Below are 55907 nucleotides of genomic sequence, written 5' to 3' on the forward strand. Positions count from 1 at the left end.
ACGATGCCCAGCAGTACGGGAATCGCCAGGGTGGCGATCCAAAAACGGCGCTTCTTCACCGTGCGGACGAACTCAAATTGCACCACTGTGCTCAGATTGTGCCGGGCCATGTCAGCCCACCTGCCCTTGCGTTGCGGCGGCAGGCTCCTTGGCCGCCGCCTCCCCGTAAACCTGGATGAAGATGTCGTCCAGGCTGCGCTTGGCTGCCGTGAAACCACGCACCACGACACCGGCAAGGACAAGGTCCTTCAACACCTCGGATTCGTCCACGGTCTCTGCCAGCGACAGCTCGGCGTAATTGGTTTCCTGCAGTGTGACCGCATAGTGCGGCGATGCCGGAATCGTCCCGGAATACTTCAGCCTGATGGTCCTGCCGCCAAATTGGTTTTGCACCTCATCAATGGTCCCGTACGCCTCGGAGCGACCGTCCTTGAGCAGGATGATCCGGTCGCAGAGCCGCTCCACCTCCTCCATCTGGTGGGTGACCATCATGACCGTGGCGCCGGCTTCCTTGCGTTCCTCGATGATGTCCATCAGCAGCCGCCGGTTCACCGGGTCAAAGCCCTTGGTCGGCTCGTCCAGGATCAACAACTCGGGTTCGTTCATGATCGTCACGCCCAATTGGATCTTTTGCTGCTCCCCGCCCGACAGCTTGTCCACGCGCACATCGGCCTTGTCGGCCAGGTCGACCCGGTCCAGGTACTGCCGTGAAAAGTGTTGCGCGTCCTGTTTCGAGAGGCCCTTGAGCCGGCCAAAGTACGTCATCACATCCAGCACCGACTCCTTTTTGTACAGCCCGCGCTCCTCCGGCAGGTAGCCGAGGCGGGCGCCAAAGTCGTCGCTGAACACCTTCCCGTTGATCTCCAGGGTTCCCGCAGTGGGCCGGTAGATGCCCAGCAGGGCCCTGATCGTCGTCGTCTTTCCACTGCCGTTGCTGCCCAGAAAACCAAAAGTCTCCCCGCGCGCAACATCAAAGGACAACCCTTCAATGACTTTTTTGGCACCGAAGTGCATGTGGAAGTCGTGAACGTGGATCAGCGGCTGTGCAACGGTCATCTTGCCAGCGTAGTCACAAACAGTCTCCGCGCGACAGACATTTTGCCCGCATTCCGTGCGGGTCGTAGGCTTGGCGCTGCCTCCACTTTTCCGTCCGCCAACCCACGATTGCGCCCATGACCATTGACCTTCCGCTGCTCCTGGACCTTTTGGGCGTCTTCTTCTTCGCCGTCTCCGGCAGTTTGCTCGCGGCCCGCAAGGGTTTCGATTTGGTGGGTTCGGTGTTTCTGGGCTCCGTGGTTGGCCTTGGCGGCGGCGTCGCGCGGGACGTGATCCTCGACCAGGGCCCGCCGGCCGCCTTCGAGAATCAGTTGTATCTGCTGCCTCCCCTGGCCGCGGCGGCGCTGGTGTATTTCACGGTGCAGAATGTGCAGCGCAATGCCCGGCTGCTGCTCATGTTCGATGCCGGCGGGCTGGCCTTGTTTTGCGTCACCGGTGCCGTGAAGGCACTGGATGCGGGGATGAACCCGGTTGCCGCCATCCTGCTGGGTGTCACCACCGCTGTGGGCGGCGGCATGCTCCGCGACATCACGGCCAATGAGGTGCCGAAACTTTTTAATCCCAAGGACCTGTACGCAATTCCCGCCTTCGTCGGTGCCGGCCTGGCCACCGGGCTGTGGTCCCTCGGCTGGCTGAACCTCCTCACCGGGGCCTTGGCCGCCGTCGTAGTTTTCCTGCTGCGCCTGCTGAGCCTGCACTATGGCTGGCATGCGCCGCTGGCGGCCCGGAGCTGGGCGCCGCGGCTGCCGCGGCGCGGCTAGAATTGGAGGCAACGCCTGATCGCCCTGCACGCCAATTTTCGGAGATTTGAATGTCTGACATGTTCGTAGAGAAGTTCCGCGCCCTGGTGCCCATGTATTTGGAGGGGACGTGGCAGGAAGCCGACGGCATTGCCCTGGCAGACCTGGACGCGGTCTTCGAAGAATTGCGGCTCACGGTTCCGTTGGCGTTGCGCGAATTCCTGCACGCGCTGGGCAACTGCGAAGAACTCATGGAGGCCTACTACTACTTCTGGGACCCTGAAGAACTTGAAATCGAGGACGGCTACCTGCTGTTCCTTGAGGACGAGGATGAGGCCTACACCTGGGGCATGCTTGCCGACCAGGCCGATGTCCCGGACCCCATTGTGTGGCGCCGCAACAACGCCACCGGTGAATGGATCAACGAAGAAGGCACCTTCAGCGAGTTTGTGTTTGACATGCTCGACTGGGTGTTCGGCGACGAGGACTGACCTTCCGGCAACTGCAACGGCCCGGCTATGGGAATATTCGTCCGGTAGCGGTAGCGTTGGTTTATGGACGTACAGGAGCCTTTAAACGCATTGATCCCCAATCCGGCGGAAGTTGTCGGCCTCGTGGAAAAACTGGTCGGGGGCATGTGGCCCCGCTCCGATTTTGACCGCAAAGCCTGGTTCGAGCGTCTGGGTTTCGTTTCCGGTGCCTGCTGGGACGACGCCGCCCCGACTGTCACGCACTATTCGCTGCGCACACCGTTGACAGGTGAATTGTCGTCGTCGTGGACCTCCTACAGCGGCCGTTTCCTTGGCATCAGCCTGCAGCTGTATTCCTCCATGGAAACGGACAATCCCTCCACCCGGCAGGGCTTTGAGGACATCCGCAGCCGGCTCGACGCCCTTTACGGGGAAGCCGCCAACCCGTGGCACGACCCTGTGGTCCCGGCCGGTGTGTGGAATGTCAACGGCCGCAGGATCGTCATCCGCTTCTTCAACCTCCAGCACAGCGGCATGCTGCTCAGCGTTGACGACGCCGGCCTCGCCACAGCCTCCGAGGCTGAAGCACGACGCCGGAACGCCCCGTCACACTGGAACGACAGCGAAGAGCGTGTCAGCCCGTTCAACCTGCCGAGCAGGGGCGCCGGAACGAAGGTTCACGTCGATCCTGCGGCTCATTGAGCATCAGCTTCTCCGACGGCCTGCCGACAGCACTCTCTGCGATCTTGGCGCCTTGACTTGCCTCAGCGCTGCGTTCGGACAAGAGGGCGCCCGGGCTTCACTCCAACCCGACGCGAGTGTGCACTAAACGTCGTTTTGGTTGGCCATTGCGACGTTTGGTGTGCTCTCGCGTCGCCGCAGCAGCCCCCTCGGTCCAGTTTCGGCGGCGACCTGCCCACGGCCACCCATTTTTTGTGTTTACAGGGATCAAAGCCCCCACTATCCACAGATCTGCCCGTTTGTCGTGGTTCCATCCCTACAGCGGCGCAATTTACGTCCTACTGGACGTATGAGAAAACCATCGCCGCTGCCACGGGAGCTGGCCCAACGCCCCTTCACACTGGCACAGGCCCGCCAAGCACGCCTCTCCGCCCGGCGCACCCGGGCACAGGATCTATGGACCCCCAGCAAGGGCATCAGGGTCCCCCGAAACGCGGACTGCGGGTTGCTTGACAGGTGCCGGCCCTACACGACGGTGACAAGCCGCAGCGTGGTCAGCCACATCACGGCGGCGAAGATCCATGGCTTTTATCTGCCATCCCGGTTCGATGCCGCCAAGACACTTGACCTGTCGACACCCAACGGCAGCGCACCGCCCCGGCGAAAACACGTCGCTGGCCACCGTTTGCAGCTGCCCGCCTCGGATGTTGTTGTCACTGGCGGGGTTCCGGTAACGTCCGCAGCACGGACACTGCTCGACATCGCACCGTTGCTCACCCTTGACGAGCTGGTGGTTATTGGCGACCAACTCGTCTGTTCCCACCGGAGGTATAACGGGCGGGTCCAGACTGCCATGGTTGACATTGGCGTCTTGAATGCCCGCGTGGCCCAAAACGCGGGTGCCCGGGGAATGCGCAAGCTCCGGAACGCCATGGAGTTGGTCAGGGTCGGGGCTGATTCACCCCCGGAAACCCGGCTGCGGTTGATCATCCACAGGTCACAGCTGCCCAATTTCGAACCCAACGTCATGATCACCGACGCCGCCGGAGACACGCTGGTGGAACCTGATCTTGCCTGCCCGGAATACAAGACGTGTGCAGAATACGACGGCGGGCATCATTTTTCGCCCATGCAGCAATCCAAGGATCACGACCGGAACTTCATCACCGAGTCCTTGGGCTGGCACCAGGCCGTGATCAACAAAGACGACATGCGATTTGGGAAACTCATAGTGGTGACAAAAATTGCACGAATGCTTGTGCGGGGCGGGTGGCCGGATCCAGGCAACCTGGCCGGCCAGTCCCTGCTCGGTGTGCTCAACACGCGCAAGGACTTCGGCTACTTTGGCGCGGATGGCAGCCCCGGGACTCTGACCGCGCGGTCAGTGTCCACAAAACGTCGCCATGGACGCTCAAGGCGACGTTTCCTGCACTCTCGCGGAGCCTCAGCGGCCCGCGCGTGCTACACGTCGCGGGAGACGACCGCCTCGGCGAAGTTCGCCAGCGCCGTCTTGACGATGCCCTCCGGCATCGGCACCAGTGCGGCGATGGCTGCAGCCGACCATTCACGGGCCACGGCCCACGATTCGGCTGTGACCGGGTGCTCCCGCAGGGCCGTCACGGCCGCGGCCAGCGCTTCATCGCTGGCCAGGTCGCCGTCGACAAGTTCCAGCACGGCGGCGGCGTTGGCATCCCCGCCGGCAGCAGCATTGCGCAGCAGCAGCACCGGCAGTGTCGGCACGCCTTCGCGCAGGTCGGTGCCGGGGGACTTGCCGGAAACCTGCTTTAAGCCCGTCACGTCAATGACGTCGTCGGCCAGTTGGAAGGCCATGCCGACTTTTTCGCCGTACTCCAGCAGAATGTCCTGGATGTCCTCGTCAACCCCTGCAAAGATCGCCCCGAGCTGACCCGAAGCGGCAACCAGGGAACCGGTCTTGTCGGCAATGACTGACAGGTAATGCTCAATGGGATCTTCGTCCTCGCGCGGGCCCACCGTTTCGTGCAGCTGGCCCAGGCACAGGCGTTCAAAGGTGCGGGCTTGAATGCCCAGCGCCTTGGCACCCAGCTCCGACACCAGGATGGAGGCGCGGGCAAAGATCAGGTCCCCGGTCAGGATCGCAACAGTGTTGCCCCAGACTTCGTGGGCTGTGGGGGCGCCGCGGCGGTAGGGCGCCGAGTCCATGACGTCGTCGTGGTACAGCGTGGCCAGGTGCGTCAGTTCAACCACGACGGCGGCCTGCACCACTTCCTTCCGGCCCGGGTCCCCCAAGTGGGCGGCAAGGAGCACCAGCAGCGGGCGGATGCGCTTGCCGCCGGCCTCAACCAGGTGGCGGCTGGTGGCGTCGGCCAGCGGGTCGGAATGCGCAATCGCTTCCCGCAGCACTTTCTCCACCTTGGCCAGGCCCATCGCAATCGAGGGGCCCAGATCCGGGTCCTCGGCCACGGCTGAAAACCCGGACGGCAGCTGCAGCCCGGTGGCGATCGCCATGGTGCTGGGGTTGGGGTCGTAGGATTCAGGGTGCCCTTGACCGGCGTGGGTCCAGCTATGGTTCGCGGAAGTAGTCACTGCTTAACACTAACTATTGGTAGGGATTGTTGCTTGGATGTGCGGGTGCTGTCCTGATTGCTGGTCGCGGGGACCAGCTTTTCCAGTAGATGAATCACTCTATCCTCAAAACCACGTTCGTCCGCGTCCGTGAGGTTGGCCATCATCCGCACCACAAAACGCATCAACACCGGCACCGGCATGCCTGTGCGCAGGGCCAGTTTCATGATGCCGGGATTGCCGATCAAGGACGCGAAGACCCGGCCCAGCGTGAAGTGGCTTCCCCACTGTTGGCGGACGAATCCGCTGTAGCCGGAGAGCGCGTGGTTGGCGGCCAGCCGCGAGTTTGTGCCCGCCGCCCTGACAATGAACTCTGCCGCGAACCGCGCGGATTCCATGGCGTAGGAGATGCCCTCGCCGTTGAAGGGGCTGACCATGCCGCCGGAGTCGCCGAGGAGCATCAGCCCGTCGGAATAGTGCGGGGTCCTGTTGAATCCCATGGGCAGTGCGGCGCCGCGGATCGGTCCCACCTGGTTTTCCGGGGTGAAGCCCCACTCCGCCGGCATGGCCGCCGTCCAGTCGCGCAGGACCTTGCGGTAGTCCAGTTTTCCGAATTCCTTTGAGGAATTCAAGATGCCGAGGCCAACATTGGAGGTTCCGTCCCCGACGCCGAACACCCAGCCGTAGCCGGGCAGCGTCTTGCCGGGCTGTCCCGCCTGGGAGGACGCCGTCAGTTCCAGCCAGCCTTCCATCCAGTCGTCGTCATGGCGCGGTGAAGTGAAGTAGGTGCGGTAGGCGACGCCCATTGGCCTGTCGTCGCGTTTCTCATGCCCCAGCGAAACGGCGGTGCGGGTGGAGTTCCCGTCGGCGGCAAGCACGACGTCGGCATGGAAGTCGGCGGTTTCGCCGGTCTTCCGCCCGGCCCCGTCCAATACCGACGCCCTGGCACCGACGACAGTTCCGGCGTCGTCCGTCAAGGCGGTTGTGACCGAGTGGCCCTCAAGGATCACGGCGCCGGCGGCCCGGGCATGGGCGGCGAGCGACTCGTCAAAGCCCAGCCGGGTGCGGATCAGCCCGTAGTTGGGAAAGTTGCTTAGTTCCGGCCAGGGGACCTCGATTTGGCGGCCGCCGGCGATCAGGCGCAGGCCCTTGTTGCGGCGCCATCCTTCGGCGGGGTCGTGCGGCAGGCCCATGAGCTGCATTTCGCGCACGGCTCTCGGGGTGAGTCCGTCGCCGCAGACTTTTTCCCGCGGGAAGCGGGTTTTTTCGAGCACGGTTACGTCGATCCCGGCGGTGGCCAGGTGGTAGGCGGCCGTGGATCCGGCGGGGCCGGCACCTACGATGAGTACCTTCACGGTGGGTTGGGGTTCCTTTAGTTGGTGGCAGCAGGGGCGGGGGCCGCCGCCTGCAGGGGCTTGACGGCCCGGTGCACCGCCACGATGCCGCCGGACAAATTCCTGTAGGCGACGCTTTCCCAACCTGATTCTGCAAGCCAGGTCGAGAGCTTGTCCTGGTTGGGCCACACCCGGATGGACTCGGCCAGGTAGACGTAGGCGTCCGGGTTGGAGGCCACCTTTTTGGCGATCGGGGGCAGTGCACGCATCAAGTATTCGGAGTAGACGGTGCGGAACGGGGCAAAGGTGGGGTGGGAGAACTCGGCCAGCACCAGCCTGCCGCCCGGCTTGGTCACGCGCAGCATCTCGCGCAGCGCCTTCTTCGGGTCCATGACGTTGCGCAGCCCAAAGGAAATGGTGGAGGCGTCAAAGGAGTTCTCGGCGAAGGGCAGGTTGGTGGCATCCCCGGCGATGAAGTCAATGTCGGGGCGCCTGCGCTTGCCAACCTTCAACATGCCAACGGAGAAGTCGCAGGCAACCACGGACACGCCGGCGTCGGCAAACGGCTCGCTTGAGGTGCCCGTGCCTGCAGCCAGGTCCAAAACCCGCTGGCCGGGCACGGCGCCCACCGCGTCCACGACAATGCGGCGCCACCGGCGCGTCTGCCCCATGGACAGGATGTCGTTGACGATGTCGTATTTTGGCGCCACGTCGTCAAACATGGCGGCCATTTCTTCCGGACGCTTCTCCAAGGATGCACGGTTCACCCCCTTAGTCTCTCAAACTTTGCCCAGCTTCGCGCATTGACTTGCACCACTTGTGGGCCATCACACCGCCGCTGCACCTGAGTTGGGTGCCCGGGCGAGTAATCTGGACTCATCATGACTGCTTCCTTGGGCACCCCTTCGCTGCGCACACTCACTCTGGCCCTGGATCCAGCCACGCTGGCGGGCCTTGGCGTGACAGGTCCTGCCGGACTGTTGGGCGCGGCTTCCGACGACGGCCCGCTGTGCTGGCTGCGCCGCGGCGAGGGCCTGCTGGGCTTTGGCGAGATCGCCACGTTCGCGGGCTCCGGCCCGGGCCGTTTTTCCGACGCCGAACAGTGGTGGAAGGAGCTGCTGGCCCCCGCCCAGGTCGACGATTCCGTACGCATGCCGGGCACCGGCGCCATGGCCTTCGGCTCCTTTGCCTTCTCAAAAAAGAGCGCCTTCGACTCTGTGCTGATAGTTCCCGAGCTCGTGGTTGGCTTTGCCGACGGAACCGCCTGGCTCACCCAGCTGAGTCTCGACGGCACAACTCCCACCGCAGAGTCTGCCGTGGCGCTCCTGCGCTCGGCAGCCGCCGGGTCGGGCTCAGGGGAAAGTTCGACGTCGGACCCCGCCTCCGCGGGCACCGTGCGTTCCGGGGCGCTCACCGAGGAGCAATGGATGGAGTCCGTGCGCGCCGGCGTGCAGGCGATCGCCCGCGGCGGCCTGGAAAAGGTGGTTTTGGCCCGGGACGTCGTTGCAACGTTGGCAGAGCCCGCTCAGCGGGTTTCAATCCTGCAACGATTGGTGCGCCTTTACGACGAATGCTGGACCTACGGCGTGCGTGGCCTGGTGGGTGCCACACCCGAGATTTTAATCAAGGTTGACGGCTCCACGGCCCAGGCGCGGGTGCTGGCTGGGACCCTCGACCGCGAGGACGAACCCGCCGGTTCCACCGGCTTCGCGGACACCGTTTTGGGCGGATCCGCCAAGCAGCGGCAGGAGCATGACTTTGCGGTTCGCTCCCTCACCCGGCAGTTGGCACCGTTCGCCACCGACCTCTCATTCCCGGCCGAGCCCTTCATTTTGGAGCTCCCCAATGTGTGGCACCTGGCGTCCGACGTCAAAGCCGAGCTGGCCAGTTCCAACGGCCACCTGCCCACCTCGCTGGCCTTGGTTGAGGCCCTGCACCCCACGGCCGCGGTTTGCGGGACACCACGGGAAGACGCCGGGGAGCTCATTCTGGAACTGGAGAAGCTGGACCGGGGCCCCTACGCCGGGCCTGTCGGCTGGCTCGACGGGGCAGGCAACGGCGAGTGGGGCATCGCACTCCGCGGGGCAGTGCTCGAAGGCGGCCCCACGGTGCGCCTGTACGCTGGCGCCGGCATCGTGGAGGCTTCCGATCCGGCAGCGGAGCTGGCTGAAACGTGGGCAAAATTCCGGCCCATGCTGCAGGCTCTCGGCCTGCCCAACCATCCATAGTCCCATCTGCGGTGTCCGGAGTTTCAGACACCGGCACTCCTGCGCGTCTTGCATGCGGCGGCTTTAGGTTGTTCAATGGTGAAACATTGTTCACCGTGATGCAAATCACTCAGGGCTAGACTATATTCCATCTACGCAGCGCTTCAAGAAACAAAGGGACAACAATGCAAATCTCAACCAAGCTGACAGTACGCATGGCCGCAGTTGCGGCTGTCGCAGCATTGGCACTGACAGGATGCACCACAGCATCTCAGGACGGCGGCACCGAAGGCAGCGGAGGAGCGTCGCAGGCTGCCTCGTTTGATCCCACCACGGTGGCCAAGGACGACGCCTTGATCGCTTTGCTGCCCGCCTCCGTGAAAGACAAGGACACCCTTACGGTGGGCTCCGACACTTCCTACGAACCAGCCGAGTTCCTGGACAAGGACGGCCAGACGCCCATCGGCTACGACGTGGACATCGCCAAGGCCATCGCCGCCACCCTGGGCAAGAAGGCCGAGGTCCAGACCGCGGACTTCTCGTCGATCCTGCCCAAGCTGGGAACTGTCTACGACCTGGGGATTTCATCCTTCACCATCACTCCCGAGCGCTCGGAGGCGGTGAACTTTGTCAGCTACTTCAACGCCGGCGTGATGTGGGCAGTGCAGAAGGGCAACCCCAAGGGCATCAGCATGGATGACTTGTGCGGCAAGAAGATCGGTGTGCAGACCGGCACCGTCGAGGAAGATCCCGATGTGAAGGACCGTTCCGCCAAGTGTGTTGCCGACGGCAAGCCGGCCATCGAGATCGTGTCGCTGAAAAACCAGACGGATGTCACCACGCGCCTGGTCGGCGGCACCATTGACGCCATGAGCGCCGACACCCCCATCATCAACAACGCCCTGGCCAAGACCAACGGTCAGCTGGAAACCCTGGGCGAAGCTTACGACTCCGCCGAGCAGGGCATCGCCATTGCCAAGTCCGACACCGAGTTTGCCACCGTGATTGAAAAGGTCATGAACAAGCTCATCGAGGACGGCAGCTACACGAAGATCCTCACCAGCTGGAACAACCAGGACGGCGCATTGAAGAAAGCCGTCCTTAACCCGGCAGCGGGCTAGCCGTTGAGCCGCTTCACCTCACGCCGGCCCTCCACCCGCCCGGGTTCCGACGTCGAACTGATTGACGCAGTTCCCGTCCGGCATCCTTGGCGGTGGGTCGGCGCCGCCGTCATCCTCCTTGCCGTCATCATGGTCATCCAATCGATGACCACGAACGAGAAGTTTTATTGGGGAACCTTTAGAACGTATCTCTTTGACGTCCTTGTCATTCAAGGTGTGGGCTGGACGCTCATCCTGACTGTGACCGCCATGGTCATCGCCATCGTGCTGGCGATCCTGCTGGCCTTCATGCGCCAGTCGGACAACCCCTTGTTCAGGTACGTGTCCTGGGTCTGGGTCTGGTTTTTCCGTGGCACACCCATTTACACGCAGCTCCTGTTTTGGGGGTCTGTGGGCGCCTTGTATCCCAAGATCATTGTTGGCGTGCCGTTTGGGCCGGAACTGTTTTCCTGGGACACTGCCACGGTCATCAACGCCACCGTTGCGGCGATTGTCGGCCTGGGCTTGAACGAATCGGCCTACCTGGCCGAGATCTTCCGTGCCGGCCTGAAATCCGTGGACAACGGCCAGATGGAAGCTGCCGAGGCGCTGGGCATGCGCAGGTCAAAGGTCATGTGGCGGATCATCCTGCCCCAGGCCATGCGGGTCATCATCCCGCCGACGGGCAATGAGACGATCGGCATGCTCAAGACAACGTCGCTGGTGCTGGCGGTCCCGTTCACCCTGGACCTGACCTTTGTGACCAATGCGCTGGCCAGCCGCACCTTCCTGCCCATCCCCCTGCTCATGGTTGCTGCGTTCTGGTACCTGCTGATCACCTCGGTGCTCATGGTGGGCCAGCATTATGTTGAACGGCACTTTGGCAAGGGTGTTGACAACGTCATGAAGGCGCCGGTCAAGGCGACCGCGGCGGTTGCTGCGTCCCATGCCAACCCTCCCCGCAGCACCGATGGAACCACTGAAGGTGGGACACAATGACCGAGACCGCCTCATCAACCGCGCAGGCCCCCGCCGGCGTAAAGCCGTTGGTGGAGATTCAAGGCGTCCATAAATTCTTTGGCGACCACCACGTCCTCCAGGGCATCGACATGACCGTGAAACCAGGTGAGGTGTCGGTGATCATCGGCCCCTCGGGTTCGGGAAAATCCACGCTCCTGCGCTGCATCAACCTGCTGGAAACCATCAGTGCGGGGCGCATCTACGTCCACGACGAGCTGATTGGCTTCAAGGAGATCAACGGCAAGCTGCACGACCTGAACACCAAGGCGATCGCGGGGCAGCGCCGGGAAATCGGCATGGTGTTCCAGCGCTTCAACTTGTTCCCGCACAAAACCGCGCTGCAAAACGTGATCGAGGCGCCCACCCAGGTCAAGCGCCAGTCCAAGGCGGCAGCCAGGCTGAAAGCCCATGAGCTGTTGGAAATGGTGGGTTTGTCGGACCGCGCCAACTTTTATCCGGCGCAGCTTTCCGGCGGGCAGCAGCAGCGCGTTGCCATTGCCCGGGCGCTGGCCATGGAACCGGAGTTGATGCTGTTTGACGAGCCCACCTCGGCGCTGGATCCGGAGCTGGTGGGCGACGTCCTCGAGGTCATGAAGGACCTGGCCAAGTCGGGCATGACCATGATTGTGGTGACCCACGAGATTGGCTTTGCCCGCGAGGTCGGCGACACCCTGACCTTCATGGATGCGGGTGTGGTGGTTGAAAGCGGCAACCCGCGGGACATCATCGCCAACCCGCAGCACCACCGCACCAAGGAATTCCTCAGCCGCGTCCTGTAATTCCACGCGGCCCAAGCAGCCCGCAGCAGTAGTCGGCTCCCGACCACCGCTGCGGGCTGTTTGGTTTAAGTGGTTAGTCCGTAAACTTCACGGCCAATTTGTCCTTGTCAACGGTGATGACACCCTGGAGGTAAATCCGCGCGTCGTAAGTATCCTTTTTCCATTCTGGCGCGCTGCTGCCAAAGGAAGTGTCCCGCTCGTAGCTCGCGGCGGCCTCCCCGGCGGCATTTGTGCTCAGTGACCATGTGTTTTCCTGACTGGAGTAGACATCAAAGGTGGGCTCCTTGGTGATCTTCCAGCTGACGTCACGGGTGTCTGAATACTCGTAGGCGGAGAAGGGGCAGGCCTCCGGCTTAAGCGTCTTTTGTTCGGCGCAGGCCTTCAACAGGGCGCTGACCTGCTCCTGCACAGCCGTGTCAAAGGCGGCATTCGGTGTGGGCTTCAGCTCGGCAAGCTGCCCCATGCCGTCGCCTTGGATGGAAACCACGGCGGTGGCGGGCTCGGCAGAGAGGTACTTGGAGGTCTCCGGCAAACCAAGGCTGTAGGTCCCCGGAAGGGCAGGCAGCTGGTACATGGAGCCACCCTGCTGGTCCAAGCCGGCCAGGGAAACTTCAACGCCGTTGACGAGAATCGTGGACAGCTTTGAGCCAAGCTGCACAGCGACCGAGCCTGTTCCCAAGTTTTTCCCGCCCCCGGTGCCCTGCAACGTCCAGTTGTTGTTGAGCAGCGTCGGATTTGTCTTGACCAACTGGTACGTGGTTTGCGACTTCACACCGTTTTGACGCAGCTCGACCGACACTGTGGCCGCGTCCTCCTCGACGGAAGTTTTAAGGACACTGAAGCCATCGGGGCGGTTTTTGGCCTTCCCGTAAATCTCGTTTGTCATCAGCACGCGGCTGGCGTTCGAGATGCTGGGATCCGCGATGGCCATGGCATGTTCGGCGTTTCCGTCGACCAGCGCCGCCAGATACTCCTGAACCACCTTGTCGGGGCCGTTGTTCGCGCGCACCACGTTCGCGGCGATGGCTCCGCCGCCCACGAGGACCACAACGAGTCCGACGGCACCTCCCGCCAGTATCAGATTTCGCTTGGCCTTCTTGGAGAGCGGGGTGTGCTCCACCGTCACGGGTGTCCCCGGCGCCGGCGGCGGGCCCGCCGGGAACGCCTGTCCTGCCAGGCCGTCCGGCGTTGCAGCTGTTCCGGGCACTGCCCCATGGCCAGCCGCCGGAACCTTGGCGCGGGGAAACTCCAGCACGGACGGTTTCCGCTGGATGCGGGCCACCAGGGCCGCAGGGAGCAGGGGCGCCACCTTGGGCGCCAAGTAACGGGCGGCGACTTCGGTGACGACACCCCACAGCAGCATGAGGAACGGCGTCCACCAAGCCAGGCCGATGCTGATCAGTCCGCTGCCCTGAGCCATGGTGAAACTTGCATGGATTCCACTGACCCACAGGAGCAGGGCACCGGCTGCCAGGAAGGCTGCCGGCAGTGCCGTCCACCCGAGAATACTTGCAGGATTCTGCGCGCCGCGGCGCAGGTACCAATATATGGCGGCTACGGCAACTGCGAGCAGCGCCAGAAGAACCAACAGCCAGCCCGTCCAGGCGGGAATGCCGAAGTCGGACAGGGCACTGCCCATGCCATAGCCAAAGTTGCTGCTGCCAATGCCGGTTCCGCCGCCACTTCCGGCGGCGGTAACCGTCCCAAAGGCGGCAAAGTGGCCAAGTCCCAGCAGGAACAGCCCAACAGTGGGCGCCCACAACGGGGCTGACAGTGTTGCCAGCCAGCCGCTCTTGATGCCCAACACGATGACGATCACCGGGATGGACACCACGAGGAAAACGGCGGCATGCGCGGTCACCGTCAGGCCGGCGTCGCGCACCAGCGACATCGCAAAGCGTTTCCTTGGGTTGGCTTGGCCGGCAGCGGCCGCCCGGCTGCGACCAAGGAAACTCGCTGCAACGCCGACCATGAACGCAACAACAATCGAGGCGGCGTTTGCCGCGTTCAGGCTGAACACCAGCTCGCTCCCCGCGGGAATGCGGATGGAGGCGATCGTTGCCACAAGATTGAGAACCAGGGAGAAAGCCGCACCGGCGGCCACCGACTGCATGAGGCGGTCCAGGGGGGTGCCCGACGGGAGGCGCTTTTCAGCCACCCGTCCACCGATGAACAAGGCAGCAACGGCCGCCGCTGTGATGAGCAACGGCATCACGAAGGCACCGAAGGTGGCGCTGAGCTGACCGAACATGCCCATATCGGCGTCGATCTTTCCACCCAGGCTGCCCATCAGGCCCAGGGCCGGCAGCTGTGCAGCAAATTGAAACAAGACACTCCACGGCGACGGCAGGTCACCATCTGAAACGATCGGATTGCTTGGAACAGACACGGAATCGCCGGATCCGCTGGCGGCCAGGCCCACTACAAACAGCAGCGTCGTCACGAGCGACAACAGCAAAACAGCGACATAGGCGCCAACCCCCGCGACAGCTCCTGTCCACCACCCGGCAGGGTTCAGTCCGACCGGAAGCTTGAAGCCCTCAACCGGGGCCGCCGGTGGGGCCGCGGGTGCGCCGGGCATGCCTGACTGCACGGGCGCCGGCGGGCTGGGCGGCTGGACAAACGCGCCGCCAAGTGGAAACGTCTGCGTTTCCGGACCAGGCGCGCTGGCGTGTCCCGGTTCTTTATCTGATTCGTTCGATGACTGCGTCACTCGAATCCCCCATTTTCTTGTGAAAGCTGATTGTGTGCCGTTTCTACGGAACCCATCAGAATCCTAATGAAGGGGTGTGACATTCAATAATCTGGCGTCTCAGGCGCTGCGGGGAAGACTCCCGCTCACCACTGCAGTGTTCACCTTCCGCCAAGTGCGGAGGCCACGCGGGCGTGGAGTTCCCGCAGGCCCGCGCGGCTGGCCGAGACCTCCACGATGCTGCACCCCTGGACAGGTGCGGCGAGCGCGGCGTCGAGCTCCGCCGGGGTGCGCACCAGTGTGTGGTCCCAGCCGTAGGCTTCCGCCAAGGCCCCCAGCTGCACCGTGTGGGGGGTGCCGAAGAAGCGTTCGACGGCGGAGGCGTAGTTGGGTGCCTGCGCCAGGGTTCCGTGCTCCAGGACCGAGAAGATGCCCCCGCCAGCGTCGTTGAGCACTATGGCTTGCAGGCGCGGCTTCTGCTCGGTGGGGCCGATGTTTAGGGCGCCGGCGTCGTGCAGGAAGGTCAGGTCGCCCAACAGCACACGGGTGGCCCGTCCCGTGGCCAGTGCCACTCCGGTTGCCGTGGCGATGGTGCCGTCAATGCCGGCCAGGCCGCGGTTGGCGTGGACCGTGACATTGTTGTCGGCCGTGGGCCGGCCCGCCAGTTCAACGTCGCGGACGGGGTTTGAGGAGCCAAGCATGAGGTTGCTGCCGGGGTCCTGCTGCGCCCTGGCCCAGAGCGCGCGCGCCACCTGCGGCCCCGTCAGCCCGCCGGCGCCGGCAGGCGTTGCGGCCAGGACGGCATCGAGCGCGGTTTCGGCCCGCTCGGCCGAGTCCTGCCACGCCCGAAGCCAGCCATCGGGGCCGTGCCCGGCGAAGCCGAGCAGTTGGTCCCACTGGGTCAAAATCAGTTCGGCGCGCCGCCCGGCCTCGAACCAGGGCACCGGGCGGGGCAGGAACAACGCCCGTTCCAGTTCGGTCCGGGCCAGCAGCCTGCCGATCTGACGGGACAGGGTTGGCCGGCCAAAGAGCACGACCCGCTCGATCGGGTGGCGGCTGTCGGGCCCGAACTGCTCCAGCAGCAGCCGGTAGGGGCCAATGGCGTTCGGCCCGAACCGGGCGTTGGATGACGGCTCCGCCAGCAGCGGCAGACCGAGCATGCGGGCAAAGTGTTCAGCCTCCGGTCCGGCCCCGTGCCCGGCAACGACCACCGTGCGGTGGCTCGAGGACGGCAGGGATTCCGGGCCCGCGGCAACGGCTCCGGCCGCCTCGACACCGCGTTCGGCGACAGGTTCGCCACCAGCCACCACTGAAGCTTCAGCAACGGGATCAACAACCGGAAGCAGCCGTTCCCATTCGGAGCCGTCCAGGGCAGGCGTCAGCGGATCGCGGAAGGCCAGGTTCACCTGCACCGGACCTGCGGGGATGTCTTGCAGCCGGCCGCGGGCAGCGCTCAGTGCCGTGGAGACGGCGCTGCCGGGGTCGATTCCGGCCGGCACATCCGTGGCAAAACGCACGTGGTCGCCAAAGAGGTCCAGTTGCTGCGTCGCCTGGTTGGCCCCCGTGCCACGCAACTCCTCCGGGCGGTCCGCGGAAAGCACCACCAGGGGCGTTCCGGTGTGGTTGGCCTCCATCACCGCCGGCAGCAGGTTGCCAACAGCGGTGCCGGACGTCGTCACAACCGCCACGGCCGCATGGGCGCCAAGGGCCAGGCCCAGGGCGGTAAACCCGGCCACCCGCTCGTCGGTGCGGACATGGATTGTGAGCCTGCCGTCGGCTTCAGCTTCGGCCAGGGCATAGACAAGGGGGGCGCTGCGGGAGCCCGGGGCCACCACAACCTGGCCAACTCCGGCCCGTTCCAGGGCATCAACAACGAAGCGGGCGGCATCCATGGAGCTAAGTAAAGTCACAGCCCCAACTCTATCCACCAGCGCTGAAAGCCGTGAGTGGGCGACACTGGCGCTTACAAGAGGGCGTGGCAGCGGCGCAGGCGTTCCAACCACCAGTCACGCCGTTCCGCGGGGGCCGCGAACCGGGCCAGCAGTTCCGGCTCGGCCACAACGTCGCGCACTGCCATGCCGCCAACCGCAGCCACCAGGCTTGGCGCCGCCACATCCGCGGCCATCAACGACACGGTGCCCAGTCCGCAGGCGTAAGGCAGCTGCGGCAGTGCGGCGGCGAGCGCCAAACCGGTGCCGATTCCCACGGACGAGTCGAGTGCCGAACTCACCACGGCGGGCAGCCCCGCTTCAGCCACAATCTCCAAGGCGCGCCGCACGCCTCCCAGCGGCGCCGCCTTGACGACCAGGAGGTCTGCCGCCCCTGCCCGTGCCACGGCCAGCGGGTCGGTGGCCTTGCGGACACTTTCGTCGGCCGCAATCAGCACGGTCCCCTTGAGGGCACTGCGGACAGCGGCCATCTCGGCAATCGTGGCGACGGGCTGTTCGGCGTATTCAAGCCCAAACACCGACAGCATGCGCAGCGCTGCCACCGCCTGCCCCACCGACCAGCCGCCATTGGCATCAACACGGATTTTGGCGTCGGGCAGCAGGTGCCGAACGGCCCCCACCCTGGCCGCATCCTCCGACAGCGACTGCCCGGCCTCGGCCACCTTGACCTTCACGGTGTGCAGGCCGTCAAAGGCGTTCAGCACCTCGGGAACCAGGTCGGCGGAAACCGCCGGAAGCGTGGCATTGACGGGGATCCAGTTGCGCACCGGATCGGGGTGCCCAAGCCAGCCGGCCTCCACAGCCGAGGCCAGCCACCGGGCCGACTCTTCGTCGTCGTACTCAAGAAAGGGGCCAAATTCACCCCACCCAGCCGGGCCGTCAAGCACCATCACCTCGCGGGTTTCCACCCCCCTGAATTTCACCCGCATAGGCAGGGAAACTACGTGGGCGGCGGCAACTAGCTGGTCGAGCGGCGGGAGTGAAAACATGTCTTTACTGTAGTCCCGGGCCGGGCCGTCCCGGCGTCAGCAAGCTCCCATGAATCTGTGGGAACCTAGAGGCGATGAATAACCATGCCGCCACCCAACGTTCAGGCCCGCGCCGCCATGCTGCCGCGCGCCCTGCCGCCTGGCCGTTCGTGCTGGCGGCGTTGATCAGCCTGGCCGGGATGGCCGCCAGCTTCAAATTTTTCATCAAAACCACCACTGGCCAGTACATGGACGAGTCGGCGCTGGTCGAGGCCGCCGTGGTCGGCGAGCGCATTGGCACACAGGTTGCCCAGGTCCTTGATCTGCTTCCGGCCACCTCCTTGGTCATCGCCGTGCTCGTGATTTTGTTCGTCACCCTCGCCCGCCGCCGGTGGAAGGCGGCAGGTTTTGCCCTTGTGGCCATGGCCGCCGCGAACCTGTCCACGCAGCTGATCAAGGCCGGACTGCCCGACCGTCCGGACCTTGGCGTGAACACGTTGGCGTTGAATTCGCTGCCGTCGGGCCACAGCACACTGGCTGCCAGCGCCGCGGCGGCCGTGTTCCTTGTGGTTTCGCCGCGGTGGCGCCCGGCCGCGGCGTTTGTTGGCGGCAGCTACGCCGTCATTGCCGGGATTTCAACGCTCATCAACCAGTGGCACCGCCCGTCGGACGTCCTTGCCGCCTTCTTTGTTGTGGCATTTTGGACCGCCCTGGCCGCGCTCGTTGTCATGCGGACCGGGCCCGGCTGGAATGTTTGGCTGGGCGCGGACAAGCATTGGGCATCCTCGCGCTGGTGGCCGGCACTGGCAGCCCTGCTCGCCCTGCTTGCCGGGGCTGCGGCGTTCTTGATCCTCCGCTCGGTCTCCGGGGCCACCAGCACCACCAGCTATTTCCTGCTCGGGGTCGGCCAGATAATGGTTGTCGGTTACGGGCTGACCGTCGCCGGCACACTGCTGTTGACCCTGCCGGTCCGACGGCGTTCCCGGCGTTAGTCCTTTGCCCCGCCCGGGTGCGGCCCGCCCTTGAGCGCAGCTGCCAGGGGTTTCCAAAAGTAGGAAAAGTCTTCGTCGGGACCGGCCAGCAGTCGCTGGGTGAACAGCACCGCAATCAGGTCCCGTGACGGGTCCACATAGGCCGTGGTCCCGGAACCGCCGCTCCAGCCGTAGCGGCCGGGGGCGTTCCACGGCTCCCTGGCCCCGGGTGGTCGATCAGCCGCTTCCGGATCAACCGGTTCCGGGTCACCCGTTTCCACGGAAACCTGCCAGCCCCAGGACGCGCCGGGTTCCATCATGCCGGCCAGGCCCGCCTTCTGGCCGGTGGTCAGCTGGTCCTTCGTCATTTCGGCGCGCAGCTCAGCGGGCAGCAGCGTGTCGTCGGCCAGGGCTGCCAGGAAGGCCAGATAGTCGGGAACACTGGACACCAGGCCACCGCCGAACGATTCAAACGGCGGCGGCTGCGAAAATTGTCCGTCGGGTTCGTCGAAGACGGCAAGTCCCGCCGTCGTTGGTTTGTAGGCGGTGGGCAGTTCGCGGGGGTCCCCGGCAAAGCCGGTCGCGTCCATGCCGAGGGGGCCGGTGATGCGTTCGCGCAGGATTTGGCGCAGCGGGGCCTGGCCGGCCCGGGCGAGCAGCACGGAGAGGATGTCGCTGCCCACATGGTAGCTCCACCTGGTGCCGGGCTGGTGGGCCAGCGGCAGTGCACCGATGCGGGCCATGTACTCGTCGGCCGTCATGGGGAGCGGGCGCGTCCCGGGCAGCAGGCCGGCGGCGTCCATCGCGCGCGCCAGCGGTGTGTCGTCAAAAGTGAGGCCCATGCCGTGGGTGAGGGTCAACAGCTGCCGGACAGTGATGTCATGCTCCGCCGGGACCGTGCTCGTCAAGGCGGCGTCGGGGCTGGTGAGCACGCGGGGGTAGGCCAGTTCGGGCAGCCACACATCGGCGGGGTCATCCGGTGACAAGCTGCCGTCGGCAATCATTGACACGGACAGCGCCCCCGCGACAAGCTTTCCCAGCGAGGAGACCCTAAAGGGCGTGTCGTCGCGCATCGGCGCGTCCAGTCCCAGCGTGCGCACACCTGTTGCAAATATTTCCGTGGTCCCGCGGTGCCTGATGCCTGCCACCAGCCCGGGCGCCCAGCCCGAGGCAACCTTCTCCTCCAAGGCACGCCAGACCGGCTCAAATTGTGCGCTCATGATTCCATGATTCGCGGCCCCGCCCCGGACGTCAACAAATTTCTTTCGGCGCCGCTCAGCGCTCGATCGGTTTGTGGCGGGGCACCGAATATCCGAGCACGGCAGCAGCCGCCAGCCCCAACAGGCCGGTGGCGGCGATGCCGAAGGACAAGCTCACCACAGCCGTCAGGCCGGCAAGGATGGCGGGCCCGCTGGAGCCGCCAATGTCGGAGATGAAGCGCCACATGCCCAGAAATTGGGCCCGGCCGTGGCGCGGCGCATAGTCGGCGCCCAGGGTCATGATCAGCCCGGAGCCGATGCCGTTGCCAAAACCGATCAGCAGGGCCACCAGCAGCAGCGACACGGCGCCCGTTGTCAGCGGCATCAGCAGCAGCGAAACGCCCATCAACACCATTGACGGGATGGCAACCCAGGTGCGTCCCTTCCTGTCCATGACCTTTCCGGCCGGATAAAAGACCAGCATGTCGATGGCCCCGGACATTCCGTAGATCAGCGAGGTGGCGGCCGGGCTCAGGCCAAGGTTGTCGGCCCACAGCGGCACCACGACCTGCCTGGCGGACCGCACGGCGCTCACAAACAAGATGCCGACCCCCACACTGAGGAAAATGTCCTTGTGCGCGGCAATCAGGGAGCGCAGGGTGGGTGCCGGCCCCATGACCCTGGCGCCCTGGTCACTGACAAGGTCCGGCAGCCAGAGCGCCAGTGCTCCGGCGGCGGCCACGGCGACGGCGGCCACCCAGTAAGCCCCGACGAGCCCCACCAGGTGAATCACCAGGGCACCAATGAACGGTCCGGCAAACAAGCCGATCCTGCCCACTCCACCCAGCGTTGACATGGCCCGTGCCCGCAGGATGGGCGGAACAGCCTCGGTGAGGTAGCTTTGGCGGGCCAGGTTGAACACGGCCGAGGCCGCGCCAATGAGGAGGATCCCAACCGCAAAAAGCCAGAGTTGGGTGGCAAATACACACAGCATCAGGGCGCTCAGGCTGAGTGCGGCGGCCCCGACCATGCCGATCCGCTCACCAAATTTGGCGGTGATCATTGATGCCGGAATGTTGCTGACGAGTGAACCGATGCCAATCAACGCCACCACCAGGGCCGCCCCGGCAAGGGTCGATCCCATGCCGCGGGCACTGAGAGGAATGACGGGCAGAATCGCCCCTTCACCGATGCCAAACAACAACGATGGCCCAAATGCCGGGATGGCAATGGACCACAGGCTAAAGTCGCCGGGTTTCGAGTTTTTGCTCACTGGCTCCACTGTAGACCCGGGCACCTGCTGTTGAAATCGGGCTGTTGGAATCCAGGTGCCCGGGCTACGCTGGGGCCATGACCCCCACAACTGTGAACTCAGCGTCCAAGGCCACCGAATTCCTCCGCCTCCACCAAGCCCCGGAAGTCCTGCAGCTGGCCAATGTGTGGGATGTGGTCAGCGCCAAGGTCATTGCCGACCTCCCCGGCACCCGGGCCCTGGCAACCGCCGGCCACTCGATCGCCGCGTCGCACGGCTACGAGGACGGCGAGCACATCCCCCTGGCCACCATGCTCGAGGCCGTGGGGCGCATCGCCGCCGCCACGGAACTGCCCGTCACGGCGGACTTGGACCGTGGCTACGGGAATCCCGGCGAAACAGTCCGCAAGGCCATTGCTGCCGGCGTGGTGGGCGCCAACATCGAAGACCAGATGATTCCACTGCCCGACGCCGTGGCCCGCATGAAGCAGGCCGCGGACGCCGGGGCTGCCGAGGGCATTGACTTTGTCTTAAACGCCCGCACCGACGCGTTCCTCCTCGGTGCGGACAAGGACCCCGCCGAGGTGCTTGCGGCCGCCATCGAGCGGGGCCGGGCATTCTTGGACGTGGGCGCCTCCTGCATCTTTGTCCCCGGCAAGCTCGACGAACCCACGGTGCAGGCACTCGTGGCCGGCATCGGGCACGGAAAGGTGAGCGTCATCAACGTGCCTGGCTCACTCACGCCGGCCAAACTGCAGGAACTGGGCGTCGCGAGGATCTCCTACGGCCCGTGGATGCAGCGCGTCGCCCTCACCGCCCTGGCCGACGCCGCCACCGCACTGATGGACAACGGCGCCCTGCCGGAAGGCACCCGGCCCTTGAACTGATCGCCCGTGCGGGTGGTCGCGTCTTAACCTGCGACGATTGACCCATGACGTCCTCCACCGCTGCCCAACCTGTTGCCGACCAATCCGCCATCGCGGCACAGGAGGCGCCGGCGGTCAACGGCCTGATCTTCACAGTGGCCGGCCTCGGGGCACTGTTCTCGGGGCTGCTGTTGTTCCTGGGCTCCGGCAACCCCGCCGCCATCAGCACTCCGGTGTTCATTCTGGCACCGCTGATTCCGGCCATCTGTGCCGTGCTGCTGTGGCTCCCGTTGTCCCTCACACGCAGGACTGTCGCGGGCCAATCCTCCGCGAGCCGGACGGAGACCCGCCGGCAGACCGTCTCGGCCGCCGGGGTCCTGGTCATTCTGGGCGCCATCTTTTTCTTCGTCGAGTGGTCGGCACGCTTTGAACTGAGCCTGTACTTTTCCATCATGCTTTTTGCCTGGGGAAGCCGGCTGAAGCACACGCCGCTGAAATGGGCGGCCCTGCCGTACCTGGCCGCCGCGATTGCCCTGCGCGCCCTTGATTTCCCCGGTGAGGCGTTGCTCCTTCTCGTGCTTGGTGCCCTGACCGTTGCGTGGCCGTTCCTTGCCCGTGGCCGCGCCGCTGAGCCCACTGAGACTGAGCCCACTGCGGCTTAAGAGAACGCCAGGGAGTCCGCCGGGACCAGGAACTTCACCGCCCGTGGCACGATTTCCACCACTGCCGGCAGTGCTGCCACCTTCTCGCCGTCGGCGTAGAGGTTCAACGGCTTGCTGGCACTGATCACTACCGTGCTCCCCCTTGTGAAGCTGATGTTCGGCTGCCCCAGGTGGCTGCCCCGGTAGGAGCGCAGAAAAGTGGCCGCCACGCCGAGAATTGTGGCCCGGCCCAGGGAGACCACGTCGAGCAGGCCGTCGTCCGCCTTGGCCTGCGGGCAGATCCGCAGCCCGCCACCGTACTGGCCCACATTGCCGACGGCGACAAGCCACCCCGGGAAGGTGCTCACTTGATCGTCCACACTCACCGTAAACGTCACGTTCTTCCATTCCAGAAAGGCCTTGATCCCGCCGTACAGGTACACGAACGGGCCCAGGTTCAGGCGCGCCTTGTTGCCGTATTCGTTGGCCAGGCCGTCGTAGCCGGCGTTGGCGACACCCAGGTAGGGCCGCCCGTTGGCGAGTCCCAGGTCGAGTTTGCGCACGCTCAGCCGGTCGAGACTGCGGACCGCCTTGAGCGGGTCAAGTGCCAGCCCCAGCCGCCGCACCGTGTCGTTGCCCCGACCCCCGGCCAGGGGAAGCACGACGGCGCCCGACTCCCGTGCCCCTGCGGCGACGGCCCCAAGGAAACCGTCCCCGCCCAGGACCGCCACCAGGCTGCCCGGTGCGGCCGCACGCGCCTGTGCCGTGGCATCCGCCAGGCCTGCCGTGACTGAAATTTCAAGGGAGAAACCCGCATCCCGCAAGGCCTGTGCCGTCCGCGGCAACAGCCGCAGGCCGCGCCCGTTGCCCGACGTCGGGTTCACCAGCAGCAGTGCGCTGCCGCGCACCACGGCGCTCACTTGCTTGCTCCTTCGCTAGCGGCCAGCGATGCTGCCAGTGCCAGAATTTGCTCAGCCGGGCCCCGCGCCTTCCGCGCGTCGGCGGGCACAAACCCCAACCGGGTGCGCCGTTCCAGCAGGTCTTCGACGCTGGCGGCCCCTTCCGCCTGCACCGCGAACAGCAGTTCGGCACCGGTGATGTCCGTCCCGTCAAACAAGGGCTCCGCAAGGTGCGGGAACTGCCGGCCGAGCGCCTGCACGGCAGCAGCCTCGGTGCCGTATTTCGCCACCAGCCGTGCGGGGGCGGCAACGGCGCTGAGCTGCTGCACGGATCCGGCGCCCACGAGCGGCAGGGTCTTGGTGCGGCAGGGCGCCTCGATGCCGAGCCGGGAGGTGACGGCGTCAACCGCATCCTGGGCCATGCGCCGGTAGGTGGTCATCTTCCCGCCCACCACCGTGATGGGTGTCCCCGGGACATCCCGGACCAGGTGGCGCCGGGAAATGTCGGCTGTGCCCCCGGTCTCTGCAACGCCTGCGGCGCCTGCGTCGCCGTGACCTTTCGCAACTTCCACCAGCGGCCGCAGACCGGCAAAGGTGCCCACAATGTCATCGCGGCTCAGCGGCACGGCCAAGGTGGTGTTGACAATGTCCAGGAGGAAGCCGACGTCGTGCTTCGGAACCCTGGGATGGTGCCCGTCGGCCGTGTGGTCCTCCTCATCGGTGAGCCCGATGTAGACGACGCCGCCGGGCTGGGGCAGGACGAATACGTACCGGCCAAAGTGTCCCGGCACCGCGACGGTGTGGGCGGCGTGGGGATTGCCCAGCCGCTCGGCCCGGACCACCAGGTGCGTGCCGCGGCTGGGTTTCACGCTCAGCTGCGGTTCAAAATCGGCACTCCACACCCCCGTGGCGTTCACCACGCTGCCTGCCTGGATGCGCACCGGCGAACCCGTCCTGGTGTCAACGGCATCGATGCTGTCCGCCGTCATGGCCGTCACCTTCACGTCCCGCAGGATGTGCGCACCCAGCCCCGCCGCCGTCCGGGCGACACCGAGCACCAGCCGGGCGTCGTCGGCCAGCTGTCCGTCCCAGTAGAGATAGCCGCGGCGCAGCGCCTTCCCGTCCAGCGCCGGCACCACGGCGCCCACCGCCTGGCGGGACAGCAGCTGGGGGCGCGGCAGCACCGAGCTGCCCAGTCCGGAGAGCCTGCGCAGCACGTCGTAAATGACGACGCCGGCCCCGGCCGCCAACCCTTCCCACGCGGGTGCGCTGCGGGCGTCCGGGATGACAAAGGCGAGCGGGTGGACGAGGTGCGGGGCGATGCGGCTCATCAGCCAGCGCCGCTCCACGGCTGATTCCCAGGCGACGGGGAAGTCCATTTTGGCCAGGTACCGCAGCCCGCCGTGGATGAGCTTGGAGCTGTAGCCGCTGGTGCCGGAGGCGAGGTCACTGCCCTCCAGCAGCGCAACACTCACGCCCCGGCTGACCGCGTCCAGGGCCACCCCCACCCCGGTGATGCCCCCGCCCACGACGGCCAGATCCACGGTGTGCCCGGCCACGTGGTCCAACGAACGCCGGCGCGTTTCGTCGTTGAGCCAGCTCGGGTTCGGGATCGCTGGACTGGCTGGGTTGGCTGGACTGGCCATGGTCAGGCCCCTTGCGGCTTGTTGTTCACGGCGCTGTTGACACTGCCGGCTGCCGCCGGAGTGAGGTAGCGTTCCAGCATTTTCGCCAGTTCCGTCAGTGCGTCGTCGAAGGCGCCCATCTTCAGGAGCACCCGCGAGGACAGTGCCACGCCTTGGACCGCGAGCAGCAGGGTGACGGCGGTGCCCGCAGCCGGCTCAATGCTGCCGTCGGCGGCACCGGTGTTGAGCAGAGCCTGCAACTGCTCGAGAATGAGCTGCTGGCTCGCCCCGAATCTGTCAGTGACATAGGGGATTAGGAACTCCGGGTCGCGCTCGGCGATCGAGGCCAGCAGCTCCGATGTCGCAAACACCCGCACGCTTTCCACGGCGAAGTGCACCAGCTGATCGCGTCCGGAGCCGGCGGGCGCGCCCGTTCGCACAGCGCCGGTGGAGCTGCGGAATTCCTGGGTCAGGGCCGCCAGCACGGCGTTCTCCACCGATCCCATGCGGCGATAAAACGTCATGCGGGACATGCCTGCCCGTTCGGCAATGTCGTTCGCCGTGGTGCGCCTGACGCCGTGGAGCACCACCGAGTCGCGGATGGCGGCGAGGAGCTTTCCATCAACCTGAGTGCTGGTACGTTGTGACTTCATGTGTCACACTGTATCTCATGGTGTCGCATCTCACAGAAGAAATTTCCCGCTCGGTTTGGTACGGCTGGGGCGATCCGGCGCGCGCCAAGCCCCTGGCCCCCGGCGCGCTGGAGTATCTGCGCCGCACGCTCGGGCTGGCCACTGTTGCGTCCGTCCACCCTCCCGTGGACCTGGCCGATGTCCGGGTTGGGCCCGTCGGCATCGGGGACGAGGTGCTGGCCGAACTCCGGTCCATCACGGGCACGGAGCATGTCGCAACGGATGCCACTGAACGCATCCTGCACGCCGGCGGCAAGAGCACGCCGGACCTCCTGCGGCGCCGCAGCGGCGATGCGCTTGACGCCCCCGACGCCGTCGTCTTCCCCGGTAGCAGCGACGAGGTCGGTGACATCCTGGCCCTGTGCGTGAAACGGAAACTGGCGGTTGTGGCTTTTGGCGGCGGCACGTCGGTGGTGGGCGGTGTGGAGCCCTTGCGCGGACGGTTCGACGGCGTCATCACCCTTGACATGCGGCGCATGGACCGGTTGTTGCACCTTGACCCGCTGTCCCGCACGGCTTCGTTTGAGGCCGGCATCAGGGGCCCTGCCATCGAAGCGGCGCTGGCCCCGCACGGCTTCACGCTGGGACATTTTCCGCAGAGCCACCAGGAGGCGACGCTGGGAGGTTACGTTGCGACGCGCTCTTCCGGCCAGTCCTCCACCGGCTACGGCCGCTCGGACGACCTGGTGAAGTCAGCCCATCTGGAGACGCCCATGGGCCCGCTCACCGCCGGCTCCCCTGCACCCGGCACGGCTGCGGGGCCGAAGCTGCTCGACGTCGTCGTCGGCAGCGAAGGCACCCTCGGCGTCATCACCAGTGCCACGCTGAAGGTGTCCCCGGCACCCGCGGACAAGGTGTACGGCTCGTGGGCCTTCCCGTCGTTTGCGGCCGGCGCCGACGCCATGCGCCAGCTCCGGCACGACGGTGTCCGCGGCGACATGCCGCACGTGTGCAGGTTGAGCGACACGGATGAGACGGCGTCGACCTTTAAACTCGGCGGCTGGAAGACCGGTGCGCTCTCACGCTACCTCTCGGTCCGCGGACAAAAGACGCCGGCCCTGGCCCTCTTTGTCTGGGAAGGCGACAGCCGCCAGATCCGGGCGCGCAGGCGCCGCAGCGCACGGATCCTGCGCCGTGCCGCCGGCATCCCGCTCGGGCCCATGCCGGGGAAGTCCTGGGAACACGGGAGGTTCAGCGGCCCGTACCTGCGCGATGAGTTGCTGACCCGCGGCGTCTACGTCGAAACCCTCGAAACATCCGCAACCTGGGGCCGGGTTGAGGAGACTTACCGCAGTGTCCGGCAGGCCATCCTCGATGCCCTGGGGCACGACGGCGCGGGGGCCTATGTCCAGACGCACATCTCCCATGTGTACTCCGACGGCGCCTCGCTGTACTTCACCTTCCTGTCCGGGTTGGAGGAGGACGGCTTGGCGCAAAATGCCCGGGTCAAGGCGGCCGCGTCACAGGCGATCGTCGCGGCCGGCGCCACGATCACCCACCACCACGCCGTGGGAATGGACCATGCCCCGTACCTGGGCGCAGAAATCGGGGGCCTCGGCATCAAGGTGCTGGCCGGCATCAAGGACACGCTCGATCCCGAGGGCATCATGAACCCGGGCAAGCTCATCCCCGCCGACTCCCCGCACCCCAACACACCCAGTCCCAACACAGCAAGCCCCAGCACACCCATCCCCAAGGAGCAGCAATGAACGGCACCATCGATTCCCTGTCCAATGCCACCGTCCTGATCACCGGAGCCGCCATGGGGATGGGCAGGATGTATGCGCATCTGGCGGTTGCCGACCACGCCGCCCATGTTGTCCTGTGGGATGTCAACGGGGAGCAGCTGGCGGCGGCGGTCGCCGAACTGGGCGGCAGGGGCTCGCAGATCCACAGCTATGTGGTCGATGTCAGCAAGCTGGAGGACATCGAGGCAGCCGCGGAAAAGGTGCGCAACGACGTCGGCACCCCCGACATTCTGATCAACAACGCCGGCATTGTGCGCGGCAAGTACTTTTGGGAGCACGACCAGCGCAGCGACATTGCGGCGACCATGGCCATCAACACATTGGCCCTGATGCACATCACCCGGGAATTCCTGCCGGCCATGATCGCGGGCGGCAGGACGTCCCGGATCGTAAATGTGGCCTCGGCGGCCGGGCTGCTTGCCAATCCGCGCATGAGCGTTTACTCGTCCTCCAAGTGGGCCGTGATCGGGTGGAGCGACTCCCTCCGGCTGGAACTGGCCCAGGCGGGCCACGACCACATCAAGGTGACAACGTTCTGCCCGTCCTACATCAAGACCGGCATGTTTGAAGGGGCCCGGGGGCCGCTCATGACCCCGCTCATGGAACCCGGCGCCGTGACGGAGCGCGTGTGGCGTGCCATGAAGGAGGGCACACCCATGCTGATGATGCCGTGGACGGTGAAACTGAGCACGGCCCTGCGCGGAGTCCTGCCGACCGCCGCCTGGGACGTGGTGGCCGGGCGCGTGTTTGGCGTCTACAAATCCATGGAGCATTTCACCGGCCGGAAGTAGGCCGGGACCAAAAGCTGCAAGGATGGGCCCATGAGGAAGCTGACGGGTCCAACGGTTTGGTCAATGGTCCACGATGAACGACGTGCGCTGGTCCGCGACTTGGAAAAACTCGAGGGCGCGGAATGGGAGACCCCCTCCCTCTGCCACGGCTGGGTTGTCCATGATGTCCTGGCACACCTCGTGGACTCGGCCAAGACGAACCGGCGCAGTTTCGTGCGGGGGATGATCACTGCACGGTTCGACTTCGACAAGGACAACGAGGCCGGGGTGCGCAGGGAGAGGCGGGCCGATCCCGCCGGGACCCTGGCTGCGATGCGGGCGGCGATTGAGCTCACCGGCACGCCGCCGGCCGCGCTCGCCACCCGCCTCGTGGAGGCCTTTGTCCACGGTGAAGACATTCGCCAACCGCTGGGGATCTCCGCAAGCTACCCGGTCGACGGCGTTGTTGCAGCCTTGGACTATCAGCTCGGCACGAGCGTCTCCATGGGCGGCGGCAAACAACGCGGGCAGAAGGTTCATCTCAAGGCAAGCGACGCCGACTACGCCAGGGGCCGGGGCCCGGAGGTTTGCGGATCGGCCATCGATTTGTTGCTGGCCGTCTCGGGCCGTCCCGTCAAGGCCGGGGCCCTTCGAGGGGCCGGCCTGCCGCTCCTCCTTGCAGGCAGCGAACCCCGCTAACGTCCCGTGAAACCTGGTTTCCGCTTGGCCGTGAACGCATCGAAACCTTCCGCATAGTCGGCTGTTTTCGACAGTTCCGCCTGCGCCGTATTTTCCAGCACGACGGCGTCCCACAGTCCCAGCCGCTGCTCCCGGATCGCTGCCACGAGGGTTTTGCTGGCGATGAACGCCTGGGTGGGCCCGGTGGCCGCCTTGGCCGCCGCGGCCCGGGTGAAGTCCAGCAGTTCCTCCCCCGGCATGGCACGGCTGAACAACCCGGCGGCAACCGCTTCCGTGCCGTTGATTAAATCCGACGTATATATAAGGTCAAGGGTGCGGTGCGCACCCAGCCTCTCGGTGAACAGCCAGTGCCCGCCCGAATCCAGCGTGGCCCCGAGATTGCCAAACGGGGAACCGATCTTGGCGCTTTCAGCGACGTAGACGACGTCCGTGGCGATCAGCAGGCCCAGCCCCACGCCCAGGCAGGCGCCCTGCGCAGCGGCGAAGGTTGGTGCCGGGAAGTGGCTCATCTTCCGCAGGAGCGGGGCCAGAAGCCCGTCGAGGTAGCCGCTGACATCGTCGGTGGCGGCCTCAATCCCGGCAATGTCGCGGCCCGCACAAAACGCCCGTCCAGCACCCCGGAGCAGCAGCGCCCGGACGCCTCCCGGCGAGCCGGCAGCAAGGGTCGCGGCGGCAGCGGCGTCGTCGTACGCCTGGGACAATTCCGCGAGGGCAGCCCCGTCGAGCGCATTGAGTTTGTGCGGGGCGTTCAGGACAATCTCGGCCACGCCGCCGGCAATGCTCAGTTCAATCACGGGAGCTCCTCAAACATCGTAGTCAACGCTGACGGCGGGGGTGGTGGGTCGGGACTGGCAGGTGAGGACGTAGCCGCGCTCAAGCTCCTCCGGCTCCAGCGCATAGTTTTCCTCCATTTCGACCTTGCCCGACACCAGCCTGGCCCGGCAGGTGCCGCACACGCCGCCGGCGCAGGCGAAGGGGACGTCGGCACGCACGCGCAGGGCGGCATTGAGGATGGATTCGCGGGCATGGACGGGGCTGCGGACGTCAGCGGTGAGCCCGTCGAGGGTGAAGGTGATCTGGTACGCTTCCTCCGACTCGTCGACTGGGACCGGCCGGCCGGCCTGGCCCTCGGGACGGTCGGGGCGGCCGGTGCTGAACAGTTCAAAGCGGATCCGCTCGCGCGGCACGCCGCGGGCCGCCAGCACGTCCCGGCAAAGCTGGACCAGGTCAAAGGGTCCGCAGAGGAACCATTCGTCGACGTCGTCGGCGTGGATGGCGGTGTCCAGCAGGATCTCAAGTTTCTCCGCGTCGAGGCGCCCGCTCATCAGAGGTGCGATTCGTTGTTCGCGGGAGAGCACATGGTGCAGGGCAAAACGTTGTGGATACCTGTCCTTCAGATCGGACAATTCCTCCAGAAACATCACATCCATGGTGGCCTTGTTGGCGTACACCAGGTCAAGGCAGCTCGCGGCGTTGCCCGCCAGGAGCGACCTTGCGAGCGCCATGACCGGCGTAATGCCGGAACCGGCCGCAATGGCAACGTATGTTCCGGCACGGCCGGCCAGCGCCTCGGGGTGGTTCATGCTGTTGAGCACATTGGCGACGTCCGGGCCGGAGGCGCCTGATGACGAGGTGCCCACGCCGGAGGCGTGCCTGGAAATGAACGCCCCCATCGGGCTCATGACCTCCATGACGGCGCCCGCGGCCAGTTCGGCGTTGGCCCAGGTGGAAAATTCCCCGCCAATGTCGCGCTTGATGGCCACCTTGATCTCGGAGCTGCCGTCCGCGAATTCGGTTGGCACGGCACAGATGGAGTAGCTGCGGCGCACCTCCCGGAGCACGCCGTCGGCGTCCGGGCGCCGGACGCGCAGGGCCACATACTGGCCGGGCAGGTAGTCGTAGCGTCCGGCCAGCTCAGCCGGGATCGCGAAGCTGACCTCGATGGCGTCTTCGGTGAGGCGGCGGACCGCGCTGACTGTGAGTGCATGGAAGGAGGCCCGGCGCCTGGCCGCAGCGTCAACGGGGACACTCATCAAAGCACCTTGAAATAGTCGAACGGTTCCTTGCAGTCCTGGCAGACGTAGAGCGCCTTGCAGGAGGTGGAACCGAAGCGGGTGATTTCCTTGGTGTTGAGCGAGCGGCATTGCGGACATTTCACCTGAAGTGCCAGCCGGACCGGGCCGCTGTGGCCGCCCGCGCGCGATTGGCCGCTGGGTGCGGCGATCCCGTATTCCTCCAGCTTGGCCCGGCCCGCGGCGCTCATCCAGTCCGTGGTCCACGCCGGGGACAGCACCGTCGCCACCTCCACGTCAGGCCAGCCGGCGCGGGCAAACGCGGCCAGGATGTCGTCCCGGATGGCTTCCATGGCCGGGCAGCCGGAATAGGTGGGCGTGATGGTGACCTGCACGGCGGGCTTGCCGGCGCTGCTCATCTCAACGCTGCGCAGGATGCCCAGATCGGCGATGGTGAGCACGGGGATTTCGGGGTCGCACACGGCCGCAGCCACGTCCCAGGCCGCCTGGTGGATCGAGTGCGCCCGCGTTGCCATCACCGTCACCAGCCCGCCCCCGGAAATTCGCGCGCCAGAACCTGCATCTCGGCTAGCACAAACCCCAGGTATTCGGAGTGCTGCCCGCGACGCCCGCCGCCGGTGGCCATGGGATGCTCCGACACGTCCAGCTCCGCCTCGGCCAGGATGGCCCCGGTGGTGCGCCCAAATTCCTCCTTCAAGGATGAAGGCACGACGGCGGCCCCGCCCAGCCGCGCTGTCAGCGGATCGTCCTCAAACAGCTCACCGGCAAACGGCCACATGACCTTGAAGCCGGCCTCCATGCGGCGCCGGGACTCCGCGGTGCCGCCGGCAAGGCGCAGGACCCACTGGGTGCTGTGGTCCAGGTGGTAGTCAACCTCCTTGACCGCCTTGGCTGCGATGGCGGCCAGCATGGGGTCGGTGGAGTGGCTCAGCGCGCGGTAGAGCGGGAATTGGTAGCTGGCCGCGATGAACTGCCTGGCAATGGTTGCGGCAAAGTCGCCGTTGGGCTGCTCAAACAGGTGCGCGGAACGAAACTCGGCTTCGCGGCGGAAGTAGGCGAGCTCGTCCTCCGTTTTGCCCCAGGCGGCCCCTGCATAGCTGAGGAAGGAGCGGGCATGGCCCAGCTGGTCAAGGGCGATATTGCCCAGCGCCACGTCTTCCTCAAGTTCCGGGGCGCGGGAGATCCAGTGTCCCAGCCGCTGGGCAAGGATCAACGCGTCATCGCCCAGGCGCAGCGCATAGTCGGCGACGTCCTCGCTGGGCTTCGCCGCGCCCTGCGCGGCGGCGAGCACAATGTCTTCGGGACGGAGCGCAAAGCCGGGGGTGATGCGGGTGGCTGAGGCAGAGGAGTCGCCCAGTGCGTAAGGGGTGGGTGGGCCCACGCCGGATGGGCCCACGCCGGCGAGGGACCCGGCCCGAGCTTGCGAGGGTTGGGAGCCGGTGGGGATCACAGGTGTTTCACCCCTTCGCTCTTCGTGTAATAGGTGGCGTGCCGGTAGTCCTTGCCCTGCGGGGATTCAAAGAAGGCGCCCTTTGAGTCCGGGTCGGAGGAGGCAATGGCGCCCGACGGGACAACCCAAATGGACACGCCCTCGTTGCGGCGGGTGTACAGATCGCGGGCATTGCGCAGCGCCATCGCCGCGTCGGGGGCGTGCAGCGAACCGGCGTGGACATGGCTCAATCCTCGGTTTGAGCGGACGAAGACCTCCCACAGGGGCCAGCCGGGGGCACCCGGCGAGAGTGCCGGCGTCGTGCTTTTAGATGATTTTTCGGCAGGGCACATGGCTATGCAGCCTGCGTCGCCCGGGTGGGCTGGTGGCTGCGGGCCTCTTGTTTGGCGGCGTAGGCGGCAGCGGCTTCGCGCACCCAGGCACCGTCCTCATGGGCTGACCGGCGGCGCTCCAGACGCTGTGCATTGCAGGGGCCGCGGCCGGCCAGGACTTCCTTGAATTCCGCCCAGTCGAGCGGGCCGTGCTCCCATTTTTTAGTGTCTTCGTCGAACCGGATCCTGTCATCGGGCAGCGCCAAGCCCAGCACCTTGGCCTGCTCGACCAGCATCCCGACAAAGCGGGAGCGGAGCTCGTCGTTGCTGAAGCGCTTGATGTTCCACGCCATTGACTGCTTGGAGTTCGGCGAGTCGTCATCCGGCGGGCCAAACATCATCAACGACGGCGCATACCAGCGGTTGACCGCGTCCTGGGCCATCTCCTTTTGCTCCGGAGTGCCGTTGGCCAGCTCCAACAAGATCTCAAAGCCCTGCCGCTGGTGGAACGACTCCTCCTTGCAGACACGGACCATGGCCCGTGCGTACGGTCCGTAGGACGCCCGGCACAGCGGCACCTGGTTGCAGATGGCGGCGCCGTCCACCATCCAGCCAATGGCGCCCATGTCCGCCCACGTCACCGTGGGGTAGTTGAAGATGGAGGAGTAACGGGCCTTGCCGGCCACCAAGGCGGCCATCATGTCGTCGCGCGTGGTGCCGAGCGTCTCTGCCGCAGAGTACAGGTACAGCCCGTGCCCGGCTTCGTCCTGGACCTTGGCCATCAGAATGGCCTTGCGCTTGAGGCTTGGCGCGCGGGTGATCCAGTTGGCCTCCGGCTGCATGCCGATGATTTCAGAGTGGGCGTGCTGGGAGATTTGGCGCACCAGTGCATGGCGGTAGTTCTCCGGCATCCAATCCCTGGGTTCCACGCGGGAATCCTTGGCGATGATCCGGTCAAAGTTGGCCAGGCCTTCAGCGGCGGCTTCCCCTTCATTGCCGGACTCGGCTCCGTTTCCGGCTCCGCGTTCCGGAGCCGGCCCTGCAGCGGGCGCGCCGGCCGACCCTTGGTTCCGGGGTTGACGGCCCCCGGGCTGCACGATCTGCGCCATGGCAACTCCTCGTTGTGATGCCGGCATTAATTACCGACCGTTCGTTCAGGATATCGCGCGGCCGCCAGCCCCGTCAATGATCTTCCGGGGCAGCCGGCGGGTTGACAGACGGTGCGGCAGGGTATTACCTAATGAACATTCGGTAACAAAAACAAGGAGCGGCAGATGACGTCCAACGGGGCCGCACCACAACACCATCTCCTGGCGAACGACAGCGCGTCCGATTGGCTCGGCATCGAGGTGCTGGGGCTCGAGGACGGCCACGCGACCATCACCATGACCCTGCGCCCTGAAATGATGAACGGCTTTGGCGTCACCCACGGCGGCATGGTCTTCGCCTTCGCGGATTCCGCGTTCGCCCTGGCCTGCAACCCCGCGCAGGGCGGCGCCGGCTTCGTGACGGTTGCGTCCGGCGTCGACGTCAATTTTTTGGCGCCGACCCACACCGGCCAACGCCTCACCGCCGTCGCCAACCGCCGCCAGCAGCAGGGCCGCAGCGGCCTGTACGACGTCCAGGTCACAGCCGCAGACGGCGGCATTTCGACAGTGGTGGCTGAATTCCGCGGGCGCAGCCGGACCGTTCCCAACAAGCACGTGAAGTGAATCGGCCGTGAGAAACTAGGAACCATGCCCAACCCCGCCCCAGCAGCCCACACCACCTCGTCCAAGCGGGGCCGGCCCGGCTACAACCAGCAGTCAGTGCTGCGGATCGCCGTCGAGGTCTTCAACAAGCACGGCTACGAGGCCGCCTCCATGGGGATCCTGGCCGGGCACCTGGGCATCTCCAAGTCCGCCATTTACCACCATGTCCCGTCCAAGGAAGAGCTGCTGCGGCTGGCCCTTGAAGAGGCCCTGGGAGGCCTCGAGGGCATTTTAATGCTCGACGGCGCCACCACCGGAGCGCCCGACTCCCGCCTTGAGTTTGTGCTCAGGGGGACAGTCGCGGTGCTCGTGGAAAAGCTGCCGTTTGTGACACTGCTGCTGCGGCTGCGCGGCAACACCGAGATGGAACGTGATGCCCTGGCCCGGCGCCGTGCCTTTGACCGCACCATCACCGGGCTCGTTTCGGCAGCACAGCAAGACGGTTCACTGCGCACCGACATCGCGCCCGGCACGATTACCCGGCTGTTGTTCGGCACCATCAACTCGATCGTGGAATGGTACAAGCCCGGCGGGAGCCTGTCCGTCCAAAAGCTCGCCGACGACGTCATCGCCATGTCCTTCCAGGGCCTGCGGGGATAGCGGGAGCGGCACCGGTTTCAGCAGGACTTTCCTCCACAGTTCGACTGGATTCGAGAGTTATCCACAAAACGCTTCTTTCGTCGTAGAATGTCAGACCCCGTGGGTAAAGTTTGAGACATGGAAGCAACGGCAAAGGTGCCGGGACAGCCCGGCTCCGCACAGGACGGCAGCGTTGCTGGTGAACACATTCACCAGCTGCTGGGTCTTGCCGAAGCCCTGCTGCGGACCGCAGCAACGGAACATGCCACGCCGGAACACTCCACTGCGGAGGAACAGCCTCTCGTTTCGTCGCCCCTTGGCATGGAACTTGGTTCGCTGACCGATGAGGAGGCTGTGGCCTGGGCGCAAAACCTGGAGCATCTCAACAGGCACCTGCAGGGTTTGCTTGTCCAGGCGGCAGGGGAACTGTCCGACCGCGTCTACGCCGGGCGGTACGAAGAGACTTGCGCCCGGAAACCAACCGAACTCCTGACCTCTTCCCTGAAACTCAGCCGGGCCGAGGCTGCCCGCCGCATCCGCTTGGCCGGCCATTTCCTGGCCAGCACCGACCCGCTGGCGCAGGCGGCGCCGACGCCAAGCCAACCCATTCTTGGTTCGGCCCTGTTCACCGGACGCATTTCCGCCGAACAAGCCCTCATCATTTCCGGGTTTGTCGATGAGGCCGCACGGCTTGCCGATTCAGGCCGCATCCCCGAGGACACGCCCCGGGGGCTCGAGGAGATGCTTGCCCGGCAGGCCGAGGATGAACCGCCCGACATCCTGCGCATCCTTGGCAGGCACGCCCTGGCGCTGCTCGACCCCGACGGGCAAAAGCCCTCCGAGGCCGATCTGGTGGCCAAGCAGGGCATCTTTTTCCGGCGGCCGCGCAAGGGACTGATCCACATCGACGGGTTCATGACCATCCCCCAGTATGAACACCTGATGGGCGGCATCGGCTGGGCCAGCAGCCCCAAGCAGCCCATGCCCGGGCAATCGGACCTGCTGGAGAAATTGCTGGACACTGCCGGCCAGGATCATCCGGTTCAAGACCCGCAGCAGCCATTGTGGACCCCGTCCACCGGTGACGACGGATCCACGTGGCGAAAGCCACCGATCAAGCCGCCCGCAACGGCGGGCCCTGGGTGGCGCAAGCCGCTGGCACCGGAGGACATTCCGCCACGGCCACCGGACGCGCCACCCCATGCAGTCCCACCCCGATTTGAAGGCGAAAAGTGGTTTTGGTTCCGTGACAGTCTGGGTTCCTCGGCATGGGGCAACGGCTGGGCAACTCCCCCACCGGGCGGCATCTGGACCTCCGGCCCGATCAAGGCGAACCCCGATGATCCCGGCCCCTTCGCAGCTCGTTCGGCTGCCCCAGCTCGTCCAGCTGCGCCAACTCGTCCAGCTGCCAGCGATGCCCCGGATTCCGACGCCACAGCTCCGCCCGAAACCGCCGACTCCCAGCCGTGGCCGCATCTCGTCAACGGGGTGTGGGTGCCCGAGCCGGGTTCTGACAGCGGGCTGGCTGGATTGGATCCGATCGACCCAGACAGCACCGACCCCGCGGTGAAGGACAGGCGCACCCACGGGCAACGGCTCCTCGACGGGCTGATCAGCTGCGTCCAGCTCGCTGCCCGCACCGGCCAGCTGCCCATGAATGGCGGACTAAAATCCCAGCTGTATCTCTCCGTCACACAGGACGACCTGGACAAGATGGACGGCACCGGCGTCGCAACCGCCCCATACAGCGGCCCCGTCCCCTTGGCCTTGTTCGAAGAGGACCTGTGCACCTCCGAGGTCACCACGCTGCTGCGCGACAGCAACGGCAGCATTCTCGATGTGGGCCGCACCCAACGCTTGTTCACCTTCGCCCAGCGCAAAATTCTTCTGGCCCGCGACATGGGCTGCACGTTCCCGGACTGCATGGCTCCCCCATTTTGGGCTGAGGCGCACCACATCATTCCCTGGCAGGACGGTGGCGCCACCTCCGTGGACAACGGCGTGTTGTGCTGCAGCCTGCACCACCATTACCTCCATGACAGGGGCTGGACCGTCAGGCTCGACGGCGGCACCGCCTGGTTCACCCCGCCTTACAGCGCAGACATCCTGCGCAGGGAACGCCGCAACCTCTACCACCGGGGTCAGGCATAAATCGTGTGTTCCTTTTCGACGAGGGTCAGCACGTCGTAGCTCGCCACGGTCTCGCCGTTTTGGTTGTGCAGGATCGCGTCCCAGCACACCTCCCCATATTCGTCAGTCACGCGCGGGGTGATCTTCTTGGCGGTGAGCGTGACCCGGATGGAATCGCCGGCAGCCACCGGGGTGATGAAGCGCAGCGATTCAAGCCCGTAGTTGGCCAGCACGGGGCCCGGGGCTGGTTCCACAAACAGTCCTGCCGCCCAGGAAACCAGCAAGTAGCCGTGCGCCACGATGCCGGGGAAAAACGGGTTCCGTTCAGCGGCCCCGGCGTCGGTGTGGGCGTAAAAGGTGTCCCCGGTGGAGTTCGCAAAGGCGGTGATGTCCGCCAGCGTGACGCGCCGCAGCCCAGAGGCAAAGGCGTCGCCAAGGCGCAGCTCGGCCAGCGACTTCCGGAATGGGTGGACGGCGCCTGACACGGCCCCAAATTCCGGGTCACCGGCGGCCGTCCGGTCAGCACCGGTGTGCCAGACACCCGTCACGGCCGTGAGCATGTTCGGCGACCCCTGGATGGCGGTGCGCTGCATGTGATGCTGGACGGAGCGGATGCCACCGAGTTCCTCGCCGCCGCCGGCCCGCCCCGGACCGCCGTGCACCAGGTGCGGCACGGGTGAGCCGTGGCCGGTGGATGTGCGTGCGTCCTCGCGGTTCAAGAGCAGGACCCTGCCGTGGTGGGCGGCAATTCCCGTCACCAGCTGCCGCGCAACATCGGGGTCGTTCGTGCACACCGTGGCCACGAGGGAGCCGGCCCCCAGCGCCGCGAGCCTGACTGCCTCGGTGACGTCGCCGCCGTCGTGCGAGTCATAGCCAAGCACGCCGGCCACGGGACCAAAGGCCTCGACGGTGTGCACGGCCGGGGCCTCGGCGTCGGCCCAGTCCAGCAGCACCGGAGACATGAAGGCCCCGCGTTCGACGACGGCGACGGAGCCGTCGGCGCGAGTCACCGCGGGCGCAGCCAGGGTCCCCCACGCCAGTTCGCCGCCGGCTGCAAGCATCTCCGCCACCGCGGAGCGGACGTCCGCCAACTGCTCCAGGGAGGCGAGCGCGCCCATCGTGACACCTTCTGCACGGGGGTCACCAACCACCACACGTTCACTGAGGCGGTCACCAATGGCGTCGATGACGGCGCCGCGCACCTCGTGGGGGACGATCACACGGCGGATGGAGGTGCACTTTTGGCCGGCCTTGACTGTCATTTCCGTGACAACGGATTTGATGAACGCGTCGAATTCCGGTGTGCCGGGAACGGCGTCGGGGCCAAGGATGGCGGCGTTGAGCGAGTCGGTTTCCGCGGTGAAGCGGACGCCGCCGTCGGCAATGTTCGGGTGGCTCCGCAACACTTTTGCGGTGCTTGCGGACCCGGTGAAGGAGACCATGTCCCGGTAGTCCAGCCGGTCCACCAAGTCCCGGGCCGCCCCGGACACCAGTTGCAGCGAGCCGTTGGGCAGGATGCCTGATTCCAGCATGGCGCGCACAGCCGCCTCAGCGAGGTAGCCGCTGGGCGTGGCCGGTTTGACGATGGTGGGTACCCCCGCAATGAACGCCGGGGCAAACTTTTCCAGCATGCCCCACACAGGAAAATTAAAGGCGTTGATCTGCACCGCCACCCCGGGGATGCGCGTGTAGACGTGCTCGCCGAGGAACGAACCGTCCTTGCTCAGCACCTCCACCGGCCCCTCCACAATGACGTTCGCGTTTGGCAATTCACGCCGCCCCTTTGACGAGAAGGTGAACAACACCCCAATGCCCCCGTCAATGTCCGCCATGGAATCGATCGTGGTGGCGCCCGTTTGTGCGGAGACGGCATACAGTTCCTGACGGCGGTCGTTGAGGAAGACGGCCAAGTCGCGCAACTTCAGGGCGCGCTCGTGGATGGTCAGCCTGCCGAGTTCGGCCTGCCCCACCGTGCGTCCATGCTCGACGGCGGCGGCCAAATCCAGCCCCTCGGCCGACACCTGCGCAAGCACCACCCCGGTGCTCGCATCGCGCACCTCCGTGCCTTCCACTGGGGCGCCGGAATCTGGGGCACCGGGCATGTCGGCCGGGGTCCACCAGGCATCCTGGATGTAGCTCGGAACAAACTCTGCTTTCGTTGCGGTGGCCATCGCCAAACCGTCCTCTCCGTATGGGCTCCTGTGGTGTGTTCGGGCAATGCGGGCCAATCCGCGAATGTCAGCCCCAGTTGAAGAATCCCTTGCCGGTTTTACGGCCGAGTTCGCCGCGGGCCACCTTGTCGCGCAGGAGCTGCGGCGGCGTAAAACGTTCGCCCAGTGTTGAGGCCAGATGGTCGGCGATCTCGAGGCGCACGTCCAAGCCCACCAGATCCGTGGTGCGCAGCGGCCCGGTGTCGTGTCTGTAGCCAAGCACCATGGCGTTGTCGATGTCCTCGGCGCTTGCCACACCCTCCTCCAGCATCCGCATTGCCTCCAATGCCAGGGCCACCCCCAGCCGGGATGAGGCAAAGCCGGGAGAGTCATGAACCACGACGGCGGTCTTCCCGAGCGCTGCAACCCAGCCCTGCGCCGTGGCCACCAGGCCGGGCCCCGTCTGCCTGCCGGCAACCACCTCGACAAGAGTTGACGACGGGACCGGGTTGAAGAAGTGCAGGCCCAGGAAATTTTCCGGCCGGACCAACCCGGAGGCCAGTCCGGTGACGGACAGGGAGGAGGTGTTCGAGGCAAGAACAGCGTCCGGTGCCAGATTGTTCTCCACGCCGCGGAGAGCGGACATTTTCAGCTCGTGAATTTCCGGCACGGCCTCCACCACCAGCCGGCACGGGGAGAAGTGAGCGTAATCGGTGGACAGGCTCAGCCGTTCCATGATGCTGGCAAGGCCGGCGGCACGGCCGTCGCCGGAGCCGGCGGCCAGCCCCCGTTCCCCTGGTTTCGCAATGGATTTGGCCGTGGCTTTAGCAAGGGATTTCGCCACGGCCAGTTCCACACGCTGACGGGCACTGGCAACAGCCTCGACATCGCGCTCCACCACCACAACTGTGCAGCCGGCCATCAGGAAAGCGTGGGCAATGCCTGCGCCCATGCGGCCCCCGCCCAAGACACCAACCATGACACCTGCCATGGAGTGCAGCGGCTGGGAATCGGCGCCGGTCATTTCTTGCCCTTGTCCAAAAATGCCTGCATGCGCGCAAATTTGGCCGGCGACTCAAACAGCTCGGCCTGCTCCTGGTTGTCGAGCTCCGGGTGCGCCTCGCGGGGTGCGTGAAACACCCGCTTCGTAGCCTGCACTGCCCTCGGGTCCTGCATGCAGATCCGGTCTGCGAGCGCATGGGCGGCGTCCATCAAGCCGGCCTGTTCCACCAGTTCGGTGACGAGTCCCACGGCCAGGGCGCCTTCGCCCGTCAGTATCCGCCCGGCCAGCAGCATTTGTTTTGCCACGGGTTCACCCACCAGTTCCTTCAACCGCCAGGTTGCCCCGGCGGCAGCCATGATGCCAAGACTAGTTTCGGGTTGGCCCATGCGCAGGGCCCGGGTGCCGATTCTAAAGTCCGCGGCGTAGGCCAGCTCGGCTCCGCCACCGAGCGCATACCCGTCCAAGGCAGCGATGACGGGCATGGGCAGCCTGGCGATGCGGCCAAACAAGCCCGAGTTGATGCCGGCCAGGGCGTCGTCCCGGCGGCGCTCGCGCAGCTCGGCGATGTCTGCACCCGAGGCGAACGCCCCTTTGGTGCCGGTGGCTTCATCGCCCGGGATGCCGGAGAGGATCAGCACCTTGGGATGGGCCTCCAAATGGCTGCAGACGGTGTGCAGCTCGCCCACCATCTGCGCATCAATCGCGTTCCGGACGGCGGGCCGGTTGAGCTGCACGGCCACCCGGTCCCCCGCTTCGGTGAGCAGAAGCGTCGCGAAAGCATCGGGATCAAGGGTGTGCCCGCCGTCGGCCGAGAATGCCTGCTGTGTTCCTGCGGCCATGAAGGCACCCTTCGCACGTGCTGGGGCGGGGTTGCTGCCGTCCGCCGGATCCGGCCCAAACATTACCGACCGATCGTTCTATAAATATTCCATGGGAAGGGTCCATGGTCAACACCTCAGCGCCGTCACCTCCGGGCAGCAGCTGTTGGGGCCGGGTCCGAATTTTAGGGATGCTCCGCTGTTGGCATACTCCGCTGCCGCGGGCCGCAGTCCTCTATACAGTGGAATCCATGACGTTCTCCGATGCTGCAGCCACCCCGTCCGCCCCCGATTCCGCCCTGGCGCCGCCGGTTGCCAAAACCGTTCCCGTGGAGCGGACCCATCACGGGGACACCTTTGTGGACAACTATGAATGGCTGCGCGAAAAGGAAAACCCCGAGGTCGTGGCCCACTTGAACGCCGAGCAGGCCTACACCGATGCGGTGACCGCCGGCCAGGAGCAGTTGCGCCAGGACATCTTCAGCGAGATCAAGTCCCGCACGCAGGAGACGGACTTGTCCGTGCCAAGCCGCAAGGACGGGTGGTGGTACTACGCCCGCATGGTTGAGGGCCAGGCCTACGGCATCCAGTGCCGGGTGGCCGCCGGCAGCGACGGCACGTTGGCGGATTGGACTCCCCCGCTTGTGGAGCCGGGCGTGGACGTGCCGGGCGAACAAATCCTGCTGGACGGCAACGTTGAGGCGGAAGGGCAGCCCTTCTTTGCCCTGGGCGGCGCGGCAGTCACCCGCGACGGCAAGTTGTACGCCTACGCCGTGGACAACGCCGGCGACGAACTTTTCACCGTCCGCATCAAGGATCTAAGCACAGGCGAGCTGCTGCCCGACATCATTGAGAATGCCTTCTACGGCGTGACGTTCTCCCCCGACGGCACCACGCTTTTCTACATGGTGGCCGACGATTCCTGGCGCCCGTACCAAGTGAAAACCCACGTTTTGGGCACCCCCGTGGACACCGATGAAGTCCTGTACCAAGAGGATGACGTCGCGATGTGGACGGGCTTTGGCCTGTCCGCCGACCGCCGCCACCTGATGATCAGCATCGGCTGTTCCGAGTTCAGCGAAACCCGTCTCCTGGACTTCGCCGCCCCGGAAAAGGGCCTGCAGCTGCTGATCCCGCGCAGCGCCGGGATCCTGTACGACGCCGAGCCCTTCCTTTTGGACGGCGTCGAAAAGGTCCTGCTGACCCATGACCGGGACGCCGTGAACTCCATGATTTCCCTCGTTGACGCTGCCGAGTTCAGCAAGCCTGTGGCGGAGCAGCAGTGGGCAACCGTTGTCCCGCACGACGATTCCGTGCGCGTCAACGGCGCCACCGTGACCGCCACCCATATGGTGGTTTCGCTGCGCAAGGACACCATTGAACGCATCCAGGTGACGGTGCTGGAAGGCCTGGGAACTGCGGGGCAGGGTGCCGCCGTCGAGCCTGTCTTTGACGAGGAGCTGTACACGGCGGCGATGGGCGGGAGCGAGTTTGAGTCCCCCGTGATCCGGCTGGTTTACTCCTCGGACTTCACGCCGCCGCGCGTGTACGACTACGTGCTGCCGGTTGGCGATGACGGCGGCGAACTGTTGCTGCGCAAGGAAACCCCCGTTTTGGGCGGCTACCGCTCCGAGGATTACATTGCCGAACGCGAATGGGCCACGGCCGCCGACGGCACGCAGGTCCCGCTGTCGGTGCTGCGCCGGGCCGACCTCCCCCGCGACGGCGCCAATGCGGGCGTGGTGTACGGCTACGGGTCATACGAGGTCAGCATGGATCCGGGCTTTGGGGTGCCGCGACTGTCGCTGCTTGACCGTGGCGTGGTGTTTGTCATTGCGCACGTGCGCGGAGGCGGCGAGATGGGCCGGCACTGGTACGAGGAGGGGAAGAAGCTCACCAAGAAGAACACCTTCAGCGACTTTGTGGCGGCCACGGACTGGCTGGCGCAGTCCGGCTGGGTGGATCCTGCGCGCATTGCGGCCATGGGCGGTTCGGCCGGCGGGCTGTTGATGGGCGCCGTGGCAAACCTGGCCCCGGAAAAGTATGCGGCCGTCGTGGCGCAGGTGCCTTTCGTTGATGCGCTGACAACCATCTTGGATCCCGAGCTGCCGTTGTCGGCGCTGGAATGGGAGGAGTGGGGCAACCCGATCACCGATCCAGAGGTGTACAAGTACATGAAGGAATACACGCCGTACGAGAACGTGCGGGCCGTTGCCTACCCGAAGATCGCGGCCGTCACCAGCTTCAATGACACCCGTGTGCTGTACGTGGAGCCGGCCAAGTGGGTCCAGGAACTGCGCGCCAAGTCCACGGGCTCGGCGCCGATCGTGATGAAGATTGAGATGGACGGCGGCCACGGCGGAGCCTCCGGGCGGTACGAAGGCTGGAAGACCCGCGCCTGGGACTACGCGTTCCTGGCCGACGCCATCGGGGCAACGAAGCTGCGCTGATTGGCGGTTGGCGCGCGGGGCGTCCACTTTTGCCCGATCAGCTCCGCACGAGCGCGTAGACGGCCTCGGACGTCCATTCACCCTTGAGGTACATGTTGTCGCGCAGCACGCCCTCGAATTGCATGCCGAGCCGTTCACACACGGCCGCCGACGCGTTGTTGCGGGCGTCGAGCCGGGCCTCCATGCGGCGGAACCCCAGCCCATTCATGGCCAGGGCAAGCACCGCACGGGCCGCCTCCGTGGCCAGCCCCTGCCCTTGCGCACCAGGAGCCAGCGTCCAGCCGATCTCCCCAACACGTTCCGGGGCCGTGCCGGTGTCCGGCTTCCCGCCGCCGCTCCACTTCAAGGCAAGGTTGCCGACGAGCCCGGGCTGTCCGGCACGCTGCATGGCAAACGCAGCCCAGTCGCCCGGCTTTTCAAAGGGATCACCGATGAACCCGGCAATCCGGCCCATGCAATCAACATAGTTCCGCGGCCCGCCCAACAAATAACGGGAGGTCTCGGGCAGGCTGGCGTAGGCATGGTAATCGTCAAGGTCGTCGGCGGTGAAGCGCCGCAGCACCAGCCGCTCGGTGGTCAGTGGATACGGGATTTCGAGCATGACTAAACCATAGGCCCGATTGCCGTTCACATGAAGCACGACGGCGGGTCGTCACCGGCGGCACCCCTGGCACCGGAAAGTGATGCAGGTCTCACAAGCATGCGTACACTTCAAGTCATGACCACGACAGAACAACCGCTGCCGGCCCGGACAGTCGCCCGATATGCAATCGGCTCCCTTGGCACGGGCGGATTTGCCACTCTTCCGGGGCTGGTCCTGATCTACTACATGACGGACACCCTGGGCATTGCGGCGATCACCGCCGGGCTGCTTGTCACGTTGGCCAAGGTGTGGGACGTGGTCATCGATCCTGTCATTGGCGCCAGATCGGACTATTCACTGGCCGTTACGGGGTCCAGGCGCCGCTTCATGTTTCTGGGCGGGTTGCTGCTGCCACTCTTTTTCATCCTCACCTTCGCCGTGCCGTCCGGAATGGGCCCCGGACCCGCCGGGCTGTGGGTGCTGCTCGCCTTCATGGCCACTGCCACGGCGTTCAGCCTTTTTCAGGTCCCCTACATAGCCCTGCCAGCCGAGCTCACCGCCAGTTATGACCAACGCACCCGGCTGCTGTCGGTGCGCGTAGTGGTCCTGTCAGTTGCCATTCTGCTGTTCGGTGCGGGCGGGCCGGCACTGCGTTCCCTCGGCGGGGACAACGAGGTCCTCGGGTACTTGATCATGGCCCTGGTTGCGGGCGTGCTCATCGGGACGGCCATGATGGTGACCTCGCGGGTGGCACAGCGGGGGCTCCCCCGCCCTGCCGTTCCCGGTGCGGCCGTTCCCGGTACTGCCGTGCCCGGCAGCATTGCCAGCAACTACAGGGACGGGCTGGGCGCACTGAAGCGCAGCCCCGCATTCCGCGCCCTGTTGCTTTGTTTTGCCATCCAGGGTTTGGCCACGGGCGTCATGCTTGCCGGCGCGCAGTACGTGGCCACCTGGGTGCTGCACTCGGAATCCGCCGTCACGTTCTTGTTCGTTTCGCTCATCGGCCCGGCCCTGCTGTTCGCCCCGGTGTGGCGCATTGTTGCCGGCCGGATCGGGAAGGAGCGGGCATTTCGCTACGCCAGCATCATGTTTGGCATAGCCGCACTTGCCCTGCTCGGCATGATGGCAGCCCCGGGGGCTTGGATCTACCTTCCGGTGGCACTGGCCGGAGCCGGCTATGCGGGCATGCAGTCCCTGCCCATGTCCATGCTGCCCGACGTCATCTCCCACGATGCGAAAACCCATGGTGAGGGCTCGGCCGGAATCTTTGGCGGAGTGTGGACGGCCGGGGAAACCACGGGCATGGCCCTGGGTGCCACCGTCCTGACCCTGGTGCTGGCCGCCAGCGGCTACGTCCATTCGGCGGCCGGGGAAACAGTCATGCAGGGACCGGCAGCCATCAACGGCATCATCCTCAGCTTTAGTTTGGTCCCGGCGCTCTTGATCGTCGTCAGCCTGCTCGTGTTCCGCCGCTACCCGCTGCGCCAGCAGGACATTGATGCGGGCGCCAACAATTCAGCACCACCCCACACCAAAGGAGCCCCATGACCGCGTTCGCCGCCACCCCCGAAGAAATTCTCCAAGAGCTGGCCACACTCCGCGCGGCCGACGCCCCCACCCATGGCGGGAACGTCCTCTCCTACGTCTACGATTCGGGGCTCGCCGCCGTCGACGAACTTGCAGCCGCAGCCATGTTGGCGGTCCAGCCGCTCAACGGCCTGGACCCCACCACCTTCACCTCCGTCGCGGCCATGGAACGCGAGGTCATCGCCTTCCTGCGCACGCTCCTCGGCGGGGACGACGACGTCGTCGGAACCGTCACCAGCGGCGGCACCGAAAGCTGCATGCTGGCGGTCAAGACGGCACGAGAGAACTTCCGGGGGCCTGGGACGCCGCGGCTGTTGGCCCCGGCATCGGTCCATGCCGCGTTCCACAAGGCTGCCCACTACTTCGGGCTCACCCTTGACCTGGTTCCGGTCGACGCCGACGGCCGGGCCGGCACTGCCGCCATGACAGCCGCGATGGGCCCCAACACGGCCCTTGTGGTTGTCTCGGCCCCGTCCTACCCGCACGCTGCTTTGGACCCCGTGGCCGGGATCGCCGCGGCCGCCCGGTCAAGGGGCATCGACTGCCACGTTGATTCGTGCATCGGCGGGCTGGTGCTCCCCTTCTGGCCGGGGCTGCCGAACTGGGACCTGCGTGTTCCGGGCGTGACGAGCATTTCCGCCGACCTGCACAAATACGGCTACGCCCCAAAGGGCGCCTCGGTGCTGCTGACCCGGGGCCGGGACCGGCAGCGCCACCAATATTTTGCCACGACGTCCTGGCCCGGCTACCCCGTGGTGAATCCGACCCTGCTGGGTTCCAAGCCCGCGGCGCCGCTGGCCGCAGCCTGGGCCATCATCAAGTTGTTGGGAACCGCAGGGTTCGCGGACCTGGCTGCGTCCTGCCGCCGCTCCACGGCCGCATTGGTGGAGACGGTGGCGGGAATCGAAGGGCTGCGTGTTGTTGGGAACCCCACCGGCCCGCTCTTTGCGCTGGCTGTTGACACGAGTGCTCCGGCTGACCGCCGGATCGATCCGCACCACTGGGCAGACCGACTGAAAGTCCACGGGTTCACGGCGCAATTGCAGCCGGCCTTCACCCAGGCGGATGGCTCGATCCTGCCCCGGACCACCCACCTGACCATCACTCCCGTCACGGAATCACGCTTGGCGGAACTCAAAAATGCCATGGTGCAGGCCGGCGATGACGTCCGCGGGGTGCCTGGCATCGAGCCACAGCAGACGCTGGGTGCAGTGGATGGGCCCACAGCTGCACTGCTGGGTGGCGCCTCCGCCATCACCATGGATTCGAAAACCGCCCGCCAGGTTCTGGGGGCTCTGGGCTTGGACGGCGGCGGACTGCCGGCCGCCATGGCTCCGGTCCTGGCACTCGTTGAAGCCCTGCCAGGCGACGTCACCGAATGGCTGCTCACCGAGTTGCTGGCCGGACTGGTGGAACCCCAGCCCCTCCCCGGAAGCTGAGTACGGGGAGCGTGACTAAGGGAGCGTGACTACGAGGAGAGCACGACGGCGGCCGTCGCCTCCGCGATGGCCCGCTCCTCGTCGGTGGGAACCACGAGCACCGGAATCAGTGAATCCGGGGCGCTGATCACCCGGGGCGCACCCGACCGCTCGAGGTTCGCTGCGCCGTCGAGCTTCACGCCAAGTGCACCCAGCCGGGCAACAGCCTGCGCGCGGAACTCGGCGGAATTCTCGCCAATGCCGGCCGTGAACACGAGTGCGTGCGTCCCGCCCACCGCCACGTGGTAGCCGCCAATGTACTTCGCCAGCCGGTACGAGGTGATGTCCAGGGCAGTTTGGGCGCGCCGGTCCCCGGCGGCAGCTGCATCGACAATGGTGCGCATGTCGTTGTCGCCGAAGAGCGCCTTGAGCCCGGAATCCCGGTTCAGCATCGTGTCGATCTCGTCGGCGGACAGGCCCTGGCGCTGCAGGAAAATCAGGATGGACGGGTCGATGTCGCCGCTGCGGGTGCCCATGACAAGGCCCTCCAACGGCGTGAACCCCATGGACGTGTCAATGCTGGCGCCGCCCTGAATGGCGGTAAGCGAAACCCCGTTGCCCAAGTGCGCCACCACCGCGTTGAAGCCGGCCAACGGCACGCCCAGCAGCTCCGCGGCCCGGGCCGTCACGAACTCGTGCGAGGTCCCGTGGAAGCCGTAGCGCCTGATCCCGTACTGCCGGTACAGCTCGTCCGGGACGGCATACCGCCAGGCGTGTTCGGGCAGGGTGCGGTGGAACGCCGTGTCAAAAACGGCCACCTGCGGCATGTCCGGCCATTTGGCGGTGATGGCGCGGATGCCCAGCACATTCGCCGGGTTGTGCAGCGGGGCCAGGGGGTTCAGCCGCTCAATCGAGCGGGTAATCTCATTGTTGATGAGCACGGGTTCGCTGAAGCGTTCCCCGCCGTGCACCACGCGATGTCCGACGGCGTCCAGCGGCTTGTCCGCCAGCTCACCTGCCAGCGCGGCGGCCACCTGTTCCATGGCCTCGGCGTGGTCGGCCGGCCCGCCGGCATCCTCCCCGATGCGGTCAATCAAGCCGGTCGCGGCAACCTCGTTGGTGCCGGTGTCCCGCACCTGGTACTTCAGGGACGACGAACCGGAGTTGATGACGAGCACGCGCATTAGGAATCCTTCGCTTCGGTCGGTTCTGCCGGGCCCTGGGCCTGGATGGCGGTGATCGCCACGGTGTTCACGATGTCTTCCACGGTGCAGCCGCGGGAGAGGTCGTTGATCGGCTTGTTCAAGCCCTGCAGGACAGGTCCGACGGCGACGGCCCCGGAGGATTGCTGCACCGCCTTGTACGTGTTGTTGCCGGTGTTCAGGTCCGGGAAGATGAACACCGTCGCCTGTCCGGCAACAGTTGAGGCCGGCAGTTTTGATGCGGCGATGGAGGCGTCCACCGCAGCGTCGTACTGGATGGGCCCCTCAATGGCCAAGTCCGGCCGCGCCGCGCGGGCCAGCTCGGTCGCCCTGCGCACCTGCTCAACAGCCTCGCCGGAGCCGGATCCGCCGGTGGAATAGGACAGCATGGCGATGCGCGGCTCCACCCCGAACTGGACGGCCGTTTCGGCCGAGGCAATGGCAATGTCGGCCAGCTGTTCCTCGTTGGGTTCGGGATTGACGGCGCAGTCCCCGTACACCAGGACCCTGTCCGCCAACAGCATCAAAAACACTGATGAAACGATCCGCACGCCCGGCCGGGTCTTCACAAATTCCAGCGCTGGCCGGATCGTGTTTGCCGTGGTGTGGGCGGCGCCGGAGACCATGCCGTCCACGTGGCCCAGCTGGACCATCATGGTGCCAAAGTAGGATCCGTCCGCCATGACCTCCCGGGCACGGTCCAGGTCCACACCCTTGTGGGCGCGCAGCCGCTGGTACTCAACGGCGAAGGACTCCCGCAGGGGTGAGCTTGCGGGGTCCACAATAGTGATTCCGCGCAGCTCAATGCCCTGTGAGGCGGCCTGCTCTTCAACTGCCTGCACCGAACCCAAAATGGTGAGGTCGCATACGTCGCGGCGGTGCAGAATCTCAGCGGCAGCCAGCACCCGGGCGTCGCTGCCTTCGGGCAGGACAATGTGCTTGCGCTCGCTGCGGGCACGCTCAATCAGTTCATGCAGGAACCGCAGCGGGGTCATGGTCGCCGGCCGTGGCAGGGTGAGCCTGTCAAGGAGTTCGGCTTCGTCCACACTGCGTGCCCAGGCACCCAGGGCGGCCGCGACCTTGCGCCGCTGCCCGGAATGGATCTCACTGCGCACCTCGCTGACGGCCCGGGCGGTGCTGTAGGTGTCGTCGTCGGACGCAAAAACCGGGAACGGTGCGTGCGCCAGAAAAGGGAGCACGTGCGGGTCCGGGGCAAGGCCGCCGGTGAGGACCATGCCGCTGGGGACGGGAAACTCGGGCGAAAAGGCAGACGCCAACGTCGCGACCATGACGTCGGCACGGTCGCCGGGGACAATCACCAGGTCGTTGGCCTCGAGCAGGTGCAGGAAGTTGCCCACCGTCATAGCGGCGACCTTGATGGCGTGGACGTCGCGTTCCAACTCGGAGCTGCCGGCCATCTGGCGCAGGCCCAGGGCGGACGCCACTTCCCCCACTGTGGGGCGGGAAATTTCAGCAATCTCGGGGATCACATAGACGGGCCTGCTGCTGAGGCCCGGACGCACCGCCGCCTTGATGGCGTCCAGGTCCGACGGGTCGGCCCGGTTGACCAGCATGGCCAGCAGCGTGCATTTCTCGGAGGCAAGCTCCTTGCGGGCCACGTCAACGGCGTCGGCGATCTCCGCCGCAGCCAGTCCGCCGGCACCGACAACCGCCAGCATGGGCAGGCCCAGGTTGTTGGCGAGGCGGGCGTTGAGGTCGAATTCAACGGCTGCGTCCTGGCCGGTGAGCTCGGTCCCCTCCACAATGACGACGTCGCAATTCTTGGCGATCGCGCTGAAAATCTCCACGGCACGTGCGTCAATTTCCTCGCGCCGGCCGGCCGCCAAGAGGGCCCGTGCCTCACTGCTTGTCATGCCTGCCCGGCACACGTCGGGGGCTAGCTGGTACATGCGGCGCAGCATGGCGACGGTGGGGTCCTGCCCGGGATCGGCCGCAGAGGTGATGGGGCGGAAGAAGCCAATCCTGTCCGCGCGCCGGTGCAGGGCATCCGCCAGTCCGAGGGACACCAACGTTTTTCCCGAACCTGGGGTGGTGGCACTGACATAAATTCCACGGGTCATGGTCATTTTCCGCCTTTCGCTCGTCTTCCATTATCCAAGCACGGTGCGACGGTTTCCGGGGCACATGGCGGCGGGAATCATTGCAGCGCCTGCTTCCGCCTAGAGTTGTGGCATGGATGGAATGGGCGAGCTCTTATTTGGCCGCGTTGACGGCGGTCTGGGCATGGCGGTTGTTGCACTGAGGATTGCCGGTGTGCTGTTAATGTGCGCGGCCTTGGTGCTTTTGGGTCGACGCCATGAACTCGGCTGGTGGCTGGCGGCCGGGGCGTTCCTGATGCCCGGGCTGGCCAACATTGCCCAATTCCCCGCCACCATCATCAGCTCCCCGATGGCATTGGCCTTGTACGCCATCGGCATTGCCGTGCCACTGCTCCTGACCATCGGCGTCGCCTTTTACGGGCTGTTGTCATTCCAAAAGCTCCCGCATTCCGCCCCCATGACGCGTGCCGTCACGCCGCAGCCGTTCCGGTTCACTGACATTGTGGCACCGCTGGTGGTGGCCCTGGCCTGTGCGGCAGCATCCATGATTGCCGTCATTTCGCTGTACCTGAACTTTTCCGGCCCCCTCACCCTGTCCCGGCTCCCCCTGGGCGCGTTGATGGTGTCAGGTTTTTTCTACGGGCTGCTGCCGGCTGGTTTGCTGGGGCTTGCACACCGTTCCCGCTGGGCATGGTTTCTGGTGGTGGCCGGCTCCGCTTTCGCCATTTTGGGCACTGCCGCCTCGGCCCAAGGCTCGGTCTTGATCTTCCTCTACCTCGCCCAGGGCGCCCTCGCAATTTATGGTTGGGGCCGCTGGGCCGGGCTTCCTGCCGGCAACGGACAGGCCAAGGCCCCGGCGGCGCGGCAACCATAACGCCCGGCAGGGCACGGAACCACCCACCATTGACAGCACCGGCCGCGCCGTGGTCAGATGAAATGGCTTGCCGACAATGGTTGGCTTGCCGCCATGAAACGAACCGACCCGAAGGAGGACCCAATGATTGTTTTCGCAGCATTCCGCGCCCAAAACATCCGCAATGCCCTCCACAGGAGTCGATTCACCCATGAAGAATTCTGCTGACCAACAGCACTTCGAAAAAACCACCCGCAAGTCCGCCCAGCGCCGCAGCCCGAGATCCGGCAAAGGCTTTGCCGAGTCACAGGAACGCCCCGCGGACTGGAACGTCCTTGACGATGCCCTCGCGGACAACCAGCGCTGGTCCACCTGGCCCGAACTTGAAAAGCTCATGCGCGGACCGTCGCCCCATCCCCCGTTTGTCATTGAGGATGCCGCCGCCATTGACACCGACCTTGGCGTCCTGAAGACCGGCAAGGAGGCGGACGTTTTCCTGGTTGAGCGGGCCACTGACTCCCGCAGCGCCCTCATGGCCGCCAAACGGTACCGCTCGGCCGAACAGCGCCTGTTCCACCGTTCGTCCGCCTACACGGAAGGCCGGTCTGTCCGGCGCTCCCGTGACGCCCGGGCCCTCAAGAACGGCAGCAGTTACGGCCGCGAAGTGGAGGCCGCCCGGTGGGCCAACGCCGAATGGACGTACCTGCGCATGGCGCATGAAAATGGGATCCCCGTGCCGTATCCGGTGCAGATCTGCGGCAGCGAAATCATGATGGAGTTCATCGAGGACCCGGAACACCCCGGCGCAGCGGCCCCGCGGCTGCAGTCGGTCCACCCGGACCGGCAGCGGCTGGAAAGTTATTGGGAGCAGCTCGTCGACGCCATGACAGCGTTCGCCCGGATGGGCTTCGCCCATGGCGACCTCTCGCCCTACAACGTGTTGGCCGCCGGCGACCGTCTGGTGGTCATCGACCTGCCGCAGCTGGTTGACCTGGCCGGCAACCTGCAGGGGGCGGAACTGCTGGCCCGGGACTGCAGGAACATGTGTGCCTGGTTCACGTCCCGCGGCCTGGAGGTCGACGACGGTGAGCTTCTGGACGGGCTGCTCGCCTCAGCCTGGTGAGTCGCTGATCTCACCGAGTGCTGGTTGGGCCCGGGGCCACGGCACCGGGCCCACGCTGGACGTCCAACCAGCGGTCCCACACCGGCGCCACAAGTTCATACAACGCCGCATATCCTTCGGAGCGCGGGTGGGCACCGTCGCCTTCGAGCACCTGCCGGCGCCAGACTGGGTCCACTTCCAAGGCGTGGAAGACCGGCACAAACGGTATCCCCCGGCCGCGGCACAGCGACTGGTAGCGCTCCGTGAGCTCGCGAATTTGCACATTCTGCGCATCGTCGGCAACTGCCGGCGGCCCCACCACCAGAACGGGATCGCCGGCGAACAGGTCCAGAAGCTGCTCAAGGTTGGTGCAGGAGTCCTCCAGCGGGACGCGGACACGGCCGTCAACGAGCGTGGTGTCGTTGACACCCATGGACAGCACAATGAGGGTCTGCCGGTCGGCAGAGCGCCGCGCGTCAACCTCTCCCCGGCACCTGGCCAGTATGTTTGCGGAGGTGTTTCGTCGGATGCCCAGGTTGTAGGCGGTGATGGGGTTTCCCGCGGCCGAGGTGCGCACCGCAAGCCGCCCGGTCCAGCCCAGCGCGGTCTCGTCCCCAATGCCGGCCACGAACGAGTCCCCGACGAAGCAGAGCTGCATCCCGGCGTCGTCCATCAAACGGGGCGGACCTTGCCGGGCAGGAAGGGCAGCCACGGGGCGGTGTAGACGAGGCTCGCCGGCTCGCCCTCCGCAACGCTGAAGCCGGCCTCGCCGAACTTCCAAAGTCGGTTGTACAAAAAGATGCTGACCTCGACGTCCCCGGCGACCTTCCAATTGCGCGTGCCCCACTGGGTTGGCTGGGCCGTGCCGTCAATCACCACGGTCGGCTTCGGAAACCACCCCAGCCACGGCTTGCGGAGGGTCAGTTCAAAACGGTGCGTTGCGTGCGGGAGTTCAGTCACGCTGTCAGCCTATCCGCTGATCTGAATCATCCCGGACCGGCCGCCGCAGTTCCCATGCCCGCTCCGGTGCAAGCGCCGCGAGAAAGGCCTCGTCGTGGCTCGAGACGATCAAGGCCCCCTTGTATCCTGCGAGCGCCGACACCAGCTGTTCGGTGGAAACGAGGTCCAGGTTGTTGGTGGGTTCGTCCAGGAGCAGCAGCTGCGGTGCCGGCCGCGCCAACAGGATCCGGGCCAGGGCCACCCTGAACCGTTCCCCGCCTGAGAGCTCCCCCACCGGCTGGTTGACCAGCTCCCCGCGGAAGTGAAACCGGGCCAACTGTTCCCGAACATCGGACAGTGCCGCCGACGCCGCCGCCGCGCGCACGTTTTCCAGGACGGTCAGTGAATCGTCCAGGCCTTCCCAGGATTCGTCATCCCCGCCGGAACCGATTCGCTGCCGCAGGTATCCAAGCGGCACGGCGGCCTGATGCACCAACGCGTCCAGAAGGGTCGTCTTGCCCACACCGTTGGGCCCGGTCAGCATGACCCGCTCGGGTCCGCGCAGCGTAAGTCGCATGTCGGGCGAAAGCGGGGTGCCGCCGTCGTGCATCATCCCCAGGGCCACCGCAGACGCCGGTGCGTTGAGCACCGTCCGGCCCTGCGGCACGGCCGTGTCCGGCAGGTCTATCCGGATGCGGGACTCGGCAAGCAGGGAGTCTTTGGCGTCGGCCAGTGCCGTGGCAGCGTCGGATTCCCGGCTCCCCATGGTGCCGCGCATCTTCCCGGCCGACTCTTCTGCCCGCTTGCGGAGTTCGTTGGCAAGGATCTTGGGCAGTGAGTCAGCAGCCTTGCGGCCCTGCTTGGCGCGGCGGGCAATCTTCGTCTCCGCCTCGATCCGCTGGCGCTTTTCGCTGGCAAGCCGGGCACCGGCATCGCGGACCAGCCGCTTGGCGCTGTCGCGCTCAGCCGCCAACTCCGCCTGGAAAACGTCCCAATTCCCGCCGTGCCGGACCAGCTGCACCCGCTCCCCGGTCCACGCGCGGCTGCGGACGGGCCGGAGTTCGGCGATCGCGTCAACACGTTCCAGCAGCGCGCGGTCGTGGGTGGCCACCACCAGCGTGCCGCGCCACCTTTCAACGGCGTGATGGAGCCGCTCCCGGGCGGTGCGGTCCAGGTTGTTGGTCGGTTCGTCGAGCAGCGTGATGGGCTTCGCGGCAAGCTCCAACCCGGCCAGGGCGGCGATCATGGCCTCCCCGCCGGACAGCGTGCCCACGGTCCGGTCCAGGAATTCCGGCCCGGCAGCGGGCAGCCCGTAACCGGCCAAAAGTGCGACGGCGCGTTCCTCCAGGTCCCAGTCGTCGCCGATAAGCTCAAGATTCTCTGCCATGTTTTCCTCGTGGCCGGCCAGGACCCGGACCAGGGCGCGGCGCTTTTCGGCCAGGCCCAGCAGTTCCGTGACGCTTTGCCCGGTGCGCAGGGTCAGCTTTTGCGGCAGGTAGGCCACGGGCGACGACGTCGCCAGGGTCCCGCTGCTGGGCACCAGTTCCCCGGCAATCAAGCGCAGCAACGCGGTCTTGCCCGTGCCGTTGGTGCCTACCAGGCCTGTGCGGCCCGCGGCGAAGACGGTGCTGAAGCCATCAAATGCGGGGGTGCCGTCGGGCCAGGAAAAGGCAAGGTGGGACAGCGAAATGGGGTGGGTGTTCTGCATGGTTCTCCTCGACAATGAAGGCGCCGGGAGCTGCGGTCCGCGCCTCGTGGGGCGGAGCGTGCATCACTTCAGCGCTGGTTAGGCGAAAGCAAACCAAGTCTTCAACGGAATTTTCCTCACGGAGGGGACAGAACTTGTCCAGTGTCGCACGGGACGGGCCGGGGTTGTCAAGGGGCGGGGTTGCATGACAGCTTCATCGTTTACGCTGCAAGGTATGACTAATGCCGCCGGAGAACTCGGAAACACTGCTGCCCATTGGTGGGCCGCGGTCCTCAGCGGCTTCACCCGCACCGACGCCCCCAGCGTTTCGGCATTCCTTTTGTTGGCCATCGTGGCGGCGGCCGTGCTGCTGAGCATCCCGCGCGTGACGTGGCGCTGGTTCGGCCTCTATGTGACGTTTGTGCATGAACTCGGCCACGCTTTCGCCGCCCTCATGACCGGCCGGTACATCCACGGACTCAAGATCGGGCTGGACCATTCAGGCCAGCTCGTCAGCAGCGGCCGGCGCGGCTTCAGCGCCACCTGGTCAGGCTTTTGGGGCTACCCGGCCCCCGCCGTGGTTGGCCTTGCCTTGGTCTGGTCGGTGTCTGCCGGCTGGGCCGGCGCCGCGGCGTCCGTGGGTGCGCTCGTGCTGCTGCTGGCCTTGATTTTTCTCCGAAATTTCACCGGCATCTGCGTGGCCCTGGTCAGCGCGGCCATGGCCCAATGCCTTGTCATGTTCACCGACGCACAGACCGTCAGCTATGTGGTCCTGGCCCTGGGCATCGCACTGGGTGTTGGTTCGGTGCGTGATTTCTTCAAGGTGGCCGCCGTCCATACCCGGCGTCGGTCCCGGTTGGCCAGTTCCGACGCGTACATCCTGGCGCAGTCCACAGGGG

At 65.9% G+C, this 55907-nt stretch carries 50 protein-coding genes (2 of these 50 running past the window's edge); 22 read left to right on the forward strand and 28 right to left on the reverse strand.

Features of this window, described 5'->3' with window-relative positions:
• Together ACT3TS_RS04430 and ACT3TS_RS04435 are read right to left on the reverse strand one after the other, a co-directional pair.
• Positions 1 to 110, reverse strand: the 5' end (the start) of a protein-coding gene (locus tag ACT3TS_RS04430; RefSeq protein ID WP_444530280.1) for an ABC transporter permease. 1111 nt of this gene lie to the left of the window's left edge; only the first 110 of its 1221 coding nucleotides appear in the window; the start codon lies at positions 108 to 110; its stop codon lies off the left edge, out of view.
• Position 111: 1 nt separating this feature from the next.
• The gene (locus ACT3TS_RS04435; protein WP_444530281.1) at positions 112 to 1056 is read right to left on the reverse strand and encodes an ABC transporter ATP-binding protein; all 945 of its coding nucleotides are present in this window, start codon (positions 1054 to 1056) and stop codon (positions 112 to 114) included.
• A gap of 116 nt (positions 1057 to 1172) precedes the next feature.
• On the opposite strand from ACT3TS_RS04435, the gene ACT3TS_RS04440 reads away from it, so the two are divergent.
• The 3 genes from ACT3TS_RS04440 (at position 1173) to ACT3TS_RS04450 (ending at position 2968) form a co-directional block, all read left to right on the forward strand.
• Positions 1173 to 1817: a trimeric intracellular cation channel family protein gene (locus tag ACT3TS_RS04440; RefSeq protein ID WP_444530282.1), complete on the forward strand. Its 645-nt coding sequence runs from the start codon at positions 1173 to 1175 to the stop codon at positions 1815 to 1817.
• 50 nt (positions 1818 to 1867) lie between these two features.
• A complete protein-coding gene (locus tag ACT3TS_RS04445) occupies positions 1868 to 2287 on the forward strand; it encodes a hypothetical protein (protein ID WP_444530283.1) in 420 nt (139 codons plus the stop codon).
• A gap of 63 nt (positions 2288 to 2350) precedes the next feature.
• Positions 2351 to 2968: a hypothetical protein gene (locus tag ACT3TS_RS04450; protein ID WP_444530284.1), complete on the forward strand. Its 618-nt coding sequence runs from the start codon at positions 2351 to 2353 to the stop codon at positions 2966 to 2968.
• Positions 2969 to 4408: 1440 nt separating this feature from the next.
• On the opposite strand, the gene ACT3TS_RS04455 is transcribed toward ACT3TS_RS04450, so the two are convergent.
• From ACT3TS_RS04455 to ACT3TS_RS04465, 3 genes are read right to left on the reverse strand one after another with little or no spacing between them, the layout of a single operon-like run.
• Positions 4409 to 5512 (reverse strand): polyprenyl synthetase family protein, encoded by a 1104-nt coding sequence (locus tag ACT3TS_RS04455; RefSeq protein WP_444530285.1) that lies wholly within the window; start codon positions 5510 to 5512, stop codon positions 4409 to 4411.
• Positions 5509 to 6846, reverse strand: a complete 1338-nt coding sequence (locus tag ACT3TS_RS04460; RefSeq protein ID WP_444530286.1) for a geranylgeranyl reductase family protein — start codon at positions 6844 to 6846, stop codon at positions 5509 to 5511. Before ACT3TS_RS04460 ends, ACT3TS_RS04455 begins: the two co-directional genes overlap by 4 nt.
• A gap of 17 nt (positions 6847 to 6863) precedes the next feature.
• The gene (locus ACT3TS_RS04465) at positions 6864 to 7592 is read right to left on the reverse strand and encodes a demethylmenaquinone methyltransferase (protein ID WP_444530287.1); all 729 of its coding nucleotides are present in this window, start codon (positions 7590 to 7592) and stop codon (positions 6864 to 6866) included.
• A gap of 114 nt (positions 7593 to 7706) precedes the next feature.
• Between ACT3TS_RS04465 and ACT3TS_RS04470 the strand changes: the two genes are divergently transcribed.
• The 4 genes from ACT3TS_RS04470 to ACT3TS_RS04485 all read left to right on the forward strand — a co-directional run bounded on the left by ACT3TS_RS04470 (position 7707) and on the right by ACT3TS_RS04485 (position 11931).
• On the forward strand, positions 7707 to 9053 hold the full coding sequence (locus ACT3TS_RS04470; protein WP_444530288.1) for an isochorismate synthase: 1347 nt from the start codon (positions 7707 to 7709) through the stop codon (positions 9051 to 9053).
• A 164-nt stretch (positions 9054 to 9217) separates the two neighbouring features.
• Positions 9218 to 10153: an ABC transporter substrate-binding protein gene (locus ACT3TS_RS04475; RefSeq protein ID WP_444530289.1), complete on the forward strand. Its 936-nt coding sequence runs from the start codon at positions 9218 to 9220 to the stop codon at positions 10151 to 10153.
• A gap of 3 nt (positions 10154 to 10156) precedes the next feature.
• On the forward strand, positions 10157 to 11131 hold the full coding sequence (locus ACT3TS_RS04480) for an amino acid ABC transporter permease (RefSeq protein WP_444530290.1): 975 nt from the start codon (positions 10157 to 10159) through the stop codon (positions 11129 to 11131).
• The gene (locus ACT3TS_RS04485; protein ID WP_444530291.1) at positions 11128 to 11931 is read left to right on the forward strand and encodes an amino acid ABC transporter ATP-binding protein; all 804 of its coding nucleotides are present in this window, start codon (positions 11128 to 11130) and stop codon (positions 11929 to 11931) included. Before ACT3TS_RS04480 ends, ACT3TS_RS04485 begins: the two co-directional genes overlap by 4 nt.
• Before the next feature lie 73 nt (positions 11932 to 12004).
• On the opposite strand, the gene ACT3TS_RS04490 is transcribed toward ACT3TS_RS04485, so the two are convergent.
• From ACT3TS_RS04490 to ACT3TS_RS04500, 3 genes are all read right to left on the reverse strand, one after another.
• Complete coding sequence (locus ACT3TS_RS04490) at positions 12005 to 14644, reverse strand: hypothetical protein (RefSeq protein ID WP_444530292.1); 2640 nt, start codon at positions 14642 to 14644, stop codon at positions 12005 to 12007.
• 140 nt (positions 14645 to 14784) lie between these two features.
• Positions 14785 to 16515, reverse strand: a complete 1731-nt coding sequence (gene menD / locus ACT3TS_RS04495; protein WP_444530356.1) for a 2-succinyl-5-enolpyruvyl-6-hydroxy-3-cyclohexene-1-carboxylic-acid synthase — start codon at positions 16513 to 16515, stop codon at positions 14785 to 14787.
• A gap of 71 nt (positions 16516 to 16586) precedes the next feature.
• On the reverse strand, positions 16587 to 17561 hold the full coding sequence (locus ACT3TS_RS04500) for an o-succinylbenzoate synthase (RefSeq protein WP_444530293.1): 975 nt from the start codon (positions 17559 to 17561) through the stop codon (positions 16587 to 16589).
• A gap of 74 nt (positions 17562 to 17635) precedes the next feature.
• Between ACT3TS_RS04500 and ACT3TS_RS04505 the strand changes: the two genes are divergently transcribed.
• The gene (locus ACT3TS_RS04505) at positions 17636 to 18532 is read left to right on the forward strand and encodes a phosphatase PAP2 family protein (protein ID WP_444530294.1); all 897 of its coding nucleotides are present in this window, start codon (positions 17636 to 17638) and stop codon (positions 18530 to 18532) included.
• Here the strand turns inward: ACT3TS_RS04505 and ACT3TS_RS04510 are convergent.
• Together ACT3TS_RS04510 and ACT3TS_RS04515 are read right to left on the reverse strand one after the other, a co-directional pair.
• Positions 18529 to 19731, reverse strand: a complete 1203-nt coding sequence (locus ACT3TS_RS04510; protein WP_444530295.1) for a serine hydrolase domain-containing protein — start codon at positions 19729 to 19731, stop codon at positions 18529 to 18531. The genes ACT3TS_RS04505 and ACT3TS_RS04510 overlap by 4 nt on opposite strands.
• Positions 19732 to 19786: 55 nt before the next feature.
• On the reverse strand, positions 19787 to 20983 hold the full coding sequence (locus ACT3TS_RS04515) for an MFS transporter (protein ID WP_444530296.1): 1197 nt from the start codon (positions 20981 to 20983) through the stop codon (positions 19787 to 19789).
• A 77-nt stretch (positions 20984 to 21060) separates the two neighbouring features.
• Between ACT3TS_RS04515 and ACT3TS_RS04520 the strand changes: the two genes are divergently transcribed.
• Positions 21061 to 21849 (forward strand): isocitrate lyase/PEP mutase family protein, encoded by a 789-nt coding sequence (locus ACT3TS_RS04520; protein ID WP_444530297.1) that lies wholly within the window; start codon positions 21061 to 21063, stop codon positions 21847 to 21849.
• A gap of 44 nt (positions 21850 to 21893) precedes the next feature.
• Positions 21894 to 22490 (forward strand): hypothetical protein, encoded by a 597-nt coding sequence (locus ACT3TS_RS04525; protein WP_444530298.1) that lies wholly within the window; start codon positions 21894 to 21896, stop codon positions 22488 to 22490.
• Here ACT3TS_RS04525 and ACT3TS_RS04530 read toward each other — a convergent pair.
• Genes ACT3TS_RS04530 through ACT3TS_RS04540 form a run of 3 tightly spaced genes read right to left on the reverse strand, consistent with a single transcriptional unit; the run spans position 22487 to position 25646 of the window.
• Positions 22487 to 23389, reverse strand: coding sequence for a diacylglycerol/lipid kinase family protein (locus ACT3TS_RS04530; RefSeq protein ID WP_444530299.1), 903 nt, complete (start codon positions 23387 to 23389; stop codon positions 22487 to 22489). The two genes, ACT3TS_RS04525 and ACT3TS_RS04530, sit on opposite strands and share 4 nt — an antisense overlap.
• Complete coding sequence (locus tag ACT3TS_RS04535) at positions 23386 to 25014, reverse strand: glycerol-3-phosphate dehydrogenase/oxidase (RefSeq protein WP_444530300.1); 1629 nt, start codon at positions 25012 to 25014, stop codon at positions 23386 to 23388. Before ACT3TS_RS04535 ends, ACT3TS_RS04530 begins: the two co-directional genes overlap by 4 nt.
• Before the next feature lie 2 nt (positions 25015 to 25016).
• Positions 25017 to 25646, reverse strand: a complete 630-nt coding sequence (locus ACT3TS_RS04540; protein ID WP_444530301.1) for a TetR/AcrR family transcriptional regulator — start codon at positions 25644 to 25646, stop codon at positions 25017 to 25019.
• A gap of 17 nt (positions 25647 to 25663) precedes the next feature.
• Here ACT3TS_RS04540 and ACT3TS_RS04545 point away from each other — a divergent pair, with 17 nt between their 5' ends.
• The 3 genes from ACT3TS_RS04545 to ACT3TS_RS04555 are packed head-to-tail and all read left to right on the forward strand — an operon-like array spanning position 25664 to position 28902.
• Positions 25664 to 27394 (forward strand): FAD-binding oxidoreductase, encoded by a 1731-nt coding sequence (locus ACT3TS_RS04545; RefSeq protein WP_444530302.1) that lies wholly within the window; start codon positions 25664 to 25666, stop codon positions 27392 to 27394.
• Complete coding sequence (locus ACT3TS_RS04550) at positions 27391 to 28224, forward strand: SDR family oxidoreductase (protein ID WP_444530303.1); 834 nt, start codon at positions 27391 to 27393, stop codon at positions 28222 to 28224. The genes ACT3TS_RS04545 and ACT3TS_RS04550 overlap by 4 nt, the downstream gene beginning before the upstream one ends.
• Positions 28225 to 28254: 30 nt before the next feature.
• Positions 28255 to 28902 (forward strand): maleylpyruvate isomerase family mycothiol-dependent enzyme, encoded by a 648-nt coding sequence (locus tag ACT3TS_RS04555; RefSeq protein ID WP_444530304.1) that lies wholly within the window; start codon positions 28255 to 28257, stop codon positions 28900 to 28902.
• Here the strand turns inward: ACT3TS_RS04555 and ACT3TS_RS04560 are convergent.
• The 6 genes from ACT3TS_RS04560 to paaA are packed head-to-tail and all read right to left on the reverse strand — an operon-like array spanning position 28899 to position 33805.
• Positions 28899 to 29696: an enoyl-CoA hydratase/isomerase family protein gene (locus ACT3TS_RS04560; RefSeq protein ID WP_444530305.1), complete on the reverse strand. Its 798-nt coding sequence runs from the start codon at positions 29694 to 29696 to the stop codon at positions 28899 to 28901. The genes ACT3TS_RS04555 and ACT3TS_RS04560 overlap by 4 nt on opposite strands.
• A gap of 9 nt (positions 29697 to 29705) precedes the next feature.
• Positions 29706 to 30935, reverse strand: a complete 1230-nt coding sequence (gene paaE / locus ACT3TS_RS04565; protein WP_444530306.1) for a 1,2-phenylacetyl-CoA epoxidase subunit PaaE — start codon at positions 30933 to 30935, stop codon at positions 29706 to 29708.
• Positions 30935 to 31450 (reverse strand): 1,2-phenylacetyl-CoA epoxidase subunit PaaD, encoded by a 516-nt coding sequence (paaD, locus tag ACT3TS_RS04570; protein WP_444530307.1) that lies wholly within the window; start codon positions 31448 to 31450, stop codon positions 30935 to 30937. Before paaD ends, paaE begins: the two co-directional genes overlap by 1 nt.
• Positions 31451 to 31455: 5 nt before the next feature.
• Positions 31456 to 32331 (reverse strand): 1,2-phenylacetyl-CoA epoxidase subunit PaaC, encoded by an 876-nt coding sequence (gene paaC / locus ACT3TS_RS04575; RefSeq protein WP_444530357.1) that lies wholly within the window; start codon positions 32329 to 32331, stop codon positions 31456 to 31458.
• 50 nt (positions 32332 to 32381) lie between these two features.
• Positions 32382 to 32717 (reverse strand): 1,2-phenylacetyl-CoA epoxidase subunit PaaB, encoded by a 336-nt coding sequence (paaB, locus tag ACT3TS_RS04580; RefSeq protein ID WP_444530308.1) that lies wholly within the window; start codon positions 32715 to 32717, stop codon positions 32382 to 32384.
• A gap of 2 nt (positions 32718 to 32719) precedes the next feature.
• Positions 32720 to 33805, reverse strand: coding sequence for a 1,2-phenylacetyl-CoA epoxidase subunit PaaA (paaA, locus tag ACT3TS_RS04585; RefSeq protein ID WP_444530309.1), 1086 nt, complete (start codon positions 33803 to 33805; stop codon positions 32720 to 32722).
• A gap of 165 nt (positions 33806 to 33970) precedes the next feature.
• Here paaA and paaI point away from each other — a divergent pair, with 165 nt between their 5' ends.
• The 3 genes from paaI to ACT3TS_RS04600 all read left to right on the forward strand — a co-directional run bounded on the left by paaI (position 33971) and on the right by ACT3TS_RS04600 (position 37177).
• Positions 33971 to 34408, forward strand: a complete 438-nt coding sequence (gene paaI, locus ACT3TS_RS04590) for a hydroxyphenylacetyl-CoA thioesterase PaaI (protein ID WP_444530310.1) — start codon at positions 33971 to 33973, stop codon at positions 34406 to 34408.
• 24 nt (positions 34409 to 34432) lie between these two features.
• Positions 34433 to 35047, forward strand: coding sequence for a TetR/AcrR family transcriptional regulator (locus ACT3TS_RS04595; RefSeq protein ID WP_444530311.1), 615 nt, complete (start codon positions 34433 to 34435; stop codon positions 35045 to 35047).
• A gap of 117 nt (positions 35048 to 35164) precedes the next feature.
• The gene (locus ACT3TS_RS04600) at positions 35165 to 37177 is read left to right on the forward strand and encodes a DUF222 domain-containing protein (protein WP_444530312.1); all 2013 of its coding nucleotides are present in this window, start codon (positions 35165 to 35167) and stop codon (positions 37175 to 37177) included.
• Here ACT3TS_RS04600 and paaZ read toward each other — a convergent pair.
• The 3 genes from paaZ to ACT3TS_RS04615 all read right to left on the reverse strand — a co-directional run bounded on the left by paaZ (position 37168) and on the right by ACT3TS_RS04615 (position 41148).
• Positions 37168 to 39327 (reverse strand): phenylacetic acid degradation bifunctional protein PaaZ, encoded by a 2160-nt coding sequence (paaZ, locus tag ACT3TS_RS04605; RefSeq protein ID WP_444530313.1) that lies wholly within the window; start codon positions 39325 to 39327, stop codon positions 37168 to 37170. The genes ACT3TS_RS04600 and paaZ overlap by 10 nt on opposite strands.
• Positions 39328 to 39394: 67 nt before the next feature.
• Positions 39395 to 40330: a 3-hydroxyacyl-CoA dehydrogenase family protein gene (locus ACT3TS_RS04610; RefSeq protein ID WP_444530314.1), complete on the reverse strand. Its 936-nt coding sequence runs from the start codon at positions 40328 to 40330 to the stop codon at positions 39395 to 39397.
• Complete coding sequence (locus ACT3TS_RS04615) at positions 40327 to 41148, reverse strand: enoyl-CoA hydratase/isomerase family protein (protein ID WP_444530315.1); 822 nt, start codon at positions 41146 to 41148, stop codon at positions 40327 to 40329. The genes ACT3TS_RS04610 and ACT3TS_RS04615 overlap by 4 nt, the downstream gene beginning before the upstream one ends.
• Before the next feature lie 230 nt (positions 41149 to 41378).
• Between ACT3TS_RS04615 and ACT3TS_RS04620 the strand changes: the two genes are divergently transcribed.
• Positions 41379 to 43577 carry a S9 family peptidase gene (locus tag ACT3TS_RS04620; protein WP_444530316.1) on the forward strand — a complete coding sequence of 733 codons (2199 nt, stop codon included), beginning with the start codon at positions 41379 to 41381 and terminating at the stop codon, positions 43575 to 43577.
• 37 nt (positions 43578 to 43614) lie between these two features.
• On the opposite strand, the gene ACT3TS_RS04625 is transcribed toward ACT3TS_RS04620, so the two are convergent.
• On the reverse strand, positions 43615 to 44178 hold the full coding sequence (locus ACT3TS_RS04625) for a GNAT family N-acetyltransferase (protein WP_444530317.1): 564 nt from the start codon (positions 44176 to 44178) through the stop codon (positions 43615 to 43617).
• Positions 44179 to 44295: 117 nt separating this feature from the next.
• Here ACT3TS_RS04625 and ACT3TS_RS04630 point away from each other — a divergent pair, with 117 nt between their 5' ends.
• Both ACT3TS_RS04630 and ACT3TS_RS04635 read left to right on the forward strand, forming a co-directional pair.
• Entirely contained in the window at positions 44296 to 45708 is a 1413-nt protein-coding gene (locus tag ACT3TS_RS04630; protein WP_444530318.1) for an MFS transporter, read from the forward strand.
• Complete coding sequence (locus ACT3TS_RS04635) at positions 45705 to 47186, forward strand: pyridoxal phosphate-dependent decarboxylase family protein (RefSeq protein ID WP_444530319.1); 1482 nt, start codon at positions 45705 to 45707, stop codon at positions 47184 to 47186. The genes ACT3TS_RS04630 and ACT3TS_RS04635 overlap by 4 nt, the downstream gene beginning before the upstream one ends.
• A gap of 29 nt (positions 47187 to 47215) precedes the next feature.
• On the opposite strand, the gene ACT3TS_RS04640 is transcribed toward ACT3TS_RS04635, so the two are convergent.
• Together ACT3TS_RS04640 and pta are read right to left on the reverse strand one after the other, a co-directional pair.
• The gene (locus ACT3TS_RS04640; RefSeq protein WP_444530320.1) at positions 47216 to 48349 is read right to left on the reverse strand and encodes an acetate/propionate family kinase; all 1134 of its coding nucleotides are present in this window, start codon (positions 48347 to 48349) and stop codon (positions 47216 to 47218) included.
• Entirely contained in the window at positions 48349 to 50448 is a 2100-nt protein-coding gene (pta, locus tag ACT3TS_RS04645) for a phosphate acetyltransferase (RefSeq protein ID WP_444530358.1), read from the reverse strand. Before pta ends, ACT3TS_RS04640 begins: the two co-directional genes overlap by 1 nt.
• Before the next feature lie 112 nt (positions 50449 to 50560).
• Between pta and ACT3TS_RS04650 the strand changes: the two genes are divergently transcribed.
• Together ACT3TS_RS04650 and ACT3TS_RS04655 are read left to right on the forward strand one after the other, a co-directional pair.
• Positions 50561 to 51301 (forward strand): hypothetical protein, encoded by a 741-nt coding sequence (locus ACT3TS_RS04650; protein WP_444530321.1) that lies wholly within the window; start codon positions 50561 to 50563, stop codon positions 51299 to 51301.
• A 190-nt stretch (positions 51302 to 51491) separates the two neighbouring features.
• Positions 51492 to 52403 carry a serine protein kinase RIO gene (locus ACT3TS_RS04655; protein WP_444530322.1) on the forward strand — a complete coding sequence of 304 codons (912 nt, stop codon included), beginning with the start codon at positions 51492 to 51494 and terminating at the stop codon, positions 52401 to 52403.
• Positions 52404 to 52413: 10 nt separating this feature from the next.
• Here ACT3TS_RS04655 and ACT3TS_RS04660 read toward each other — a convergent pair whose 3' ends face one another.
• Genes ACT3TS_RS04660 through ACT3TS_RS04670 form a run of 3 tightly spaced genes read right to left on the reverse strand, consistent with a single transcriptional unit; the run spans position 52414 to position 55029 of the window.
• Positions 52414 to 53055: a GDSL-type esterase/lipase family protein gene (locus tag ACT3TS_RS04660; protein WP_444530323.1), complete on the reverse strand. Its 642-nt coding sequence runs from the start codon at positions 53053 to 53055 to the stop codon at positions 52414 to 52416.
• Positions 53055 to 53342, reverse strand: a complete 288-nt coding sequence (locus ACT3TS_RS04665; protein ID WP_444530324.1) for a hypothetical protein — start codon at positions 53340 to 53342, stop codon at positions 53055 to 53057. The genes ACT3TS_RS04660 and ACT3TS_RS04665 overlap by 1 nt, the downstream gene beginning before the upstream one ends.
• A 4-nt stretch (positions 53343 to 53346) precedes the next feature.
• Positions 53347 to 55029, reverse strand: coding sequence for an ATP-binding cassette domain-containing protein (locus ACT3TS_RS04670; RefSeq protein WP_444530325.1), 1683 nt, complete (start codon positions 55027 to 55029; stop codon positions 53347 to 53349).
• 214 nt (positions 55030 to 55243) lie between these two features.
• On the opposite strand from ACT3TS_RS04670, the gene ACT3TS_RS04675 reads away from it, so the two are divergent.
• Positions 55244 to 55907, forward strand: the 5' portion of a protein-coding gene (locus tag ACT3TS_RS04675; protein ID WP_444530326.1) for a M50 family metallopeptidase. The gene runs 95 nt beyond the window's last position; the window shows 664 of its 759 coding nt (coding positions 1-664); it begins with the start codon at positions 55244 to 55246; the stop codon falls past the right edge of the window.

This window comes from Specibacter sp. AOP5-B1-6 (assembly GCF_052376555.1).
Lineage (GTDB): Bacteria > Actinomycetota > Actinomycetes > Actinomycetales > Micrococcaceae > Specibacter.

What these genes read in the sequence shown, in the direction of transcription:
- ACT3TS_RS04435 (WP_444530281.1), bottom strand. Translation starts at nt 1,056, where the DNA reads ATGACCGTTGCACAGCCGCTGATCCACGTTCACGACTTCCACATGCAC.
- ACT3TS_RS04440 (WP_444530282.1), top strand. Translation starts at nt 1,173, where the DNA reads ATGACCATTGACCTTCCGCTGCTCCTGGACCTTTTGGGCGTCTTCTTC.
- ACT3TS_RS04445 (WP_444530283.1), top strand. Translation starts at nt 1,868, where the DNA reads ATGTCTGACATGTTCGTAGAGAAGTTCCGCGCCCTGGTGCCCATGTAT.
- ACT3TS_RS04450 (WP_444530284.1), top strand. Translation starts at nt 2,351, where the DNA reads ATGGACGTACAGGAGCCTTTAAACGCATTGATCCCCAATCCGGCGGAA.
- ACT3TS_RS04470 (WP_444530288.1), top strand. Translation starts at nt 7,707, where the DNA reads ATGACTGCTTCCTTGGGCACCCCTTCGCTGCGCACACTCACTCTGGCC.
- ACT3TS_RS04475 (WP_444530289.1), top strand. Translation starts at nt 9,218, where the DNA reads ATGCAAATCTCAACCAAGCTGACAGTACGCATGGCCGCAGTTGCGGCT.
- ACT3TS_RS04485 (WP_444530291.1), top strand. Translation starts at nt 11,128, where the DNA reads ATGACCGAGACCGCCTCATCAACCGCGCAGGCCCCCGCCGGCGTAAAG.
- menD (WP_444530356.1), bottom strand. Translation starts at nt 16,515, where the DNA reads ATGGATGCCGCCCGCTTCGTTGTTGATGCCCTGGAACGGGCCGGAGTT.
- ACT3TS_RS04500 (WP_444530293.1), bottom strand. Translation starts at nt 17,561, where the DNA reads ATGTTTTCACTCCCGCCGCTCGACCAGCTAGTTGCCGCCGCCCACGTA.
- ACT3TS_RS04505 (WP_444530294.1), top strand. Translation starts at nt 17,636, where the DNA reads ATGAATAACCATGCCGCCACCCAACGTTCAGGCCCGCGCCGCCATGCT.
- ACT3TS_RS04510 (WP_444530295.1), bottom strand. Translation starts at nt 19,731, where the DNA reads ATGAGCGCACAATTTGAGCCGGTCTGGCGTGCCTTGGAGGAGAAGGTT.
- ACT3TS_RS04520 (WP_444530297.1), top strand. Translation starts at nt 21,061, where the DNA reads ATGACCCCCACAACTGTGAACTCAGCGTCCAAGGCCACCGAATTCCTC.
- ACT3TS_RS04525 (WP_444530298.1), top strand. Translation starts at nt 21,894, where the DNA reads ATGACGTCCTCCACCGCTGCCCAACCTGTTGCCGACCAATCCGCCATC.
- ACT3TS_RS04535 (WP_444530300.1), bottom strand. Translation starts at nt 25,014, where the DNA reads ATGGCCAGTCCAGCCAACCCAGCCAGTCCAGCGATCCCGAACCCGAGC.
- ACT3TS_RS04540 (WP_444530301.1), bottom strand. Translation starts at nt 25,646, where the DNA reads ATGAAGTCACAACGTACCAGCACTCAGGTTGATGGAAAGCTCCTCGCC.
- ACT3TS_RS04545 (WP_444530302.1), top strand. Translation starts at nt 25,664, where the DNA reads ATGGTGTCGCATCTCACAGAAGAAATTTCCCGCTCGGTTTGGTACGGC.
- ACT3TS_RS04550 (WP_444530303.1), top strand. Translation starts at nt 27,391, where the DNA reads ATGAACGGCACCATCGATTCCCTGTCCAATGCCACCGTCCTGATCACC.
- ACT3TS_RS04555 (WP_444530304.1), top strand. Translation starts at nt 28,255, where the DNA reads ATGAGGAAGCTGACGGGTCCAACGGTTTGGTCAATGGTCCACGATGAA.
- paaE (WP_444530306.1), bottom strand. Translation starts at nt 30,935, where the DNA reads ATGAGTGTCCCCGTTGACGCTGCGGCCAGGCGCCGGGCCTCCTTCCAT.
- paaD (WP_444530307.1), bottom strand. Translation starts at nt 31,450, where the DNA reads ATGGCAACGCGGGCGCACTCGATCCACCAGGCGGCCTGGGACGTGGCT.
- paaB (WP_444530308.1), bottom strand. Translation starts at nt 32,717, where the DNA reads ATGTGCCCTGCCGAAAAATCATCTAAAAGCACGACGCCGGCACTCTCG.
- paaA (WP_444530309.1), bottom strand. Translation starts at nt 33,805, where the DNA reads ATGGCGCAGATCGTGCAGCCCGGGGGCCGTCAACCCCGGAACCAAGGG.
- paaI (WP_444530310.1), top strand. Translation starts at nt 33,971, where the DNA reads ATGACGTCCAACGGGGCCGCACCACAACACCATCTCCTGGCGAACGAC.
- ACT3TS_RS04595 (WP_444530311.1), top strand. Translation starts at nt 34,433, where the DNA reads ATGCCCAACCCCGCCCCAGCAGCCCACACCACCTCGTCCAAGCGGGGC.
- ACT3TS_RS04600 (WP_444530312.1), top strand. Translation starts at nt 35,165, where the DNA reads ATGGAAGCAACGGCAAAGGTGCCGGGACAGCCCGGCTCCGCACAGGAC.
- paaZ (WP_444530313.1), bottom strand. Translation starts at nt 39,327, where the DNA reads ATGGCCACCGCAACGAAAGCAGAGTTTGTTCCGAGCTACATCCAGGAT.
- ACT3TS_RS04610 (WP_444530314.1), bottom strand. Translation starts at nt 40,330, where the DNA reads ATGACCGGCGCCGATTCCCAGCCGCTGCACTCCATGGCAGGTGTCATG.
- ACT3TS_RS04615 (WP_444530315.1), bottom strand. Translation starts at nt 41,148, where the DNA reads ATGGCCGCAGGAACACAGCAGGCATTCTCGGCCGACGGCGGGCACACC.
- ACT3TS_RS04620 (WP_444530316.1), top strand. Translation starts at nt 41,379, where the DNA reads ATGACGTTCTCCGATGCTGCAGCCACCCCGTCCGCCCCCGATTCCGCC.
- ACT3TS_RS04625 (WP_444530317.1), bottom strand. Translation starts at nt 44,178, where the DNA reads ATGCTCGAAATCCCGTATCCACTGACCACCGAGCGGCTGGTGCTGCGG.
- ACT3TS_RS04630 (WP_444530318.1), top strand. Translation starts at nt 44,296, where the DNA reads ATGACCACGACAGAACAACCGCTGCCGGCCCGGACAGTCGCCCGATAT.
- ACT3TS_RS04635 (WP_444530319.1), top strand. Translation starts at nt 45,705, where the DNA reads ATGACCGCGTTCGCCGCCACCCCCGAAGAAATTCTCCAAGAGCTGGCC.
- ACT3TS_RS04640 (WP_444530320.1), bottom strand. Translation starts at nt 48,349, where the DNA reads ATGCGCGTGCTCGTCATCAACTCCGGTTCGTCGTCCCTGAAGTACCAG.
- pta (WP_444530358.1), bottom strand. Translation starts at nt 50,448, where the DNA reads ATGACCCGTGGAATTTATGTCAGTGCCACCACCCCAGGTTCGGGAAAA.
- ACT3TS_RS04650 (WP_444530321.1), top strand. Translation starts at nt 50,561, where the DNA reads ATGGATGGAATGGGCGAGCTCTTATTTGGCCGCGTTGACGGCGGTCTG.
- ACT3TS_RS04655 (WP_444530322.1), top strand. Translation starts at nt 51,492, where the DNA reads ATGAAGAATTCTGCTGACCAACAGCACTTCGAAAAAACCACCCGCAAG.
- ACT3TS_RS04660 (WP_444530323.1), bottom strand. Translation starts at nt 53,055, where the DNA reads ATGGACGACGCCGGGATGCAGCTCTGCTTCGTCGGGGACTCGTTCGTG.
- ACT3TS_RS04670 (WP_444530325.1), bottom strand. Translation starts at nt 55,029, where the DNA reads ATGCAGAACACCCACCCCATTTCGCTGTCCCACCTTGCCTTTTCCTGG.